This is a genomic window from Pseudarthrobacter defluvii (assembly GCF_030816725.1).
Classification (GTDB): domain Bacteria; phylum Actinomycetota; class Actinomycetes; order Actinomycetales; family Micrococcaceae; genus Arthrobacter; species Arthrobacter defluvii_A.
This window is the reverse complement of sequence record NZ_JAUSYG010000001.1, coordinates 4,504,451-4,561,820: the sequence shown is the minus strand read 5'-3', so window position 1 is coordinate 4,561,820 and position 57,370 is coordinate 4,504,451. Positions and strand designations below refer to the sequence as shown.

At 65.4% G+C, this 57,370-nt stretch carries 52 protein-coding genes and 3 pseudogenes (1 of these 55 only partly in view); 34 read left to right on the top strand and 21 right to left on the bottom strand.

Going from position 1 to position 57,370, the window contains the following annotated elements; all coding sequences use genetic code 11:
* The 4 genes from QF031_RS21325 to QF031_RS21310 form a co-directional block, all read right to left on the bottom strand.
* Nucleotides 1-308, bottom strand: the 5' end (the start) of a protein-coding gene (locus QF031_RS21325) for an ABC transporter ATP-binding protein (protein ID WP_307432992.1). Its footprint begins 520 nt before the window's first position; only the first 308 of its 828 coding nucleotides appear in the window; it begins with the start codon at nt 306-308; its stop codon lies beyond the left edge, outside the window.
* A gap of 1 nt (nt 309) precedes the next feature.
* Nucleotides 310-1,305, bottom strand: coding sequence for a FecCD family ABC transporter permease (locus QF031_RS21320; protein ID WP_370874576.1), 996 nt, complete (start codon nt 1,303-1,305; stop codon nt 310-312).
* Nucleotides 1,306-1,403: 98 nt separating this feature from the next.
* Nucleotides 1,404-2,486 (bottom strand): FecCD family ABC transporter permease, encoded by a 1,083-nt coding sequence (locus QF031_RS21315; RefSeq protein WP_307432989.1) that lies wholly within the window; start codon nt 2,484-2,486, stop codon nt 1,404-1,406.
* Between the two features lie 10 nt (nt 2,487-2,496).
* A complete protein-coding gene (locus QF031_RS21310) occupies nt 2,497-3,585 on the bottom strand; it encodes an iron-siderophore ABC transporter substrate-binding protein (RefSeq protein WP_307432987.1) in 1,089 nt (362 codons plus the stop codon).
* A gap of 367 nt (nt 3,586-3,952) precedes the next feature.
* Between QF031_RS21310 and QF031_RS21305 the strand changes: the two genes are divergently transcribed.
* Complete coding sequence (locus QF031_RS21305; protein WP_307432984.1) at nt 3,953-4,447, top strand: FBP domain-containing protein; 495 nt, start codon at nt 3,953-3,955, stop codon at nt 4,445-4,447.
* A gap of 7 nt (nt 4,448-4,454) precedes the next feature.
* Here the strand turns inward: QF031_RS21305 and QF031_RS21300 are convergent, their stop codons facing one another.
* The 4 genes and pseudogenes from QF031_RS21300 to QF031_RS21285 form a co-directional block, all read right to left on the bottom strand.
* On the bottom strand, nt 4,455-5,132 hold the full coding sequence (locus tag QF031_RS21300) for a hypothetical protein (RefSeq protein ID WP_307432982.1): 678 nt from the start codon (nt 5,130-5,132) through the stop codon (nt 4,455-4,457).
* A 185-nt stretch (nt 5,133-5,317) separates the two neighbouring features.
* Nucleotides 5,318-8,797: an ATP-binding protein gene (locus QF031_RS21295; protein WP_307432979.1), complete on the bottom strand. Its 3,480-nt coding sequence runs from the start codon at nt 8,795-8,797 to the stop codon at nt 5,318-5,320.
* 251 nt (nt 8,798-9,048) lie between these two features.
* A pseudogene (locus QF031_RS21290) lies at nt 9,049-9,876 on the bottom strand (DUF4194 domain-containing protein); the annotation flags it as partial.
* The gene (locus tag QF031_RS21285; protein ID WP_307432974.1) at nt 9,869-11,326 is read right to left on the bottom strand and encodes a DUF3375 family protein; all 1,458 of its coding nucleotides are present in this window, start codon (nt 11,324-11,326) and stop codon (nt 9,869-9,871) included. The pseudogene QF031_RS21290 and the gene QF031_RS21285, both read right to left, overlap by 8 nt.
* 270 nt (nt 11,327-11,596) lie before the next feature.
* On the opposite strand from QF031_RS21285, the gene QF031_RS21280 reads away from it, so the two are divergent.
* The 3 genes from QF031_RS21280 (at nt 11,597) to QF031_RS21270 (ending at nt 14,898) form a co-directional block, all read left to right on the top strand.
* Entirely contained in the window at nt 11,597-11,899 is a 303-nt protein-coding gene (locus tag QF031_RS21280) for a hypothetical protein (RefSeq protein ID WP_307432970.1), read from the top strand.
* A gap of 61 nt (nt 11,900-11,960) precedes the next feature.
* Complete coding sequence (locus tag QF031_RS21275) at nt 11,961-13,961, top strand: acyl-CoA dehydrogenase family protein (RefSeq protein WP_307432968.1); 2,001 nt, start codon at nt 11,961-11,963, stop codon at nt 13,959-13,961.
* A 64-nt stretch (nt 13,962-14,025) separates the two neighbouring features.
* Nucleotides 14,026-14,898 (top strand): TIGR04086 family membrane protein, encoded by an 873-nt coding sequence (locus QF031_RS21270; RefSeq protein ID WP_307432965.1) that lies wholly within the window; start codon nt 14,026-14,028, stop codon nt 14,896-14,898.
* Here QF031_RS21270 and QF031_RS21265 read toward each other — a convergent pair whose 3' ends face one another.
* Nucleotides 14,899-15,267, bottom strand: coding sequence for a YchJ family protein (locus QF031_RS21265; RefSeq protein WP_307433570.1), 369 nt, complete (start codon nt 15,265-15,267; stop codon nt 14,899-14,901). It abuts the gene before it with no gap.
* Between the two features lie 193 nt (nt 15,268-15,460).
* Between QF031_RS21265 and QF031_RS21260 the strand changes: the two genes are divergently transcribed.
* The 5 genes from QF031_RS21260 to QF031_RS21240 all read left to right on the top strand — a co-directional run bounded on the left by QF031_RS21260 (nt 15,461) and on the right by QF031_RS21240 (nt 19,687).
* Nucleotides 15,461-16,111, top strand: coding sequence for a hypothetical protein (locus tag QF031_RS21260; RefSeq protein ID WP_307432962.1), 651 nt, complete (start codon nt 15,461-15,463; stop codon nt 16,109-16,111).
* A gap of 39 nt (nt 16,112-16,150) precedes the next feature.
* Complete coding sequence (locus QF031_RS21255; RefSeq protein WP_307432959.1) at nt 16,151-17,155, top strand: aldo/keto reductase family protein; 1,005 nt, start codon at nt 16,151-16,153, stop codon at nt 17,153-17,155.
* On the top strand, nt 17,156-18,034 hold the full coding sequence (locus QF031_RS21250; protein WP_307432957.1) for an SDR family oxidoreductase: 879 nt from the start codon (nt 17,156-17,158) through the stop codon (nt 18,032-18,034).
* 90 nt (nt 18,035-18,124) lie between these two features.
* Nucleotides 18,125-19,249, top strand: a complete 1,125-nt coding sequence (locus QF031_RS21245) for a sulfite oxidase (protein WP_307432954.1) — start codon at nt 18,125-18,127, stop codon at nt 19,247-19,249.
* A gap of 54 nt (nt 19,250-19,303) precedes the next feature.
* Nucleotides 19,304-19,687, top strand: a complete 384-nt coding sequence (locus QF031_RS21240) for an RNA-binding S4 domain-containing protein (protein ID WP_236800214.1) — start codon at nt 19,304-19,306, stop codon at nt 19,685-19,687.
* A gap of 18 nt (nt 19,688-19,705) precedes the next feature.
* Here QF031_RS21240 and QF031_RS21235 read toward each other — a convergent pair whose 3' ends face one another.
* Nucleotides 19,706-20,230, bottom strand: coding sequence for a hypothetical protein (locus tag QF031_RS21235; RefSeq protein ID WP_307432951.1), 525 nt, complete (start codon nt 20,228-20,230; stop codon nt 19,706-19,708).
* A gap of 101 nt (nt 20,231-20,331) precedes the next feature.
* Here QF031_RS21235 and QF031_RS21230 point away from each other — a divergent pair, with 101 nt between their 5' ends.
* On the top strand, nt 20,332-21,711 hold the full coding sequence (locus QF031_RS21230) for an HNH endonuclease (RefSeq protein WP_307432948.1): 1,380 nt from the start codon (nt 20,332-20,334) through the stop codon (nt 21,709-21,711).
* An 87-nt stretch (nt 21,712-21,798) separates the two neighbouring features.
* Complete coding sequence (locus QF031_RS21225; RefSeq protein WP_307432945.1) at nt 21,799-22,416, top strand: uracil-DNA glycosylase; 618 nt, start codon at nt 21,799-21,801, stop codon at nt 22,414-22,416.
* A gap of 37 nt (nt 22,417-22,453) precedes the next feature.
* Here QF031_RS21225 and QF031_RS21220 read toward each other — a convergent pair whose 3' ends face one another.
* Nucleotides 22,454-23,704: a hypothetical protein gene (locus QF031_RS21220; RefSeq protein WP_307432942.1), complete on the bottom strand. Its 1,251-nt coding sequence runs from the start codon at nt 23,702-23,704 to the stop codon at nt 22,454-22,456.
* Nucleotides 23,705-23,823: 119 nt separating this feature from the next.
* On the opposite strand from QF031_RS21220, the gene QF031_RS21215 reads away from it, so the two are divergent.
* The 15 genes and pseudogenes from QF031_RS21215 to QF031_RS21145 all read left to right on the top strand — a co-directional run bounded on the left by QF031_RS21215 (nt 23,824) and on the right by QF031_RS21145 (nt 40,122).
* Nucleotides 23,824-24,411 carry a type I restriction-modification system subunit M N-terminal domain-containing protein gene (locus QF031_RS21215; protein WP_307432939.1) on the top strand — a complete coding sequence of 196 codons (588 nt, stop codon included), beginning with the start codon at nt 23,824-23,826 and terminating at the stop codon, nt 24,409-24,411.
* A pseudogene (locus tag QF031_RS21210) lies at nt 24,321-25,198 on the top strand (IS3 family transposase); the annotation flags it as partial. The gene QF031_RS21215 and the pseudogene QF031_RS21210, both read left to right, overlap by 91 nt.
* Nucleotides 25,199-25,277: 79 nt before the next feature.
* Nucleotides 25,278-26,425 (top strand): IS3 family transposase gene (locus QF031_RS21205; RefSeq protein WP_307422438.1). Its coding sequence is split into 2 segments (ribosomal slippage): nt 25,278-25,551 and nt 25,551-26,425, totalling 1,149 coding nucleotides; the frame shifts between segments, so codons are not numbered across the junction.
* A 39-nt stretch (nt 26,426-26,464) separates the two neighbouring features.
* The gene (locus tag QF031_RS21200; RefSeq protein ID WP_307432935.1) at nt 26,465-27,538 is read left to right on the top strand and encodes an HsdM family class I SAM-dependent methyltransferase; all 1,074 of its coding nucleotides are present in this window, start codon (nt 26,465-26,467) and stop codon (nt 27,536-27,538) included.
* Nucleotides 27,535-28,668, top strand: coding sequence for a restriction endonuclease subunit S (locus tag QF031_RS21195; RefSeq protein WP_307432933.1), 1,134 nt, complete (start codon nt 27,535-27,537; stop codon nt 28,666-28,668). Before QF031_RS21200 ends, QF031_RS21195 begins: the two co-directional genes overlap by 4 nt.
* Complete coding sequence (locus tag QF031_RS21190; protein ID WP_307432930.1) at nt 28,668-29,606, top strand: restriction endonuclease; 939 nt, start codon at nt 28,668-28,670, stop codon at nt 29,604-29,606. Before QF031_RS21195 ends, QF031_RS21190 begins: the two co-directional genes overlap by 1 nt.
* A gap of 73 nt (nt 29,607-29,679) precedes the next feature.
* Nucleotides 29,680-30,267, top strand: a complete 588-nt coding sequence (locus tag QF031_RS21185) for a hypothetical protein (protein WP_307432928.1) — start codon at nt 29,680-29,682, stop codon at nt 30,265-30,267.
* Nucleotides 30,268-30,353: 86 nt separating this feature from the next.
* On the top strand, nt 30,354-32,939 hold the full coding sequence (locus QF031_RS21180; protein WP_307432926.1) for a DEAD/DEAH box helicase family protein: 2,586 nt from the start codon (nt 30,354-30,356) through the stop codon (nt 32,937-32,939).
* Nucleotides 32,893-33,768, top strand: a complete 876-nt coding sequence (locus QF031_RS21175; protein ID WP_307432923.1) for a type I restriction-modification enzyme R subunit C-terminal domain-containing protein — start codon at nt 32,893-32,895, stop codon at nt 33,766-33,768. The genes QF031_RS21180 and QF031_RS21175 overlap by 47 nt, the downstream gene beginning before the upstream one ends.
* A gap of 86 nt (nt 33,769-33,854) precedes the next feature.
* Entirely contained in the window at nt 33,855-34,613 is a 759-nt protein-coding gene (locus tag QF031_RS21170) for a phosphatase PAP2 family protein (protein ID WP_307432920.1), read from the top strand.
* A 10-nt stretch (nt 34,614-34,623) separates the two neighbouring features.
* Nucleotides 34,624-35,259, top strand: coding sequence for a DedA family protein (locus tag QF031_RS21165; protein ID WP_307432918.1), 636 nt, complete (start codon nt 34,624-34,626; stop codon nt 35,257-35,259).
* A 42-nt stretch (nt 35,260-35,301) separates the two neighbouring features.
* Nucleotides 35,302-36,009: a FadR/GntR family transcriptional regulator gene (locus QF031_RS21160; RefSeq protein ID WP_307432914.1), complete on the top strand. Its 708-nt coding sequence runs from the start codon at nt 35,302-35,304 to the stop codon at nt 36,007-36,009.
* A 30-nt stretch (nt 36,010-36,039) separates the two neighbouring features.
* Nucleotides 36,040-37,122 (top strand): asparaginase, encoded by a 1,083-nt coding sequence (locus tag QF031_RS21155; protein WP_307432912.1) that lies wholly within the window; start codon nt 36,040-36,042, stop codon nt 37,120-37,122.
* Nucleotides 37,123-37,130: 8 nt separating this feature from the next.
* A pseudogene (locus QF031_RS21150) lies at nt 37,131-38,562 on the top strand (aspartate ammonia-lyase).
* Between the two features lie 45 nt (nt 38,563-38,607).
* On the top strand, nt 38,608-40,122 hold the full coding sequence (locus QF031_RS21145) for an amino acid permease (protein WP_307432910.1): 1,515 nt from the start codon (nt 38,608-38,610) through the stop codon (nt 40,120-40,122).
* A gap of 87 nt (nt 40,123-40,209) precedes the next feature.
* Here the strand turns inward: QF031_RS21145 and ggt are convergent, their stop codons facing one another.
* The gene (ggt, locus tag QF031_RS21140; protein ID WP_307432908.1) at nt 40,210-42,039 is read right to left on the bottom strand and encodes a gamma-glutamyltransferase; all 1,830 of its coding nucleotides are present in this window, start codon (nt 42,037-42,039) and stop codon (nt 40,210-40,212) included.
* A gap of 86 nt (nt 42,040-42,125) precedes the next feature.
* Between ggt and QF031_RS21135 the strand changes: the two genes are divergently transcribed.
* Nucleotides 42,126-43,073: an L-lactate dehydrogenase gene (locus QF031_RS21135; protein ID WP_307432906.1), complete on the top strand. Its 948-nt coding sequence runs from the start codon at nt 42,126-42,128 to the stop codon at nt 43,071-43,073.
* 28 nt (nt 43,074-43,101) lie between these two features.
* The gene (locus tag QF031_RS21130) at nt 43,102-44,418 is read left to right on the top strand and encodes an ATP-binding protein (protein ID WP_307432904.1); all 1,317 of its coding nucleotides are present in this window, start codon (nt 43,102-43,104) and stop codon (nt 44,416-44,418) included.
* Here the strand turns inward: QF031_RS21130 and QF031_RS21125 are convergent.
* The 3 genes from QF031_RS21125 to gluQRS all read right to left on the bottom strand — a co-directional run bounded on the left by QF031_RS21125 (nt 44,415) and on the right by gluQRS (nt 46,879).
* Nucleotides 44,415-45,312, bottom strand: a protein-coding gene (locus tag QF031_RS21125; protein WP_307432901.1) for an IS5 family transposase whose coding sequence is annotated in 2 segments (ribosomal slippage) — nt 44,415-44,960 and nt 44,962-45,312 — 897 coding nt in all. Because the reading frame shifts where the segments join, the coding sequence is not laid out codon by codon here. The two genes, QF031_RS21130 and QF031_RS21125, sit on opposite strands and share 4 nt — an antisense overlap.
* 46 nt (nt 45,313-45,358) lie before the next feature.
* The gene (locus tag QF031_RS21120; protein ID WP_307432899.1) at nt 45,359-45,973 is read right to left on the bottom strand and encodes a phosphohydrolase; all 615 of its coding nucleotides are present in this window, start codon (nt 45,971-45,973) and stop codon (nt 45,359-45,361) included.
* Between the two features lie 9 nt (nt 45,974-45,982).
* The gene (gene gluQRS / locus QF031_RS21115; RefSeq protein WP_307432896.1) at nt 45,983-46,879 is read right to left on the bottom strand and encodes a tRNA glutamyl-Q(34) synthetase GluQRS; all 897 of its coding nucleotides are present in this window, start codon (nt 46,877-46,879) and stop codon (nt 45,983-45,985) included.
* Between the two features lie 326 nt (nt 46,880-47,205).
* Between gluQRS and QF031_RS21110 the strand changes: the two genes are divergently transcribed.
* From QF031_RS21110 to QF031_RS21100, 3 genes are all read left to right on the top strand, one after another.
* Nucleotides 47,206-47,664: an Lrp/AsnC family transcriptional regulator gene (locus tag QF031_RS21110; protein ID WP_307433568.1), complete on the top strand. Its 459-nt coding sequence runs from the start codon at nt 47,206-47,208 to the stop codon at nt 47,662-47,664.
* Between the two features lie 66 nt (nt 47,665-47,730).
* Complete coding sequence (locus tag QF031_RS21105; protein ID WP_307432893.1) at nt 47,731-49,215, top strand: WXG100 family type VII secretion target; 1,485 nt, start codon at nt 47,731-47,733, stop codon at nt 49,213-49,215.
* A 146-nt stretch (nt 49,216-49,361) separates the two neighbouring features.
* On the top strand, nt 49,362-49,874 hold the full coding sequence (locus QF031_RS21100; protein WP_370874548.1) for a hypothetical protein: 513 nt from the start codon (nt 49,362-49,364) through the stop codon (nt 49,872-49,874).
* Between the two features lie 21 nt (nt 49,875-49,895).
* Here the strand turns inward: QF031_RS21100 and QF031_RS21095 are convergent, their stop codons facing one another.
* On the bottom strand, nt 49,896-50,351 hold the full coding sequence (locus tag QF031_RS21095) for an Lrp/AsnC family transcriptional regulator (RefSeq protein ID WP_370874547.1): 456 nt from the start codon (nt 50,349-50,351) through the stop codon (nt 49,896-49,898).
* A gap of 106 nt (nt 50,352-50,457) precedes the next feature.
* Between QF031_RS21095 and QF031_RS21090 the strand changes: the two genes are divergently transcribed.
* On the top strand, nt 50,458-51,096 hold the full coding sequence (locus QF031_RS21090; protein WP_307432885.1) for a LysE family translocator: 639 nt from the start codon (nt 50,458-50,460) through the stop codon (nt 51,094-51,096).
* 15 nt (nt 51,097-51,111) lie between these two features.
* On the opposite strand, the gene QF031_RS21085 is transcribed toward QF031_RS21090, so the two are convergent.
* Complete coding sequence (locus tag QF031_RS21085; protein ID WP_307432882.1) at nt 51,112-52,089, bottom strand: hypothetical protein; 978 nt, start codon at nt 52,087-52,089, stop codon at nt 51,112-51,114.
* A 140-nt stretch (nt 52,090-52,229) separates the two neighbouring features.
* On the opposite strand from QF031_RS21085, the gene QF031_RS21080 reads away from it, so the two are divergent.
* The gene (locus QF031_RS21080; protein ID WP_142132234.1) at nt 52,230-52,460 is read left to right on the top strand and encodes a hypothetical protein; all 231 of its coding nucleotides are present in this window, start codon (nt 52,230-52,232) and stop codon (nt 52,458-52,460) included.
* A 102-nt stretch (nt 52,461-52,562) separates the two neighbouring features.
* Here the strand turns inward: QF031_RS21080 and QF031_RS21075 are convergent, their stop codons facing one another.
* From QF031_RS21075 to QF031_RS21060, 4 genes are all read right to left on the bottom strand, one after another.
* A complete protein-coding gene (locus QF031_RS21075; RefSeq protein ID WP_307432879.1) occupies nt 52,563-53,066 on the bottom strand; it encodes a DUF456 domain-containing protein in 504 nt (167 codons plus the stop codon).
* Between the two features lie 93 nt (nt 53,067-53,159).
* Nucleotides 53,160-54,359 (bottom strand): NAD(P)-dependent malic enzyme, encoded by a 1,200-nt coding sequence (locus QF031_RS21070; RefSeq protein WP_307432876.1) that lies wholly within the window; start codon nt 54,357-54,359, stop codon nt 53,160-53,162.
* A gap of 288 nt (nt 54,360-54,647) precedes the next feature.
* Nucleotides 54,648-55,256 (bottom strand): TetR/AcrR family transcriptional regulator, encoded by a 609-nt coding sequence (locus QF031_RS21065; RefSeq protein WP_307432873.1) that lies wholly within the window; start codon nt 55,254-55,256, stop codon nt 54,648-54,650.
* 137 nt (nt 55,257-55,393) lie between these two features.
* Complete coding sequence (locus QF031_RS21060; RefSeq protein ID WP_307432870.1) at nt 55,394-56,671, bottom strand: MFS transporter; 1,278 nt, start codon at nt 56,669-56,671, stop codon at nt 55,394-55,396.
* Nucleotides 56,672-56,792: 121 nt separating this feature from the next.
* Here QF031_RS21060 and rraA point away from each other — a divergent pair, with 121 nt between their 5' ends.
* Complete coding sequence (rraA, locus tag QF031_RS21055) at nt 56,793-57,287, top strand: ribonuclease E activity regulator RraA (protein WP_307432867.1); 495 nt, start codon at nt 56,793-56,795, stop codon at nt 57,285-57,287.
* The last annotated feature ends 83 nt before the right edge of the window (nt 57,288-57,370 follow it).

Here is a 57,370-nt window from a genome sequence, read left to right as displayed (position 1 = left end):
TAGCGTCCCCGACCCACCAGGTCGCGGACGGTGATCCCGTCCGGGGCGCTGGGGTGCTGGGGAAGCAGGCCCAGGGTGCGGGCCAGTTCGCGTGCCGGGCGGGAATGGATGTCCTTGCCGTCCAGGGTCACGGCGCCGGCTGCGGGTTTCAGGAGCCGGGACAGGCCGCGCAGCAGCGTGGATTTACCGCAGGCGTTGGCGCCCACGATCATGGTCACCTTTCCTTCCGGAATCCGGACGCTCAGCCCATCCAGCACGCAGCGTTGGTCGTATTTGAGGGTCAGGTCCTGGGCTTCGAGAACTGCCACTTCAGGCATCCTTTCGGTTGGCCGTGACCAGGAGCCACAGCAGGAACGGTGCGCCGAGCGCGCCGGTAATGACGCCCACCGGCAGGACGGTGCCGTCCAGCAGCAGGGGCGCAAGTTTGGCAGCGCAGTAGTCGGCGGCCAGGACAATCAGGGCACCCACAAAGGCCGACGCCGGCAGGCTGGCTTTGCCGGTGAAGCGGCGGGCGATCGGACCGGCAAGGAAGGCGACGAACGAGACCGGGCCGGCAGCCGCCGTCGCCACTGCTGCCAACGACACGGCAATGACCACCAGGACCAGCCGGGCTCTGTTTACTGGCACGCCCAGTCCGGCGGCAGCGTCATCCCCCAGTTCCAGGATGCGCAACGGCCCGGCGACGAGCGCGACGGCGGGGAGCAGCAGCGCGAGCGCCATGCCAAGGATGCCGGCACGGTCCCAGTTGGCGGAGTTCAGGGATCCGTTGAGCCACACCAGTGCGTCCGCGGCGGTGCGGATGTCGGCGCGGGTCATCAGGAAGCTGACCACGGCCTGCAGTGCGGCCGCTATCCCCACCCCGGCCAGGACCAGGCGGTTTCCGGCGGTGTTTCCCCTGCCGCCTCCGCGGCCGCTGCGGGAGATCGCGTGGATCAGGGCTGCCACGGCCAGGGCACCTGCCAGTGCCGCGCCGGACACAGCGGCACCGGATGCGCCAAAGATGACAATCGCAACAACCGCCGCCACGCTGGCCCCCGAGCTGATGCCAATGACGTCGGGGCTGGCGAGGGGGTTGCGGAGCATGGTCTGGAACAGGGCGCCGGCCAGGCCGAATGCGATCCCGATCAGGGTGCCGATGACGGCCCGGGGAAGCTTGTTCTCCATCACGATGAAGCTGGCGCCGGGGATCTTGGGCCCGCCGGTCAGGTGGTTGATGACGATGGTGAAGAAATCCGGGATCGTCACCGTGTAGCTGCCCAGCAGGACGGATGCGAAGAACATCAGCACCACGGTGGCAGCCAGCATTGCGGTCCGGTGCAGTCGCCTCCTTCCCCCGCGTTGCTCCATCACTTTTGGTCCTTTAGGACCGGTTTTGGCAGCCATATCTGATAGCGCAACGCCGGTCACAGCCCTGCCCCTTTCCCGCGGCGGACCAGCCAGACGAACACCGGCGCGCCGAGCAGTGCGGTCATGATGCCGGCCGGGACCTCCCCAGGCAGCAGCACCACCCGGCCGATCACGTCCGCGCCCAACAGCAGTGCCGGGGCAGCGACCAGGGAGAACGGCAGGATCCAGCGGTAGTCCGGGCCGGTGAGGAAGCGGACCGCGTGCGGGATTACCAGGCCGACGAAGCCGATGGGCCCCGCCAGCGCGGTGGCCGTGCCGCACAGCAGGACCACCCCCAGGGCCACCACCGCGCGGGACAGGCCTACCCGTTGGCCCAGCCCGCGGGCAACGTCGTCCCCCAAGGCAAGGCTGTTGAGGGTCCGTCCAGCCAGCAGCACGATGAGTGCACCGGCCGCCAGGAACGGCAAACCCGGCCGGAGTACCGACCAGTCGCGGCCCGCGATGCCGCCCACCTGCCAGAAGCGGAACCGGTCCAGCGTGTCCTGGCTGGAGACCAGGATGACGTTCATGAGCGAGGACAGCCCTGCGCTGAGTGCGGCTCCCGCGAGCGCGAGCTTCACCGGCGTTGCACCGTCCCGGCCCAGCGAGGCGATGAGGTACACCACGACGGCGGCCGCGGCGGCCCCCGTGAACGCGAACCAGATGTAGCCGGTGAAGGTGGTGACGCCGAACAGGTAGATTCCGGTGACCACCGCCAGGGCAGCTCCGGCGTTGACTCCGATGATGCCGGGATCGGCCAGTGGGTTGCGCGCCACCCCCTGCATGGCAGCACCTGCCAGGCCCAGGGCGGCTCCGGCCAGCAGGCCGAGGACGGTCCGCGGGATGCGGGCCTGCACCACGGCGTGGTCCCCGTTTGCGGGATCGAACGCTGTGAGCGCCTGCCACACAGTGCCGAGGGGAACGTCACGGGCGCCCACGGCCAGCGATGTGCCGGCCATGAGCACCAGCACGACGACGGCGGCAGCCAGCCAGGCGGCCCGTTTCCTTCCTGACGCATCACCGCGGAGGTGACCAGCGGCTGCGCTGGGCGGCACCGCGGTGCCTGTACCCGCGGCCGGGTGTGCCGTCGTCGTACTCATGGAGGTGCGCCTACTTCACTGCATCCGCGGCGCTCGCCAGCTGGGGCAGGAACGTGTCCAGGGACCACGGCAGGCTCAACGGTGACGAGGCCGAGATGGAAAGGGTCAGGGTGTTGTCCGAGTCGGCCACCAGGGCGCCGTTCTTGATCGCCGGGATCTGGCCAAGCAGGGGATCAGCCTTGATGGCGTCAGCTGTGGAGGCGTCGGGAACCCAGGTGACAAAGATGTCAGAGTCCAGTTCGTTGGCCTTCTCTGCTGACCACGGGATGTAGAACTCCTTGGAGCCCTTCGAGTTGTTTGCCACTACAGGCGCAAGGTTCATCCCGATTTCGCTGAGGAAGCGGGGCCGGTTGTCGTTGGCGGTGTAGACGTTCACGCCGTCGCCCTTGGCGGGTTCCAGGTTGCCGTAAATGAAGCTCTTGCCCTGGATCTGCGGGTACCGGGCAACCTTCTCCTTGACGGCGGCCTCGGTGTCGGAAACCAGTTTGGCCGCTTCGGCGTCCTTGCCAAGGGCCTTTCCGATAATGGTGGTTGCGTCCTGCCAGGAGGTTCCGTAGGCCACCTCCGGGTGGGCCACCACGGGCGCGATCCCGCTGAGCTTTTTGTAGTCCTCTTCCGTGAGGCCGGAATAGGCGGCGAGGATTACGTCCGGGCTGAGCTTGGCGATTTCAGTGAAGTTGATGCCGTCCGCCTCCGAATACTGCACCGGTGCCTTGGCCGAACCGAAACCTGCGCCCAGTTCCTCGAGGGCCGCGTCCTTCCACGGGGTGGATCCCTTGTCGTTGCCGCCCCACTCGTTCTTGGGAACGCCCACAGGTACTACTCCGAGGGCGATGGCGACGTCGTCATTCACCCAGGAGACGGTGGCAACGCGGGTGGGCTGCTTGTCGATGGTGGTCTCGCCGTACACGTGTTGGATGGTCACGGGGAAGGCAGGGCTGCTGCTGGAACTGGTTGCATCCGAAACCGGTGAGGCGGGCCCCGTGCTGCACGCGGAAAGCGTAAGCGTTGCCGCCGCCAGCGCTGCTGCGGCCTTGCCGGCGGAAGAAAAGAGGGTCCGGCGGGTGGAAAGGGGGCCGGGAAAGAGGGGGGATGTCACGGTGCTCCTTGATCAGGCTGGTGAAAACTTAAGTAAGGCTAACCTATGTAAACGGCAATTACGCAAATGTTTTGTCACCTAATACTTCCTAAGTGACGCAGCGCACAACTCCCGGGCGGCCCCCGGGGCAGTTCCTTGGACAGGTGGCGATTGATTTGGCAGGATGGCCTTGCCGGTCCGGCGGCAAGAACACCGGGATGCTGACAGGAACAGGACAACGGGAACAATGAGCACGCAGAAGGCCAGCTGGGCCGCCGCTGCCGTGGAAAGCGGGGTGGCCGCTTTGGCCTGCACCGCGGAGACTGACTGACTCCCCCGTTACCCCTGGCCCGCCTCCGGGCCGCCCACCTTTCACGAAAGTTCAGCCATGCAATCAGTCACGCCTCAACAGATCCGTTCATCCTTCGTCAACGCCAGCCGCTCGGAAGCCGCGAAGCTCACCCTGCCCAAGAACTTCGACTCCCTCGACTGGGACAACCTGGAGTTCCTGGGATGGCGCGACCAGAAGATGCCGCTCCGCGGCTACCTGGTGGTTCCCGGGCCCAAAGGCCTCACGGGAATGATGCTCCGGGCACCCGAAGGAGGGGCCAGGAAGAAGCGCTCCGTGCTGTGCGAGCTCTGCCACGACGTGTTTTCGAAGGAGGACGTGCTCCTCTGGGTCGCCAAGCGCGCCGGCCAGTCCGGACGCGACGGCAACACCGTGGGCACTCTGATCTGCGCCGACTTCCTCTGCTGCGGCAACGTCCGCAAGGAACCCCCGGTCAACGAGATCAACCCCGACCCGGCTGCCGTGGTGGAGCGCCAGATCCAGGGTCTGCAGGACCGCACGGCCCAGTTCCTGGCCAGGGTGCAGGCCAAATAAGTGCCGGTCAGCGGTACGAGAAGCTCATCAGCACCGCTTTGAGCGCCTGGCCTTCAGCACCCCAGTACCAGGCCTTCGCCGCCTCATCGTCGGTGAACGGCTGCGCGTCGAACAGGACGTCCGCGCTCAGGACCCGGTCGCCAAGCAGCACCGGGCCTTCCCGAACCTGCCCGTCCGGGGAAACGGGCAGTCCGGCCGTGAGTTCCATGCGGTATCTTGCGGCGGCTTCACTGCGGTCCACAAAGAACGAGGAATGCGGCGTGGGAACAGAATGGTCCCGGAGGCCCAGGACAGGGTCTGTTTCGATGACGGTCCGGATGGCAGAGCCGGCCACGACGTCGGCGATTTGGCCGTAGTAGATGTTGATGCGGCTGTTTCCTTCGGCGTCGCGAACCGTGGCCGTTCCCACGTACGGAGTCTTCGACGGCTCGAAAACCTCCACCGTCCAGTCCGCCGGATGGCTGAAGGACAGCCGGCCATCGGGAAAGGTGAAGGTTTCCGGCCCCGCGGGAACCGGGGAAGATGTGGCGGCGGGAACTATTGACCGTGCCGGGTCCGGGGCCCTTGTGGAAATGGCGGCGGACGCGGGGGATGAACCGCCGTTCTCCGGGGTCCCGTCGGCACAAGCCGCGAGGGAGAGCAGCACAGCAGCGAGCGTCAGCGGTGCACATTGCAGGAGGCGCATGGGAAGTGCCTTTCAAGAGGACGCCATCGTTCTCTTGGGGAACAGTGCGGGCCCAGCCTCCCGCTGTACCTATGGGATTTGTTCAGGCGAGGTGTGATTGGTAAAGCCCAGAGTGGCACAACGAAAACACCCGCCACCATCGCTGGAGCAATAATTCCACCAATTTGTTATATAGCTGCCTCAGATCATCGCAGGACGATGTCCACCGGGTTCGCTTCCGACCGCCAGGCACCTTCCTCACCCTGACGGGGCCGGATCACCGGCGCCGTCAGGACGCCCGAGCGGTTGGTGCGGCGGTCACGGAGGATCTCCGTGACCGAGCCCAGGTGCCGGGACAGGTCGATCACGTTTTCGGGAGCCGCGAGCAACAGCTGGAAGCCGAACTCGTGCAGCGCCTTGATCCCGGCGCCGGCAAACTCCTCCGACGCGAGCACAAAAGCCTCGTCCATCATCACGGTGCCGTAGGTGGTGAAACCCTGCTCGGCGATGCCCAGCTGGTAGCTCAGGGCCGCGGCCATGATGAACGCCGTAAACCGTTGCCGCTCACCACCGGACATGGAGCCGGTGTCCGCGTGCATGAACACTTCGGTCCTTTTGCCACTGCGTTTCCCGTTTGACGGCGTTCCGGTGACTTCCCGGTGCTCCTTGCACTGGATGAACAGGTGCCCGCGCACGTCCAGCACCTCGGCCCGCCAGCGCCGGTCCTCCGGTGCCTGGGAGCCGAGCCGCTTAACGAGGGTCTCCAGGGACTTGTAGCGCGCGGTGAGCTCGCCGTCGTCGTCCTTGTGCGGTGCGGCGCCGTCTGGGCGGGCGGCTTCCGCTTTCGCCGGCCGGGCGTGCCGTGCCTTCAGGGCGTTCTGGATGGCGTCCTTGAACTGTTTGGCCGTCGGCGGCAGAGTCTGCTTGATGTCCAGTTCCAGGTAGCTGCCTTCGTGGAAGTTCACCTGGGACAGGATGCCGTTCAGGGGCAGGATGCGGCTGGTGATGGAGCGGCGTTCCTCGTCCAGCAGGTGCAGCAGGGTGCTGAAGGACTCGTGCGTGCGCTGGTTGAAAAACTGCCGGAACTCTGCCTCCTGCGCGGGCAGGCCGTCATTGACGATCGCGTGGTAGCGGGCCTCGAACTCGCTCGCAGCCCCGATGCTGGTTCCGTGGTCCGCGGAAATGGCGCTGCCCCACTCGCGCACGAACCCTTCAAAGATCCGGGTGAGCCGTTCGGCTGTTGCCTGTCCCCGGGACTCCGCGGAGTGCAGTTCGCCAAGCAGGGCGGTCCGGACCCGGTTGGCCAGGTTATCCAGCTCGTGCATTTCGGTGATGTCGCCGAAGTCGGCGAAGTAGGGTTCCAGGGCTTTGACGGTGGCGTCCGACGGCGGCGCCTGGGCCAGGCGGTCACGTGCGGCTTCCAGCAGGGTGTCGGCAGCGGTCAGCTGGCGGTCGAGCGCCTTGTATTCGCTTTGCAGGACTGCAGCGGACTCGGTGCTGGACTGGTGCTTTTGCCGGACCTCCTCGATGGTGGCCCGGAGCGGCTCCAGGTCGGCCTGGGCAGCCAAGGCGTCCTTGAGCCGCTGCTCGATCCTGGTGAGTTCATCAGCAGCCACCGCGGCGGACACCTGTTCCCAGGGGCGGTCGTCTTCGGCAATCCGGCGCAGGGCGTCCAGCTGGCGGCTCATGCCCTGGTGGGAGTCCTCGCGGCTCTGTGCGAGTTCGGCGGCCTTGGCCACTTCCTGCCGGAGGTCCTCCACCTGCCCGGCCACGAGTTCCAGTTTGGCCGCGTTGTCGAAGCCCAGGACGTAATCCTGGCGGCTGTTGAATCGGTCATCCTTTTCCACCGTGTGCCGGTTGCGCTTGACCACGCCGCCCAGGCTGAGGCCCTTGTCCATAACGGCCAGCTCGTCCGGGTCCTCCACGCAGGGGTAGGCGAAGTCCAGCGCGATGCGTTCGCGCACCCATGCGCCGGCCTCAGCAGCCGCGCCCGAGGCGAGGATGTCCAGCTTGGTCAGCAGGTCGCCGTCGTGCGCGTCCTCCACGGCGAGCGCACCACCGGCGAGCGGCTTGGAGACGTCCACGGCCCGCAGCGCGCCGCGGACGTTGTGGTCATTGAGGTAGCGGGTCACAGCGCCGAAGTGCTCGCCGGGGACCAGCAGGGTGGTGGCAAGGCTGCGGAGAGCGCGTTCGGCAGCGGGGCGCCAGCGTTCCTGTCCTTCGGCGAGGTCCATGAGCTCGCCGGCGAAAGGCATGCGGTCCTCAGGGATGCCGGTGGCGGCCGCGATGGCGGCGCGGTTTTCAATGCTTGACGGCGGCAGCAGGGACTTGCGCGTCTTCAGCGAGATGAGTTCCTGCTCAGCCGCGGCTAGCTCCCGTTTCCGGCTGGCGTGCGCGTCGAACGCCTCGAACCGCAGCTCCTGCAGGGCCTGGGAATCATCCTTAAGCTCGGCGGAACGTGCTGCCGCCTGCTCGTGGGCCTGCTCCCAGCCGGCGGCGCTCCACTCAAGCTGCAGGCCGGCGTCGGCCAGTGCCTGCTGGGCCGCCTCCTCCACCTGTTGGCGGAGTTTCAGGCCAACCCGGGCGTTCTCCAGCGACTGCTCGATGGCCGAGATCGCGTTGCCGCCCTGGTTGTTGTAGTCGGTTTCCAGCTGCCGCAGCTCCTTGGCCAGGCCGTCCCGGACCGCCCTCTCGGCGCCGAGTTCCTTGGCCTTCGCCTGCGCCAGCTCGCGGAAACGTGCAAGTGTCTTTTGGTGCACCGTGACGGACAACTGCTGCCGGTACGCCTCGAACTCCCCGCCCACCAGCTCCCGGAGCCGGTTCGCGTCCAGCAGTGACTGGGCGTACTCCCGGTTCAGGCCCGGCACCGGCGCCAGCTGATCACGCTGCTGCCGCACGTCCTCCAGCCGCTGGCGGATGGACATCAGGTTGCTGAACTCCTCCACCACGTCGTCCGCGGCGGCGAGCGTTGCCGGCGCGTCCAAAACCTGGTCCCGGAAGAAGGTGTTGACGCTGCCGCCCAGCCCCTTGCCGGCCTGGATCACGCGCAGCAGCGGCAGGGCCTGGTCCGAACTGATCCCCAGCAGGCGCCGGAACCGCTCCGCGAACGCCTTGTGCACGTCGAAGACCTGGGCGTGCGGGAAGAGCGTCTCCAGCGCGCCCTTGGTGAACCGCTTGTCCGCGATGCCCTCAACCGCCTCAAGGTCCAGCGGAACATTGTCGATCAGGTAGAACCGGCCCACGCTGGACTCGGTGCCGTTCTTGGGCAGGTCGAACAGAGCTGAGACCGTCACCCGCGTCCCCGCGGCGTTGTCGAACGTCAGGGCGACGGCGGACCACGTGGCACCCGGGCGCTGGAAAGCACTCGCCGAGCCCTCGCCCACGGCCTTGTCCCCCACCTTGCCGCGCATGTACGTGAACGTGGTCCGCTTGTCCTCCACGGCACCACCCGAACGCTGCGCAGCGGCCTCGTTCGACCGCGGACGCGCATCGAACACCCGCAGCATCGCATCGAACAGCGTCGACTTACCCACGCCCGAATTACCCGTCAGCAGCGTCCCGTTCCGGTCCACGTGCATCGTGTGCGCCCCATGGAACGTCCCCCAGTTGACCACCTGCACCAGTGCAAGCCGCATCTGCCCCGGGTTGGTCACGTCCCCCAACGGAAGCATGCTCGCGATGGTCACTTGCCTTCTCCTTCAGGTTGAGGTGCCGGCTCGCCGAACGCGGCACCACCGGACACATGCTCTGCGTGCTCGCTCGTTCCTCGCTTAGACGCACGCTGCCGCATGTCCCCGGTGTCGCCGCTCGTGCCCGCAACCCGCGCACCCGATGACGACGACGCCGGTGCCGCCCCGGGAGTGGCATCGGGCCTGTCGGAGCCGGGCGACTCGCTGCTTGCAGCAGAGTCGCCCGGCGAAGGGGCGGGGGCGGCATCGGCGTCGTCGTCCCCCGCACCGTCCTCGTCCTCGTTCTCGTTCTCGTTCTCGTTCGAGGAAGTCTCGGCATCAAGGTCCAGCATCGCTTCTGTGCCCGCAGGGTCTGCTGAGGCCGCTACCAGGGCCTCGATGTGGGCCGGGATGTCGCCGATGTTTTCGAACGGCAGGGCCAGGGGCAGGGCGTTGGAGATGGTGTAGACGTCATCCAGGCCGGTGGGGAGCAGGAGCTGGCGGGCCAGGAGCTTGGTGATGGCGCGTGTGACCACGTCCGAGTCGCGCAGGGCGTCCTGCTGGCCGGCGGGCTGGTAGTGCGCCACCAGGTCTGTGATTTCCTCTCGGGTGATGGTGGGGTCCGTCTGGGCCGTGACGTGCCGGTCCAGCAGCAGGCGCAAACGGAGGAGCACGATGGTTTCCACCCGGCTCAGGGCACGCTGCTGGCGCAGGATGCTCGAGCGGGTGCTGCCGCCGATCACCTCCGGGTCCACCGGGCGAAGGACGGCGATCTTCCGCTCATGGTCCAGCTGCAGGGTCAGGAACAACTCGGAAAGGCGGCTGCGCAGGATCACCTGGTTGTCCAGCAGCACCGTCCACAGCTTTTCGTCCCGGCCGCCGTCGATGTAGGGGCCCTTGAGGAGCTTCACCAGGGCCTGCCGCACCTTCATGGACAGGACCCCGGTGTCACCGGGGAACAAGGCGGCGCCATCGACATAGATGTCGCGCGGGGAAACGGTGAAGGGGCGCTCAGCCGCCGGCGCCGGGACGGGCGCGGCTTCAGGCTGGAGGTCCTCCGCCTCGTCAAGCACGTTGTCGTGTGAAACCTCAGTCATCTGAATCCTTTGCGAGCGTGACCACCGGCAGGTAGGCCCTGCGGGTGGAGCCGTCTATCTGTTCGAAGTCCAGGCCATCCCAGGCACCGCGGTCGAAGTCCGCCCCGGCATGCAGGGCCTCCGACAACAGGGCACGGATGGAGTTGATGTGCTGCTCCTCGGGCGGCAGCTGCTGCCAGGCATCGGCAAGGGTCGCGGCGCCGGCCAGTGCCGCCCGGACCACCGCCGGTTTGGCCTTGCCCGTCCGCGGCGAGCGCACCCGGTCCGAATCCGTGAAGGCGATGGGATCGGCCAGGCGGGGCGGGGCGGCGAACTCGTCGGGATCGAAGAGCTTCACCATGGACAGGGACTCGAATCCGGCGTTGTACAGGACCGGTCCGGGAACCAGGCCAGGGCGTTCGCGCTCGTACGGGAGGGAACGGATGGCCTGCTCGGCTTCGCGCAGGACCTGCCGCAGCCGGACTGACTGGCGGAAGTCGTCGCTCTGGACGTAGGTGTTGAGGCTTTCGCTGAGCTTGCCGTAGATGCGCTGGATCTGGCTGTGCTGCTGGCGGAGCTCTGCCACCAGGTTCTTCAGCGTCTCCCGGTCCTCGGGTGAAAGGTCATCCGCGAACTGCCGGCTCAGCACCTCCCCGATGGCCGACCGGAACCTCAGCTGCTGCTGCGGGTCCTCAAGGAATGCCGTAAAGGAGCGGAACGTCCTGCCCTCGGGGCTCTGGCGCAGCCGCTTGTCCGCCTCGAGGACCTGCGCCATAGTGGCGCCCTTGGTCAGGGACTCCTCGATGATCTGGTTGCGGAGTTCGCCCACCAGTTCCTCTATCCGGTCACGCATCTTCTTGTAGTCGGCAGGCAGGCTTGCCGCCAGGTCCAGGATGTTCCCGGCGGCTTCCACGGCTTCGTCGTCGTCGAGCAGGCCGTCGAACTCGCCGGTGCTGATGTCCTCGATCAGCTGCTGGCGCTCCTCAATTTCCTCCTCAAGGGCCTCGAGGCGGGCGCTTTGGTCCGGGTTGGTTTCATTGGCGAGCTTTTCCACATCCCCCAGCAGGGTGCCCAGGCGGGAACCATTCAGGGTGGACCGCTCGCTGGAAAGACTGTCCAGGAAGGCGAGCACACGGGCGGCAGGCTCGGTGGCCTCATAAACAATCTGGCCTGACTGGTTCCGGCGGGTCAGGAACTGCCGCCGGGTCCACTCATCGCCAAAGGCCTTCCCGTTGGCCCCTCCCCCCAGCCCCGGATCCTGGCGCCGGAGCTCCTCAAGGAAGGTGTCGACGTCGGCATGGAATTCCTCAAGCGGCACCTGCGGCCGGGTGCGGGTAAAGGAAGCCTGCAGCACCGCGATCACCCACGGCGCCGAACGCGTCAGGGCCCAGGCCGGGCCCTTGGTGAGGAGTTCGAGGTCCCGGAGCCGGGCGCTGATGGCGTCAGCGGATGACCTGGCGGAGCGGGGCACACACTCTCCTTGGGCTGTTGGCTGTTGGACTGTTCCGGGGGCTGGGCAGGGCGCTCCGAACGGGTCGGACCGGAAAACTGCCAACTACAAGGTTAACGCAGCCCGCCGCGACCGCTCCGTGACCTACCTGCCGGTAGTGTTTCAATCCCGTATCAACAGTCACTTCTGACCCACGCCGCTCTGGCTGGCTCCGTAGAAATGCCCCTACTCTGCTGCTACTGGTCTTCGCCACACAGTCTTTCGCATAGCAATGTTGCAGCAGGGGGATTCATGCAGTTCGATTTAAGCTCAGTGGAAACAGCCACGTTGGTCTTCATCGGGACACTGGTTTTCGGCGCGGTCCTGGCCGCATTCGTCCTCACGGCGGGGCTGCTTGCCTTGGCGCTGCTGGGGGCAGGCAAACTGACCTGGGTGGTGGTGGTCAACACTCTGATGGCGGTGGTGCACGGCATCAATTCCGGCTGGGACAAACTGGTCCACCGCGCCTCCGCAGTGGACCTGCCCGGAGATTTCCAGGGCCAAACGTCCCCTAGCACCGGAACCTACCCGCGGGTAATCTTGAGGGACAGCTGAAGGGTTCTCCAACCCCGGCGGATCCATGGCTACACCGGCCATCCGGCCAAGGAGATAACCCATGACCTCCGCCACTGACAGCCAGGCCAAGGATGCCCCGGCTGAAGAGACCCCCGTCCCGGCCGGCAAGATCGGCGCCGGGGCCACCGCAGAAGATGCCCGGGCCGTCGCCGAAGCAGCCCGGGAATCCGGATGGGACCGTCCCAGCTTCGCCAAGGGCCTGTACCTTGGCAGCTTCGACCTGGACCTGGTCCACCCCTGGCCTGCCGCGGATCCTGCCTCTGTGGAACGGGGCGAGGAGTTCATGGCCCGCCTCAAGGAGTACGCCCGCACCATGGACGGCAGCGTGATCGAACGGGAAGCAAAGATTCCCGACGACTACATCAGGGGCCTCGCGGACCGGGGCGTCTTTGGCATGAAGATCCCGGAGGAGTACGGCGGGCTGGGCCTGTCCCTGGTGTACTACGGCCGGGCCCTGGCGCTGCTGGGCAGCGTGCACCCCAGCCTGGGCGCGCTCATCTCCGCCCACCAGTCCATCGGCGTCCCGGAGCCGGTCAAGGTGTTTGGCACGCCGGAACAGAAGCGCGAGTACCTGCCCCGCTGTGCCGCCGGCGCCATCACCGCGTTCCTCCTCACCGAACCGGACGTGGGCAGCGACCCCGCCCGGCTGGGCAGCACGGCAACGCCAACGGACGACGGCGACGCGTACCTTTTGGACGGCGTAAAGCTTTGGACCACCAACGGGGTGATCGCCGAACTGGTGGTGGTCATGGCGGTGGTCCCGGCACACACCGATCAGGACGGCACCAGACACAAGGGCGGCATCAGTGCGTTCGTGGTGGAGATGGACTCGCCCGGGATCACGGTGGAAAACCGCAACGCCTTCATGGGTCTGCGCGGCATCGAGAACGGTGTAACCCGCTTCCACCAGGTGCGGGTACCGGCCGCCAACCGGCTGGGCCGCGAGGGCCAGGGCCTGAAGATCGCGCTGACCACGCTCAACACCGGCCGGCTGGCACTGCCTGCGCTCTGCGTCGCGTCGGGGCGCTGGAGCCTGAAGATTGCCCGCGAGTGGTCCAACGCCCGCACCCAGTGGGGCAGGCCGGTGGGCGAGCATGAGGCGGTGGGGAAGAAGATCGCCTTCATCGCCGCCTCTGCCTTCGCCCTGGATGCCGTCTTTGAACTTTCCGCAGAGCTTGCCGACGCAGGGCAGAAGGATGTCAGGATCGAAGCGGCGCTCGCCAAGCTTTGGGCCACGGAGATCAGCTGCACGATAGCTGACGAGCTGGTCCAGATCCGGGGTGGCCGCGGCTTCGAGACGGCCGAGTCGCTGGCTGCGCGCGGTGAACGTGCCGTACCGGCCGAGCAGCAGCTGCGGGACCTCCGTATTAACAGGATCTTTGAGGGCTCTTCCGAGATCATGCGGCTGCTGATCGCCCGGGAAGCGGTGGACGCGCACCTGGCCGCCGCGGGTGACCTTGCGTCCCTGGATGCGAGCCTGGCCGACAAAGCGAAGGCCGCCGTCGGGGCTTCCAGCTTTTACGCAAAGTGGCTGCCCAAGCTGGTGGCCGGTGCCGGCATGGATCCCCGCTCCTACAGTGAATTCGGCAGGCTGGCCAGGCACCTCCGCTTCGTTGAACGCTCGTCGCGGCGGCTGGCGAGGCAAACCTTCTATGGCATGGGCCGGTGGCAGGCCAAGCTGGAGCGGAAGCAGGCGTTCCTGGGCCGCGTGGTGGACATCGGCGCTGAACTTTTCGCCATGACCGCGTGCTGCTCGCGTGCCGAGATGCTCCTCAGGACGTCCCCTGACAAGGCGGCCAGCGCCTATGAGCTCGCCGATGCCTACTGCGAGCAGGCAAGGGTGCGGGTGGACGAGTACTTCGACCAGCTGTGGCGCAACACGGACGACGCCGACCGGGAACTGACGCGCAGGGTCCTCGACGGGGACTACACGTGGCTTGAGGCCGGAGTCCTGGACCAGTCCGAAGGCACGGGGCCTTGGATCGCCGATGCCTCACCGGGCCCGTCCAGGAAGCAGGACCTGCACCGGAAATACCGGTAAAACCGCAGGTCACAAAATAGTAAGCACGCTTGCTATGGGCTTGGCCGGGTGGTTGAGTTGAACCATGAGCAGCTCAACGAACCCAGAGAACCTGCCGCCCCGCCACGCCCGGGAGGATGAAACCACCCGCAACGGAAGTTACCGCGCGGGCGCCGCGGATGACGCCGCCACGCGCGCGATGGACCAGGCGCCGGCCCGCTCAGTGGCTCGGGACCGCACTACCGATCGGGACCGCGCCGCGGACCTCCGGGCGGAACGGTCGTACGAGGCTGCCCCGCCCACAGCGGAGCGCGAGTACCAACCCGCTCCCACCGCTGCCACCCCTGTGGTGAACCCTGCGCTGGCAGATCGGGAAACCGTCGTCGCCCGCCAGAAGGAGCGGTTCGGCGGCATCAAGGTGGGTTCGGCGTTCTTTGGCTGGCTGACCGCCACGGGCATGGCCGTACTGCTGACCGCACTGGTGGCAGCCGCCGGGACCGCCGTGGGACTTGCCAGCAACACCGACGTCAACGAGGCCGTGAACCAGGCCGCGCAGAACAGTGGCACAGTTGGACTGGTGGGCATCATCGTCCTGCTGGTGATCCTGTTCGTTTCCTACTACAGCGGCGGCTACGTGGCCGGCCGGATGGCGCGCTTCAACGGCGCCAAGCAGGGCCTCATGGTGTGGGTGTGGGCGCTGATCGCGGCCATCGTGGTAGCCATCCTGGGCATGGTGGCAGGACAGCAGTTCAACGTCCTGGCCAACCTGAACAGCTTCCCGCGCATCCCCATTAACGAAGGACAGCTGACCACCACCAGCATCATCGCCGCGGTCGTGGTGGCAGTGGTGGCCCTCATCGGTGCTGTCCTCGGCGGCCTGGCGGGCATGCGGTTCCACCGCAAGGTTGACCGTGCTGGCTTCACCCCGGACAGCGAGTTTTACGACGACGACGAGTAGTCAGGGGAGGATGTCGCCGTCCACATAGAGCCACCGGCCGTCCTCGCGGACGAACCTGCTGTTCTCGTGCAGTACGCCGCGTTCCCTGCCGTGCCGGTAGTAGGCCTTGAACTCGACAGTGCCGGCAGTATCGAACGGGCCTCCGTTGCTGGTGGCCACGATGTCCAGCCGGCGCCACTCCATGGTGGGGTCGAGGTCAAGACCGGCCGGTGCGGTGGAGGGGTGGTGCGTGCGTAGCAGGTAATCCTCATCCAGGCGGACAAACGCACCGTAGCGGGACCGCATGAGCTGCTCCGCTGTCGCCGCCTGGGCGCGTCCCGAATGGAACCGGCCACAGCACTCGGTGTACGGCTCCCCGGACAGGCACATGCAGTTTGCGGGTTCAACTGAGTGGGTCACCCGGCGATGCTGTCACATCCGGTAACAGCTTCGCTACAACCCCGGGCGTGGCGCGGTCCACGGCGGCATGGCAGGCCAAAAATCCGTATGGTGGAGAAGGAGCTTCCGCCCGGCACTGTTGGCCGGGCGCGGGCCCAGGACGCAGGCAGAGAGGAGAGACGGCATGGGGAACCCGGACACTCTCGTCCTCAACCTGACCTTCCTGGGGACAGTGGGCGTGGCTCTCCTGATGTTCGGAGTTCTCTTCCTGCTGGGCGTCATCACCCTGGTCCTCGCGGGCCTGGGCCGGCTGGCAACCATCGTGCTGATGGCCCTCTTCGGCCGCGTTCCCGGCAGGACCCGCTCCGCCGGTTTCGCCAACGTGCCAACCAGCCAGGCCGAGCCCCGCAAGCCGCTCCGGGAACGGGCCCCCGTACTGAAGCCGGACCGGCTGAAGGAGTCGCTCCGCACCGCCGTCGTACGCCATCCCAAACTTGCCGCCGCCCGTCCCGAACCCCCGGCCCTTGCCGAGGACTGGGCCTCCGCCGTTGCCGAGGCTGACAAGCGCGCCAAGGCCAGGGCCCGGGCCGCCGCGCCGGAAATCAAGCTCTCGGTGCGCGACCTTCCGGACCCGGCCGTCCCCGCGGACAAGGTCTCCGAAGTGGCCCCGCTGGTGGAGTCAGCCCTGCACAACCACCGCCCGCCGCACGAAATGCCGCGCTCATTCAAGAAGCCCCAGCCCCTGCATCCGGTGCCGCCGCTCGATACCGGGTCCCTCGTTTCGCTGGCCGGACCGCCACAGGTGCTCAAGGAGCAGTCCAAGGAGAACGGCTAAGCCCTTACCCTGAGCAACCATCTGGGTTAGCGTGAACACATGGAATTCAGATACCTCGGAAACAGCGGCTTCAAAGTCTCGGAAATCACGTTCGGCAACTGGCTGACCCACGGCTCGCAGGTGGAGAACGACGTCGCCACCCAATGCGTGCGTGCCGCCCTCGATGCCGGCATCAGCACCTTCGACACAGCAGACGTCTACGCCAACACCGCAGCGGAAACCGTCCTGGGCGAGGCCCTGAAGGACGAGCGCCGCGAGTCCCTGGAAATCTTCACCAAAGTCTTCGGCCCCACCGGGCCCAAGGGCAAAAACGATCTTGGCCTTTCCCGCAAGCACATCATGGAATCCATCAACGGGTCCCTGCGCAGGCTCCAGACGGACTACGTGGACCTGTACCAGGCCCACCGCTACGACTTCGAGACACCGCTGGAAGAGACCATGCAGGCGTTCGCGGACATCGTCCGGCAGGGCAAGGCGCTGTACATCGGTGTGAGCGAGTGGACCGCGGAGCAGCTCCGCGAGGGCCACAAGCTGTCCAAGGAACTGGGCTTCCAGCTCATCTCCAACCAGCCGCAGTACTCCATGCTGTGGCGCGTGATCGAAGCCGAGGTGGTCCCGGCGTCGGAAGAGCTTGGCGTGTCCCAGATCGTCTGGTCACCCATGGCCCAGGGCGTCCTCAGCGGCAAGTACCAGCCCGGCCAGCCCGCCCCCGAGGGCAGCCGCGCCACGGACGAAAAGGGTGGCGCCAAAATGATCCAGCGGTGGATGCGCGACGACGTCCTGGCCGGCGTGCAGGAACTGAAGCCGATTGCCCAGGAGGCAGGGCTGAGCATGCCGCAGCTGGCCGTTGCCTGGGTGCTGCAGAATCCCAACGTGGCGTCCGCCATCGTGGGCGCCTCCCGGCCGGAGCAGATTGCCGACAGCGTGGGCGCCGCCGGCGTGAAGCTTGAGGCGGAGGTCCTCAAGCGGATCGACGACGCCATCGGCGGCCTCGCGGAACGGGACCCCGCGCAGACCAAGTCGCCGGCCACGCGGGAAGCGTAAGTGGCGTCCCCGTCGGAACTGCCGGAGCTGCCGGAGCTGCCGGACCTGGCGGTCACCGGGTCCACCGGCGGCCTGGGCGGAATGGTGTCACGGCAGCTTGCCGCGTCCGGTTTCGCCCAGCGCCTGCTGGTGCGGGATGCCGCACGGGCCCCGCAGCTGGACGGTGCGCATGCTCTGGTGTGTTCCTACGGGGATGGCGCTACCTCCACTCATGCCTTGGAGGGTGCCAAGGTCCTGTTCATGGTGTCTGCCGCCGAGGCGGAGGACAGGCTGCAGCAGCATTATGCGTTCGTGGATGCCGCTGCAAAGGCCGGGGTGGAGCACGTGGTGTACACCTCCTTCTATGGGGCGGCGCCGGATGCCACCTTCACCCTGGCCAGGGACCACTACGCCACGGAGGAGCGGATCAAGGCGTCCGGAATGGAGTACACCTTCCTTCGCGACAACTTTTACCTCGACTTCCTGCCGCTGATGACCGGTGACGACGGCGTCATCCGCGGGCCTGCAGGCGACGGGGTGTTCTCGGGGGTGGCGCGGGAGGACATTGCCCGCTCCGCCCACGCTGTGCTCCGCGACCCTGCCATCCACAAGGGCAAGACCTACAACCTGACCGGCCCGGAGGAACTGACCATGGCACAGGCGGCCGGGGTGCTGAGCGGCGGGACCGGGCGGACGGTGCGCTACCAGCCGGAAACGGTGGAGGAAGCCTACGCGTCACGGGCCTCCTACGGCGCCCCGCAGTGGCAGCTGGATGCCTGGGTCAGCACCTACACGGCGATGGCGGCGGGTGAGATGTCGGGGCTCTCACCGGACGTCCACGGGCTGACCGGCCAGGACCCCATCAGCCTTGCCGAGTTCCTGACACGGCCGGTGCTGTAGCTGGGTAAACCCCGTTGACGGGCCGGCGGGCGCGGCGTAGACCTGTTTGTGCCGGGGGCGCCCCAGTCCGCCAAGCAGAATCGCACCGCCATGAGTTACATCAACCAGCAGTCCACCCGGGAGCCGTCGGCGGTCACCCCGCTGGCCCCGTCCCCGGCCGCGCAGCCTACGTCCGGCCCGCTTACCCGGGAGGAACTGCAGCTCGCCGCCCGGAACCATTCCATGCCGCTGGAGGCCCTCCGCCGCGAGGTCACGCCCCCGGGACTGCACTACGTCCTCACCCACTTCGACATTCCGGATCTCGACGGCTCGTCATGGCACCTGCGGATCGGCGGGGCGGTGGAACGCGCCCTGGAGCTGGGCATGGCAGCCCTCCGCAGGGATCCGGCCATCACCGTGCCCGTCACCCTGGAGTGCGCAGGCAACGGCAGGTCACTTCTGGAGCCTCGGCCGCCCAGCCAGCCCTGGGTCCTTGAGGCAGTAGGCACAGCGCACTGGACCGGGGTGCCGCTGGCCTATCTCCTGGGCAAGGCGGGGGTTCTGCCGGACGCCGTCGAGGTCGTTTTCACCGGCGCCGATGCCGGGGTGCAGGGCGGCGTCCCCCAGAGCTACGCGCGCAGCCTGCCGATCCGTGAAGCCCTGCGTCCCGACGTCGTCCTTGCCTACAAAATGAACGGCGCTGATCTGCCGCCGCAGCATGGCTACCCGCTGCGGCTGGTGGTGCCGGGCTGGTACGGGATGGCCAGTGTGAAGTGGCTGGAGTCCACCGAGGTAGTGAAGGCACCCTTCGCCGGGTACCAGCAGGCCGTCGCCTACCGCTACCAGAGCTCCGCGGACGACGGCGGCAGCCCGGTTTCCCGGATCCGGGTGCGTTCGCTGATGGTCCCGCCGGGAGTCCCGGACTTCTTCACCCGGGAGCGGTTCCTGCGCGCGGGCCCGGTCATGCTGGAAGGCAGGGCGTGGTCCGGGGAAGGTGCCGTGACCGCCGTCGAGGTGGGTATTGACGGCACGTGGCTGCCTGCCCATCTGGACAAGCCGGCCGGTGGGTACGCCTGGCGGAGGTGGAGCCTGCCCTGGGTAGCCAACCCCGGCGAGCACGTCCTGTCCTGCCGCGCCACGGACATCACCGGTGCCGCCCAGCCCCTGGAGCAGAACTGGAACTTCCAGGGGATGGGCAACAACGTGGTGCAGCGGGTGCTGGTGACCGTGGAGTGAAACCGGTTTTACTGCCTTGGGCGGTGCAGCCCGGGTCTATACTCGGTGCCAACCATGACAAGCCTGCCTTCCTCCCCCGCCAGTGTCCGCATCGATGCCTGGCTGTGGGCCGTCCGCGCCTATAAGACCAGGTCCGCCGCAACCGCCGCCTGCCGGGCGGGGCATGTCCGCCTCAATGGGAACCCTTCCAAGGCCTCGGCCACCCTGGTCACCGGCGATACGGTCACCGTCCGCATGCCGGGATATGAACGCATCCTTGAGGTGCGGCGGCTGATCGCCAAGCGCGTGGGGGCCGAGGCTGCGTCGCACTGCTTTACCGACCACACTCCCCCGCGGCCGGTCCTGCCGGCGCTTGGCCTGCCCCAACGGGACCGGGGGGCGGGGCGGCCCACCAAGAAGGACCGCCGCGAGATGGAGCGGCTGCGCGGACCAGCCTGACCGTCGCGCCTGCCGGCGTCAGGCACCCGCCTTGGTGCGCGCCTTGGTGCGCGCCTGGGCGAGGTTAGCGAAGGGCAACCGGCCGAACTCCTCCACGAAAGCGGCGTGGTACGCCGCCTCTGCGCCGTTCAGTTGGTCCGCTGGAAGTTCTTTCCACGCAATAGCCAATGACCCGGCGTCGGCAAGCTGCCAGATCAACCGCCCGTCCCAGTGCCCGGGAGGCCTTCCCTGCCCGAAGTCGACGAATTCCTTGACCTGCCGCCGCAGCCCCCGGTTGCCTTGGCTTCCGGGTCCGGCCTTTCCCACGTAGAGAACCACGGCACGATCCACCCACTCGGCGGCCAACGGGGCTGCGGGGAGGGATGGGTCCTTCTTCTTGAAGACGCCCGCGGTGCTTTTCGGGAGAAAGCGCGGCTGGAAATCGTCCGGAGCGACGACGGCGAAGAGGCCTGTTCCCTGCGGAATTCTCATGGCTTCAAGGGTTCGGATAGGCCGGAACCCGGCGAAGCCTTCCGCCTTCAGGCCCTTCCTGGTGAACTGCATAATCCATTGAACAGCATGCCCGGGACCGGTGCTGCATTCCGTTTTCCACATAGGGGTTTTGGGTGCCTGCCACTGTCAGACCCTGGTGGAAGACTTTGGTCATGGAAGCGGTTTTGGAATCGGCGGGAATACAACGGACGGTGCGGCGTGCCGGGCTCCCTGCTGTTGATGCCATTCCATGCCCGCCTGCGGCGCCTTCCATTGACGACGTCCTGAAGCTCCTCGCCTGCGTTCCCCTGGCCCGCGACGGTGCGGGGATGATCGACCAAATTCGTGGGCTGGAGGACCTGAAATCACTGGCCGGCACCCGGCAGGCTGATGCCACTGTGGCCTTTGATCTTCAGCAGCGGGGTGAGCAGGCCGCCGCCGGGGTCCCGGCCGAGGAGCGGGGTGCCGGGGTCGCTGCACAGATCGCGTTGGCCCGCCGGGAGTCCCCGGCGAGGGGTTCACGGCTGCTGGGCCTGGCCAAGACCCTCACCGGGATGCCGCACACCGTCGCAGCGTTTCGAAGCGGTTTGTTGAATGAGTGGCGGGTGACGCTGGTCGTGAAGGAAACCATTTGCCTTTCCCCCGGGGACCGGGCCGGGGTGGATGAGGAACTCGCCGCCGATATGGGCGCTTTGGACGGCATGGGAGACAGGGCCATCATTGCCGCCGTCCGGGCCGCTGCGTACCGGCGGGACCCCGCCTCGGTCGCTAAACGCACCGCCCGGGCCGTCGGTGAGCGGTGCGTGAGCCTGCGCGCGGCCCCGGACACCATGACCTACCTGACCGCCCTCCTGCCAGTTGCCCAAGGTGTCGCCGCTTACGCCTCGCTGGCGCGTGACGCCGACAGCGCCCGCTCGGCCGGGGATGAGAGGTCGCGGGGGCAGGTCATGGCCGACATCCTCGTCGAACGCGTCACCGGCACCCCCGGCGGCATCAGCGGGGTGGAGATCCAACTTGTCATGACCGACCGCGCCCTCCTTCAGGCCGACGCCGAACCCGCCCGGCTCCCCGGCTACGGCACCGTCCCCGCAGCAGTCGCAAGGGAACTCGCCCTCACCGGCACTGCTGACAACGACCTCACTCTCTGGGTCCGCCGGCTCTACACGGCCCCCGCCACCGGCGAGCTCGTGGCGCTGGACTCCAAAGCCCGGTTCTTCCCGGCCGGCCTGAAGCGGTTCCTCCAGATCCGGGACGAAACCTGCCGGACACCGTACTGCGACGCCCCGATCAGGCACAACGACCACATCACCGCCTGGCATGACGGCGGACCCACCACCGCCGGAAACGGTCAGGGCCTCTGCGAAACCTGCAACCACACCAAAGAAACCGCCGGCTGGACCGCCAAACAAATCCCCGGGCGACGCCATACGGTCGCAACTGCCACCCCAACCGGCCACACCTACCACTCCACCGCGCCACCACTTCCCGGCACAAGGACAAGCCACCTTCGGAAGCCGAGCGCGGCAACGCAGGTGCGGTCTGGAGCGCCCTGAAAATTCGGTGTGCGCACCACTCCCGGGGGAAGCGTAGAGTGACATAGGACGCCTGAATCTGGACGCCTCGCTGGTAAGGGAGAAATCGTGACGATTGATTGGGACGAAAAAAAGGCCCTGCTACAGGAACCGAACATCGCGAAGGTAACGCAGCTTTGCGATGAATTGATGGAAAAGAAGCCCGATTCCATCGTCCCCTACATCGACCCCGTGCACGACGAAGATGAGTGCAGGATCATCAGCCTCCAGGCCAGCCCCGGCAAGGGGACCGAGTCCGGATTCGTCTCGCACAACAACGATGACGAAGCGGCCCGCCGCGCCACCCAGATTTACGAGCTTGCTGAGCTTGACCCCCGTTACGTTATGCCCTGGAACGCCTACCCCTGGATCCGGGAAAGCGGCAGTCCCTCGGCACTTAGTGTCCAGGAGAAAACCGACGGTCTTCGCCCGTTCCGGCAGTTCCTCAAAATCAACTCCCGGGTTTCGGCCATCATCGCTCATGGTACCGACGCATCCACCTTCCTGACGCTGTTCGAGAAGACCTACCACTCGTCACTGAAGAATGCCGGCATCAAGATCTACAAGGCCTCCGCCCTTGGCGGCAGGGCCTTTGCTGTTTCTGAGGCCAAGCAGGAAGAACTCCTCGCCAAGAACGTCGAGACCTACCGGGACGCGATGCAGCGGGCAGGCATCCAGCACCTCTGATCCGCCCGCTGCCCTTCCCATTCAGAAACCGGCAGATTTAGGACTTCAAGCTGTCGTCCGGGTCGGTGCTCTTGCGGCGTTGCTCTATGCCCTGGGCAACCTGCAGGATGCCGTCCTCCACGCCGTGGGCTATGGCCTTTGGTGCGGCGGCCACAGTGCCAGCCGCAGCACCAACGACTCCCGTCACTGCGCTTCCGGCGGCCTGTCCTAGATCGAGAAGCGACGTATGCCATTCCTTGCGCTCCAATGCCTCCGTCGCCGGCATGCCATAAGCCTCAGAGAACACCATGAGAAGCCGCTGGGTTTCCGATAAGGAATCATAGAATTTGGGCAGCTCGAAGGGATTCGCCACGCGAGTCAGTGCGTCCACCTTCGCCGCTTTCGCGGCAGCATCGGCCAATTTCTGCACTTTAGACCGCGTGAGCTCTAGCCGGCGTTCCCTCGCCCGCTCCACGTGGCGGGCGTGCGCGCCTGTGGATTCTGCCTTGGCCCCATGAACAATCTCGAGTGAATCCATCCGGACCATATTCGTCAGAGCAACCGCTGTAATGATTAGCCAGTGCTGGAGTTCGCCGGACGCAGCACTCTTTGCACCGTCCAACCGCTTGCCGAAGCTCTTGGCACTCAAGCCATCCGCGAGCGCATCTATATGGTTGAGCGCGACGGCGTGCATTTGCGATAAGGCTGCAGCCTGTCCTGCCACCTGGTCCCACAGTGTGGCCGTCAACTCTCCGGTTTCTTCAAAGTACCCAAAGGCCTTGTCCAAAATATAAGTCGTCCCCTGGATGTTGCCCAGCGCTTCATTCCGGGTGTCCCGAAGCACCGTATCGAGCTTCACATCGATTGCTTCGAGCTGCACTTCCAAGCTGTGGATAGCAGCTCGAATAGCTACCGCGGCTGCCAACATCGCTGGGTTGGGCCCGGCGGGAAGGCCCGCCGGAGAGGATTTCACCAACTGCACCACGGTGTCGATAGTCCCGTCGGACTGGCGAAGGACGCCGCTGACGATGCCGAACGCCTCTTTGGTGGAACCGGCCAACTCCAAGTACTTCGCGTAGGACTCAGGGGTCATCTGGAAAGAGTTGCCACTTACTGCTCCCTGCCCCACGATGCTTAGAAGCCCGCCGGCAGCGGCCAGCATTTCGGTGATGGCCGTCCCGACCTTTGCCGTTGATTCGGGCGGCACATCAAGCTTCCGGAAGAGCTCGGCGATGGCGTCAGGTGACCCTGCTACCAGGGCGGACTCGCCCTCGACGTAGAGGGCAAGGTCCGGGTTCACATCATTCATAGTGGCCATCTTCACACACCCCACAGACAGAGCACTGACGCCACGTTGGGCTTTAGATCGAAGTAGGGGCTGCCACTCCTTACATCTGGGATGTCCCATCACGCACTAAACTCACACGGGTGATCACAGGTGAAATCAAGTCCCAAGTAGACAAGGTCTGGAATACGTTCTGGAGCGGCGGAATCTCCAACCCCTTGGAAGTCATCGAGCAGATCACGTACCTGCTGTTCCTGAAGCGCCTCGACGAGAACCACACGCGCGAAGAGAAGCGCGCCAACCTGCTGGGCCAGCCCCTGCAGAACGCGGTGTTCCCCGACGGGCTGGACCCGCAAGGCCGCCCCTACTCGGACCTACGCTGGTCCAAGTTCAAGGACTTCTCCCAGTCCGAGATGTTCACCGTCTTCTCCCAGAGCATCTTCCCGTTCCTTCGTAACGAACTGCCCAAGCAGTCGAATGGCGAGGATTCAACCTACAGCAACCACATGAAGGACGCGCAGTTCAAGATTCCGAACGCCGGCGTCTTGAAGCAGGTGGTGTGGTTGGGTCCCCAGATAGAAGTCCAGTGTTTGTGTGAGTTTCGTGTCCGAGAATGGACGCAGGAGGAAATTCACGAATCATGGCACGCAGACACACCCCTGAGCAGGTCATCGCCAAGGTCCGGCAGGGCCAGAAGATGCTCAATGACGGGCGCCCGATGGTCGAGGTAATCAAGGAGCTCCAGGTTACCGAGGCGACCTGGTATCGGTGGTTGAACCAGTACGGGTCCGAGAAGAACGCCGAGGCGTCCAAACGGACCAAGGAGCTGGAGAAAGAGAACGCCCGGCTTAAGCGGCTGCTGGCGGAGAAGGAACTGGCCATCGACATCCTGAACGAGGTGGCCAAGGGAAAATTCTGAGCCCCGAACCCCGCCGTCGTGCCGTGCGCATGGCGGTGGAGAAGTTCGGGGCGTCCGAGCGTTTCGCGTGCGCGGTGCTGGGGCAGAACCGGTCCGCGTTCCGCAAGAAGAAGCCCGATATGGGCTTTGAGGAAGCCCGGCTCCGTGCAGCCTTGCGCGCCGTCGCCGGGCAGCACCCCGCGTGGGGCTGGCGGAAGGTGCGCTGGCACCTGCTGGCTCAGCCTGAGTGGGACGGCGTGGTGCTGAACAGGAAGCGGGTGCGACGGCTCTGGCGCGATGAAGGCCTGGTCTGTAAACCCCGGGCGAGGAAGAAGCGCCGGACCGGGCCCGGCGCCGGTGAACAGAAGCGCCTAACTGCCCAGTACCCGATGCATGTGGTCAGTTTCGACTTCCAGTCCGATGTGACCTCTTGCGGACGGCACATCCGGTTCTTTAACGTCATCGACGAATACACCCGCACGGCGCTGGCGGTCATTCCGCGCCGGTCGTTCAAGGCCGCCGACGTGGTCGCTGTGTTGGAGAACATCATCGCCGAGACCGGCACCGCCCCGACCTACGTGAGGTGTGACAACGGGCCCGAATTCACCGCCGCCGCACTTGGTTGGGTCCCCAGATAGAAGTCCAGTGTTTGTGTGAGTTTCGTGTCCGAGAATGGACGCAGGAGGAAATTCACGAATCATGGCACGCAGACACACCCCTGAGCAGGTCATCGCCAAGGTCCGGCAGGGCCAGAAGATGCTCAATGACGGGCGCCCGATGGTCGAGGTAATCAAGGAGCTCCAGGTTACCGAGGCGACCTGGTATCGGTGGTTGAACCAGTACGGGTCCGAGAAGAACGCCGAGGCGTCCAAACGGACCAAGGAGCTGGAGAAAGAGAACGCCCGGCTTAAGCGGCTGCTGGCGGAGAAGGAACTGGCCATCGACATCCTGAACGAGGTGGCCAAGGGAAAATTCTGAGCCCCGAACCCCGCCGTCGTGCCGTGCGCATGGCGGTGGAGAAGTTCGGGGCGTCCGAGCGTTTCGCGTGCGCGGTGCTGGGGCAGAACCGGTCCGCGTTCCGCAAGAAGAAGCCCGATATGGGCTTTGAGGAAGCCCGGCTCCGTGCAGCCTTGCGCGCCGTCGCCGGGCAGCACCCCGCGTGGGGCTGGCGGAAGGTGCGCTGGCACCTGCTGGCTCAGCCTGAGTGGGACGGCGTGGTGCTGAACAGGAAGCGGGTGCGACGGCTCTGGCGCGATGAAGGCCTGGTCTGTAAACCCCGGGCGAGGAAGAAGCGCCGGACCGGGCCCGGCGCCGGTGAACAGAAGCGCCTAACTGCCCAGTACCCGATGCATGTGGTCAGTTTCGACTTCCAGTCCGATGTGACCTCTTGCGGACGGCACATCCGGTTCTTTAACGTCATCGACGAATACACCCGCACGGCGCTGGCGGTCATTCCGCGCCGGTCGTTCAAGGCCGCCGACGTGGTCGCTGTGTTGGAGAACATCATCGCCGAGACCGGCACCGCCCCGACCTACGTGAGGTGTGACAACGGGCCCGAATTCACCGCCGCCGCACTGATTGAGTGGTGCAACACCGCCGGCGTGGATACCGCCTTCATTGACCCGGGATCACCCTGGCAGAACGGCTTCATCGAGTCCTTCAACGCCCAGTTCAGAAGGGAACAACTCTCCGGAGAAATCATGGACACCATGGCCGAAGCCAAGTATTTGGCCGACGAATGGAAAGCTATCTACAATCATGAACGGCCCCATGGATCCCTGAACGGCATGACGCCGAAGCGCTACTGGGAAAACTGGACGCAAGAAAACCAATTAGCTATCGCATAGGCGCTGGACTGCTAACGGGGGTCCAACCAGGTGGACATTGTGGACAGCATCAACATGGACCGCAAGGACACCAAGGGTGACCTGTACGAGTACATGCTCTCCAAGCTTGCCTCGGCGGGTACCAACGGTCAGTTCAGGACGCCCCGCCACATCATTGATCTCATGGTGGCCATGACGTCGCCCAAACCGCTCGAGGCAATCTGCGACCCGGCGTCCGGCACCTGCGGGTTCCTAGTGCAGGCCGGCCAGTACCTCCGGGACAACAACCCCAGCCTGCTGACCGACGCGGAGACCGGCAAGTTCTTCCACCACCAGCAGTTCCACGGTTATGACTTCGACTCAACCATGTTGCGCATCGGCTCGATGAACATGCTGCTGCACGGCGTCGAAAACCCTGATATCTCATACCGCGATTCTCTGGCCGACCTGCATGCCGATGAGGAGGAGAAGTACGACCTCATCCTGGCCAACCCGCCGTTCGCTGGAAGCCTGGATTACGACAATGTGGCCAAAGACCTGTTGAAGGTCGTCAAGACGAAGAAGACGGAACTCCTGTTCCTGGCGCTCTTCATCAAGCTGCTCAAGCCGGGAGGTAGGGCGGCCGTCATCGTCCCCGACGGCGTGCTGTTCGGTTCTACCGGCGCCCACAAGTCACTGCGGAAGACGCTCGTCGAAGGGCACAAGCTCGACGCCGTGGTGAAGCTCCCCTCCGGCGTCTTCAAGCCGTACGCAGGAGTTTCCACCGCCATCCTGTTCTTCACCAAGACCAACTCCGGCGGCACGGATCATGTCTGGTTTTACGACGTGAAGTCCGACGGCTTCAGCCTCGACGACAAGCGCACAGCGCTGGGTTCGTCCGATCTCCCCGACGCTCTCGCCCGCTGGAACGAACGTACGACGGCGGAACTTGAGCGTGAGCGCACCGACCAGTCATTCTGTGTGCCGCTTTCGGAGATCGCTGCGAACGACTACGACCTGTCGCTGAACCGGTACAAAGAGATCGTGCACGAGGACATCGAGCACGCGGACCCGGAAGAGATTCTGCTTGCATTGAACGGACTCGAGGCCGAGATTGCCGAGGGCATGGCAGAACTGCAGGAGTTGCTCAAATGAACTCGACGCTCGGAGAAGTCTGCTCGATCATTATGGGACAGGCTCCAAGCGGGGATACTTACTCCGCCACTCAAGGCGTACCTCTCATCGCGGGAGCAGGCGACTTTAGCAGGGGCGTGCTCTCACCGAAAAAATACACCAGCCAACCGACCAAGCTTTCGCGTGCTGGTGATGTGGTCTTGAGCATCAGAGCCTCGATTGGTGACAAAGTTTGGTCCGACGGCGAGTATTGCTTGGGTCGCGGCGTAGCAGCGCTGCGCGCGGGAGCCCAGCTCGACAGGAATTTCCTCTGGCACTGGTTGGGTCATATCGAACCTACCCTTCGAGCCAAGGCAAAAGGGGCCACGTTTCTTCAGGTCAACCGCTCGGACATCACAGAACTCCCACTTCCAGTTCCACCGCTCGACGAGCAGCGGCGGATTGCTGCGATCCTGGACAAGGCCGATGAGCTCCGGACTAAGCGCCGCGCGGCCCTTGCCCACCTCGATGCCCTGACCCAATCAATCTTCCACGCAATGTTCGGCGACCCTGTGACCAATCCTCGGAACCTTCCCCGGTTAGCCCTGCCGGAGATCGGCCGTCTCTACAGTGGGGGCACTCCTTCCAAGGCGACTCCTGAAAACTGGGAGGGTGATGTCCCCTGGTTCAGCCCCAAGGATATAAAGGAATCGTTCTTGGAAAATTCCAAGGATCACATCTCGCCACAAGTAACTGAGACCACCTCGTTGAAGCTGCTACCAGCGAAAACAGTTGTATTTGTAGTGCGCGGGATGATACTGGCACATTCGTTTCCTGTAGCGATGCTGCGCCGCCCGGCCACGATCAACCAAGATCTTAAGGCGATCCAGCCTTACAAACCTATCGAACCGGAATTCCTGTTGGCATGCCTGCAAGCCCAACACGGGCATGCAGTAAGCCTTGTGGAAACAGCCGCGCACGGTACCAAGAAACTCACGGCTGACGGCCTTAGCAAAATCTACGTTTTTGAGGTCTCCCTAGAACGCCAGCAAGAATTCGCAGGGCAGGTATCCGCCGTCGAGCGCCTGAAGCAGGCGCACCGCAAGCACCTCGCCGAGTTGGACGCTCTGTTCGCTTCACTCCAACACCGCGCTTTCAAGGGGGAACTCTGATGTCAGAACCAGCACCTGAGTCGTTCGTGACGGAAGTTCCAATTTGGCCCGCACTTATTGTTCCCGTCCTGCAAGCGCTCGAGGACGGGCGGACTCTGCACCGCAAGGACCTGTTTCATCAGGCCGCTGACAAAGCCGGCCTTTCAGAGTCGGCACGCCTTGAGACTCTCAATTCAGGTGGACTTAGGTACGAGCAGCGCATGGGCTGGGTGTTGAGCCACGTTATTCGGGCCAACTGGATGGACCGGCCCACCAAGGGGCACTACTGCATCACTGATGAGGGCCGCCGATGGCTCAAAGAGAACCCAGGCGGCATCAACTACAGCCAAGCCCGCGAACTCTTCGCGAAGCACTGGCCCAAGTCTGAAAAGCCGACGGACCCCACGCAACCAGCTGCCCCGGACCAAGTCGCGGCCGAAGAACTGGAGCCTGTCGAGCAGATCGAGGACGGGATCAACCGGATCCATGCGGAGGTGGGCGTCTCGCTGCTCGCCCGACTCCGCGAGGGCCATCCCGACTTTTTCGAAGAAGCAGTGGTCAAGCTGCTCCTGAAGATGGGCTACGGCGGCGCCGAACAGCGGGGCCGCCGCATCGGTGGCACCGGGGACGGTGGCGTAGATGGGGTCATAGATCAGGACGCTCTCGGACTCGACCGGATCTACGTTCAGGCCAAACGGTACGCCGACGGCAACACGGTGGGCCGCGAAACCATCCAGGCTTTTGTGGGTGCTCTACACGGCGTCGGCGCGTCCCGGGGCGTCTTTATCACTACCAGTGCCTTCACCTCCGGAGCACGGCAGTATGCAGAGAACGTTCCCTCCCGGATCATCCTGATCGACGCCGCCCGGTTGGTAGGCCTCATGATCAAGTACCGGGTGGGCGTCCAGGTCAAGCAGACCTACGACGTGGTGGAGCTGGACGAGGACTTCTTCGAATAGTTGCGCTCCGCGGGGAGCTTTGTCGCACCTGTTTAATAGGTTGGAGCCCTCAAACAACCAGGGCAGGGGCAGAATGATCTCTGATATTATTTCCGCGCTCGACAAAAAGTTCGAGGGGCGTATCAATTCTCTCTATACCTTTGCCGCTTCAGCATTAGCGATTGTCGCCATAATGAGCGGCGGAAAACCGCCACTCATCGTCCTGTCGGCCATGAGTAGGGAGTATCTAGGGGCCCCGATTCCCTGGTTCGATGTTGGCCAGGCCTGGATTGCGGCGCGGGACTGGTTAACACCGGCCACTTGCATCGTGCTGGTCACGTTTGCTGCCCTGGCTGTTGTTTTGCAGGGGCAGAAAGCACTTCAAAGCCGTTCATCTGCGACGCTTTGGTTTATTGTCGCGCTGTCCGTCTCCCGGGGCGCCGACATGCTCGTCATTACTCTTGCCGTGTCGGTTGTGCTCATCTGCGGAGGCCTCATCAGGCAGCGCATTGTTGAATCCGGTATTGTCCCTGCCATCGCGGTGACTGCTGGTCTCATCGTTGCTCCGGTCAGGTTGGTGGAATGGCTATGCGGCGTCATTCTCCGCGAAAACGAAGCGCAGGATGTCCGTCTCGTCGATAAGGAAGAGCCCTTGGCCTCAGGGGCAAGGATCGTTTCCTGACCTCTGACACCGCAGCTTTACTTAGTGCGCCACACGCCATGGTTGACTAGTGCCAGACATCGCATCGTGGGATCGGAGAAAGCTGCATGGGGGCAGCGACAGTGAACAGCAACTTTGGCTTCATGCTGGAAGACTGGCCAGACCTGGCACAGCAGGCCCGCCGCTCTGAGCAGTTTGCCCGGCTTGACCCGCGCGCCTCGGTTTTCTACGCCCGGTACACCGTGGAGCGGCTCGTCGAATGGCTGTACAAGGTCGAGCCAGCACTCGCTCTTCCCTACAAGGAGGACCTCAACGCCCTGCTCAGCGAGCCCAGGTTCAAGAACCTCGTCGGCAGCGCAATCGGCAACAAGCTCACCATCATCCGCAAAGCCGGAAACAACGCCGTCCACAATGCCGTCTCTCCGACGCTGCAGGGTGCCGAACTCGTCCTTCGGGAACTGCATCACGTCTGCTACTGGCTTGCGAGGAACTACGCGAAGAACGGCAGCCAGCTGCCGCCGTCGCTGGCGTTCGACGCCGCACATCTCGCTCCGGCGCCAAAGGCTGCAGCCCCGCAGCAGTCGCCGGAGCAGCTGCAGGAGCTGGAAGCGCAGCTGAAGGCACGTGACGACGCGCTGGCCAAGGCCGCAGCCGAGTCCGCAAGCCTTGCTGCCCAGCTGGCGCAGCTCCAGGCCGAGGTAGCCGAGGCCAAGAAGCAGAACCAGGCCGTCCCGGACCGCCACGACTACGACGAAGCGCTGACGCGCCGACACCTGATCGATCTGGATCTCCACGAGGCCGGCTGGCCGCTGGACAACGTGGAAGACCGCGAGTTCAAAGTCGACACCATGCCCACGTCCAACGGGACGCTGACCGGCACCGGCTACGTGGACTACGTCCTGTGGGGCGCAGACGGCCTGCCGCTCGCGGTGGTAGAGGCGAAGCGGACCACCAAGGATCCGCATATCGGGAAGCAGCAGGCCAAGCTCTACGCGGACTGCCTGGAACGGCGGTACGGCCGCAGGCCCGTCATCTACTACACGTCCGGCTATGAGACCTGGATCTGGGACGACACCATGTACCCGGAGCGGCCGGTCCAGGGCTTCCACACCCGCGACCAGCTGCAGTTGTTCATCAACCGCAGGCAGACGCGGAAGCCGCTGGCCGAGCAGCAAATTGATGACGCCATCGTGGAGCGTCCGTACCAGCACAACGCCATTCGCGCTGTGACCGAGGCCTACGAGAAGAACTGTGAGCGAAAAGCCCTGGTTGTCATGGCAACGGGCACTGGCAAGACGCGTACCGTCGTCGCGCTGGCGAAGCTGCTGCAGGAGGCGAACTGGGCCAAGCGCGTCCTGTTCCTGGCTGACCGCGTTGCCTTGGTGAAACAGGCCGCCAACGCGTTCAAAACGCATCTGCCCGGCTCCGGACCGGTCATCCTGGGCGCCGGCGAGGACGCCGACAGCCGGATCCATGTGGCCACGTACCCGACGATGATGAACCTCATCAACCAGACCGAGGGAAAGCTGGGCAAGCGGAAGTTCGGCATTGGCCATTACGACCTCATAGTGGTGGACGAGGCGCACCGGTCCGTTTACCAGAAGTACCGGGCCATTTTCAGCTACTTCGACTCGCTTCTGGTCGGCCTCACGGCGACACCCCAGTCGGAAGTGGACCGGAACACTTACAGTCTTTTTGGGATCGAAGACAACGTTCCCACCTTCGCCTATGAACTGAACGAGGCCATTGATGCGGGGTACCTCGTTCCTCCACGCGTGGTTCCGGTCCCGCTGAAGTTCCCCTATGAAGGGATCTCCTACGATGACCTTCCGGAAGCCGAAAAGGAGCACTGGGACGAAGTCGAATGGGATGAAGAGGGTGAAATCCCTGACTCGGTGGACGCCAACGCCCTGAACTCCTGGCTCTTTAACGCCGACACCGTGGACAAGGCGCTGGAAGTCCTCATGACGCACGGCCACAAAGTCGCCGGCGGGGACCGCTTGGGAAAGACCATCATCTTCGCCAAGAACAATCTCCACGCCCAATTCATCGAGGATCGTTTCGACAAGAACTACCCGCATTTGAAGGGCCACTTCGCGAGGGTGATAACTCATCAGGTGAACTACGCTCAGAACCTGATCGACGATTTCTCACAGCGGGAAAATAATCCCCACATCGCGATTTCCGTGGACATGCTGGACACCGGCATAGACGTTCCGGAGGCCGTCAACCTTGTCTTCTTTAAGATGGTCCGGTCCAAAACCAAGTTCTGGCAGATGGTGGGGCGCGGCACCCGGCTTTGCCCCAACCTCTATGGCCCCGGCGAGGACAAGGAAGACTTCTTCATCTTCGACCTGTGCCGCAACGCGGAGTTCTTCAATGCGGGCATGGCCGGCAATGAGGGGTCAGTTGACAGGTCCCTGGCCGAAAGCACCTTCGCCACGCGAGTCCAGCTTCTGCGGACGACGGCGGACCTCACCTGGGACACGAACGTCCCCTTCGTGATGGACCTGAGGAAGTCCCTGCAGCACACGGTTGACCGGCTCCCCCGCGACAACTTCCTGGTGAAGCCGGCACGCAAATGGGGTGGACAGGTTCGCGGAGCCCGCAGCATGGGATGCACTGGATGTCGAAGACTTCGAGGCGTTGGAAACGCGCATCGCCAGGCTCGCTTCTATTGGCACCCTACCTGATACCGAGGAGGCCAAGCGGTTTGACTTCCTCATGCTGCAAACCGAACTCGCGTCGCTCCAGGGCAAATCACTGGGACCCCTCCGGACCAAGGTCCAGGCAGTTGCCGCCGCCCTGCAGGACCAGCCAAACGTTCCGGCCATCGCCGCGCAACTCCAACTGATCGAAGGAGTCCTCGACGACGAAGAGTGGAACTCGGTGTCGGTGGAATGGCTGGAGGAGATCCGGCTCAAGCTGCGGGAATTGGTGCACCTTATCGAAAAGCGCCGCCGGAACGTTGTCTACACCAACTTCCAGGATGAACTGGGGGAGCTGGAAGAGATTGAGCTCACCGGTGCCAGCAACGGGCATGTGGATCTGGCCCGGTACCGCGACAAGATCCGCCAGTACCTCCACCAGTATCAGGAGCATGCCTCCATCCAGCGCCTCCGCCGGAATAGGCAGCTTACCGCTTTGGACCTCTCCGAGCTCGAGAGGATCCTCCTCGAGAGCGGTCTGGGCTCCCCCGAGGACCTCAACCGTGCAGCTGCCGACGGACTCGGGCTCTACGTGCGGTGCCTTGTTGGCCTGGACCGCGATGCAGTGCAGGAAGCTCTGGAAGGCTTCGTAGCCGGGACAACCCTGACATCACAGCAGCTCGACTTCCTGCAGGTCCTGACGAACCACCTTGTGGACAACGGGAGGGTGCCGCCGTCGGCACTCTTCGATTCCCCCTACAACGAACTGGCACCCTCGGGGCCTGACGTCCTGTTCGGGGACGAGAAGGTTGTCCAGTTGTTCAGCATTCTCAGGGACATCGAAGGGCGGGCACGAGTAGTTCAGGCCGGGTAGGCGGAAGCCCACACTGTCAGGGATTTTTCAGGAGTACGTGGGCATACTCGTAGGTACCTTTACCGGCGAAAGAACCAGGCTGAACCTTGACGTCCCACACCAACCGCCCGCCCCAGGCAGCGTCCCCCGCGGAGGCCGCGGCCGTGCGCATGGCAGCCCTCCCCCAGTTGCGCCACTGGATTGCAGTGCCCCTCCTCATGGCAGTCCTCATCGTGGCGGCCGGTATGGCGCTGCGGTTCATCCCCGCCCTGACGTCGGCGGACATGTCCGTGGACGCAGAACTCAGCCATGACCACACAGCACCCCTCACGGGCGTGGCCATGGTCATCAATGCGGTGTTCAGCCCGGCAGGCGGCGTCCTGATGATCGCAGCCCTGTGCCTCTACCTGCTGTTGGTCCGCCGCAGCCCCGTAAACGCGGTCGCGACAGGACTGGTGGCTGCCGGCGGCTGGGTGAGCAGCGAACTGTTCAAGGTACTGGTGGCGCGGCACCGCCCCGACTCCACCGCCCTGTTCAACCCCCTGATCCCCGAACCGGGCACGGACAGCTTCCCGAGCGGCCACGTGGCGCTGGCCTCCGCGCTGGCCATCGCCCTCTTCCTGCTGGCGCGCGGGACCCGGTGGCAACGGCCCGCGGCCGTCCTCGGAATCGTCGTGCCGGTCGTCGTCGCATTCTCGCGCGTCTACCTCGGCGTGCACTACCCCACCGACGTCACCGCGTCCTTCCTCACAGCAGCCACAGGGGCCGCATTCCTGACCGGCCTGTGGAACCGCTTCGGCCTGGCGCTGCTGGCCCGGGTGCCGTTCCTGGCAAAGCTCGGTCCCGTCCCCGTTCCCCAGGCCTAAAGAAATTGCCATGACCGGCTTCATCGACGGCCTCCTCAACGTCAGCCCGGTTGTGGCGTACATCGCCGTCTTCTGCCTGGTCTTCGCCGAGGACGCACTGTTCATCGGTTTCGTGATCCCCGGCGAAACAGCCGCCGTCCTTGGCGGCGTGGTGGCCAGCCGGGGCGAAGTGCAGCTGGGAACGATGATGGCCCTGGTGGTGGGCGCCGCCGTCACTGGCGACAGCGTGGGCTACGAAGTGGGCAAGCACCTGGGAACCCGGCTGATGAAAACCAAGGCGCTGTCCCGCCACTCGGGCAGGCTGGACAGCGCGCAGGACTTCCTGCGCCGCAAGGGCGGGTCCGCCGTGTTCCTGGGCCGCTTCACCGCCTTCTTCCGCGCCGTCATGCCCGCCTTGGCCGGCACGTCCCGCATGCCCTACGGCCGGTTCCTTGCCTACAACGCCGCAGGCGGCCTTGCCTGGGGCATCGGCTTCGTCCTGCTGGGTTTCCTGGCCGGCAATTCCTATGAAGCCGTAGCCCAGGCTGTGGGGCGGGACCTCGCCGTCGTCATCGCCGTGGTGGCAGTGGCGGCCCTCATCGCCTGGCACGTCCGCTCACGACGGCGGCAGCAGCGGCGGCGCGCCGCAGGCCAGCGGCAGGACTAGGGAGAGTTTGACAGCCACTGTGACCAGTGCCATATTTAAGGCGTGAACCTGTCAGACAGCCGGACAGCAGGACAGCCTGTATTCCGTCACCTTGCCCGGCTGAGTGCTGCCGAGGCGGTGTTCAACGCCATCCGCGAGGACATTGAGTCCGGTGCGATTCCGGTGGGAACCAAGCTCAGCTCGGAGGCCACGTTGGCGCAGGAGTATGGGGTGAGCCGCTCGGTGATCCGGGAAGCCCTCCGCTCCTGCACTGCACTGGGCCTGACGGTCACCAGGACCGGCAAGGGCACGTTCGTCATTGCCAGCAAGGTGGCCAACGACCTCACCCTGGGGCAGTACTCGGCGCGCGACCTCACGGAAGCGCGCCCGCACATCGAGGTCCCGGCTGCAGCGTTGGCAGCTGAACGCCGCACTCCGGAGGAACTGGAAACCCTCCGCGGAATCGTTGCCGCCATGGCCACGGAAACCGATCCGGAGTCCTGGGTGGCCCTGGACTCCAGCTTCCACGCCACCATTGCCCGCGCCAGTGGCAACAAGGTGTTCGCGAGCGTCGTGGCGGACATCAGGGATGCCCTGGCGCACCAGTCCGAGACGCTGAACATGGTGGCTGACCGCCAACATGCCTCCGATATTGAGCACCAGCAGATCCTTGCGGCCATCGAGTCCGGCTCCGCGAAAGACGCCCGCGCCGCCATGGCCCACCACCTGGAAGCCGTGGGCGCAGCCCTGGACTCCATCCTCAACAACTAGCCAGATTCAACCAACCCTTCCAAGGACCCCATGCCCTCCCCCGTGTTTTCTGCTGCCCATACCGCTGCTCCGGCCCAGCTGGCCCTGCCGCAGCACACTCCGCTGGTCGCCGCCGTCCGCGACGGCCTGGTGGAGAGCGTGCACTACGGCTCCGCGGTTGCCCTCGCGGCTGACGGCTCAGTGGCGGCAGCCGCGGGTGACCCTATGGCCCCGTTCTATCCGCGCTCCGCGCTCAAGCCCCTCCAGGCAGTGGCCATGGTCCGGGCCGGCCTTGAACTCCCCGCAGACCTCCTGGCCCTGGCCGCCGCAAGCCACTCGGGGGCGGCAGCACACCGCGAGGGTGCCCTGCGCATCCTCGAACTGCACGGGCTTGCCACCACGGACCTGGAAAACAGCACGGACCTCCCCTACGGCACGGCCGAGCGTGAGGACTGGCTGGGCACCGGCGGCAGCGCCACCCGGATCACCCAGAACTGCTCCGGAAAGCACGCCGCCATGGTGGCCACCTGCGTGCTCAACGGCTGGCCTGTGCAGGGCTACCTGGACCCGTCCCACCCGCTGCAGCAGCTCGTGGCGGAAACTGTCATCGACCTGACCGGTGAGGAACCGGCAGCCGTCAGCACCGACGGCTGTGGCACCCCGCTGTTCGCGCTGACGCTCGGCGGCATGGCCCGCGCCTTCGGCCGGATCGCCAAGAAGGCCGCGGCCTTCTTGGAAGGAAACGACGACGACGGCAGCCCGGAAGCCGCCGTCGGGCTCGCCATGCAGCAGCACCCGGAGATGGTGGCCGGCGAAGACCGCGACGTCACCGCGCTGATGCGCCTCCTGCCCGGCGCCGTGGCCAAGGACGGCTTTGAGGGCGTGCAGCTGGTGGGCCTTCCCGACGGCAGGGCCGTGGCCGTGAAGATTTCCGACGGCGGCGACCGGGCCCGGATGCCCGCCACCGTCCGCCTGCTGGAAGCCCTGGGCGTCGACACCGAGCCGCTCGCCGGCATCGCCACCGCGCCGGTACTGGGCGGCAGCCACCCTGTGGGCCAGCTCCTGGCCACCGACTTCCTGAACCCTGCTTTCCCCACCACCAACCCGTCCACGCCCGTCAACGAAGCCCTGTGAGGACAACCATGACCATCACCGAAACAGCCGCGGAAGCAACCTCCGCCCCAACCAGGTCCGAGCACGACCTGCTCGGGGACCGGGACGTCCCTGCCGACGCCTACTGGGGCGTTCACACGCTCCGCGCCGTGGAGAACTTCCCCATCACCGGCCAGAAGCTGTCCTCCAACCTGCACCTGGTCCGTGGACTCGCCGCTGTAAAGCTGGCCCGCCGCCCGCACCAACCGCGAGCTCGGCCTGCTGGACGCCGAACGCGCCGAAGCGATCGAGCAGGCCTGCCTGGACGTCATGGCCGGCCGCCTTGCCGACCAGTTCGTGGTGGACGTTGTCCAGGGCGGCGCCGGGACGTCGTCGAACATGAACGCCAACGAGGTCATCGCCAACCGGGCCCTCGAAATCCTGGGGCATCCCAAGGGAGACTACGCGCGGCTGCACCCGAACGACCACGTCAACCTCAGCCAGTCCACCAACGACGTGTACCCCACCGCCGTGAAGCTGGGCACCATCTTCGCCGCCCGGGAACTGCTGGCAGCACTCGAAGAACTCGAGGACGCCTGCGCCGCCAAAGCCCTGGAATTCCGCACCGTCGTGAAAATGGGCCGCACCCAGCTGCAGGACGCCGTGCCCATGACCCTGGGCCAGGAGTTCGGCAGCTACGCCGTCACCATCGGCGAGGACCGCCTGCGTTTGGCGGAAGCCGAGCTGCTGATCCATGAGATCAACCTCGGCGCCACCGCCATCGGCACTGGCCTTAACGCGCCCGCCGGCTACGCCGACGCAGCCTGCCGGCACCTGGCCGAGATCACCGGACTGCCGCTGGTGACCGCCGTCGACCTCATCGAGGCAACCCAGGACGTGGGCGCTTTCGTCCACCTGTCCGGCGTGCTCAAGCGGGTGGCGGTCAAGCTGTCCAAGATCTGCAACGACCTCCGCCTGCTCTCCTCAGGCCCGCGCGCCGGCTTCGGCGAGATCAACCTGCCGGCCGTCCAGTCCGGGTCCTCGATCATGCCCGGCAAGATCAACCCGGTCATCCCGGAAGTGGTCTCCCAGGTGGCCTACGAGGTGATCGGCAACGACGTCACCATCACCATGGCCGCCGAAGCCGGGCAGCTGCAGCTCAACGCCTTCGAACCGATCATCGTGCACAGCCTTCATAAAAGCATCTCCCACTTGGAGGCGGCCTGCCGCACCCTTACGGCCCGCTGCATCCGCGGAATCACCGCCAACACCAAGCACCTGCGCCGCACCGTGGAACAGTCCATCGGCCTGGTCACCGCCCTGAACCCCCACCTCGGTTACGCCACCGCCACTGCCATCGCGCAGGAAGCACTTGCCACCGGCAAGGGCGTGGCCGAACTCGTCCTGGAACACGGGCTCCTCACCGACGCCCAGCTCCAGGAACTCCTCAGCCCCGAACGCCTGGCCAACCTCAGCAAGTAGTCCCCACCCGCCCCCTCAATATCCCCGTCTGTAAGGACACCCCCCATGACAAATACCCCGCTCCCTGACCACCTGATTGATGGTGGTCACGCGCATGCGTCCGAGACCTCCCTGCACGCGGAGGACAAGGGCTACCACAAGAACCTCAAGCCGCGGCAGATCCAGATGATCGCTATCGGCGGCGCGATCGGCACCGGACTGTTCCTGGGCGCCGGCGGCCGGCTGAACGCCGCGGGCCCGTCCCTGGTCATCGCCTACGCCGTGTGCGGGTTCTTCGCGTTCCTGATCCTGCGCGCCCTGGGCGAACTGGTCCTGCACCGCCCCTCGTCGGGTTCGTTCGTGTCCTACGCCCGCGAGTTCTTCGGTGAGAAGGCCGCGTTCGTCTCCGGCTGGTTCTACTGGATCAACTGGGCCACCACCACCATCGTGGACATCACCGCCGCCGCCCTCTACATGCACTTCTTCGGCAACTACATCCCCTGGATGGCCGACGTCCCGCAGTGGGCCTGGGCGCTGACCGCCCTCGTGGTGGTCCTGGCCCTGAACCTGGTCTCCGTGAAGGTCTTCGGCGAAATGGAATTCTGGTTCGCCCTGATCAAGGTCGCCGCCCTGGTCGCGTTCCTCATCATCGGCACCTACTTCGTCATCTTCGGCACCCCCGTGGACGGCCAGCAGGTGGGCATCAGCCTGCTTTCCGACAACGGCGGGATCTTCCCCAACGGCCTGCTGCCCATGATCATCCTCATGCAGGGTGTCCTGTTCGCCTACGCCTCCATCGAACTGGTCGGCACCGCCGCCGGTGAAACCGAGAACCCCGAAAAGATCATGCCCAAGGCCATCAACTCCGTGGTCTTCCGCATCGCCGTGTTCTACGTCGGCTCCGTGATCCTGCTGGCCCTGCTGCTGCCGTTCACCTCCTACCAGAAGGGCGTCAGCCCCTTCGTGACGTTCTTCGGCTCCATCGGCATCCAGGGCGTGGACGTCATCATGAATCTCGTGGTCCTCACCGCCGCCCTGTCCTCGCTGAACGCCGGGCTCTACTCCACCGGACGGATCCTGCGCTCCATGTCCGTCAACGGCTCCGCGCCCAAGTTTGCCTCCCGCATGAACAAGGCCGGCGTCCCCTACGGCGGCATCGCCATCACCGCCGTCGTCTCCCTGCTGGGTGTCCCGCTGAACTACCTGGTCCCCGCCCAAGCCTTCGAAATCGTCCTGAACATCGCCTCCGTGGGCATCGTCATGACGTGGGCCACGATCGTGCTCTGCCAGATCCAGCTCAAGCGCTGGGCCGACAAAGGCTGGGTGGAGCGCCCCTCCTTCCGCATGTTCGGCGCCCCCTACACCGGCTACCTGTCGCTGCTCTTCCTGGTAGGCGTCCTGGTGATGGTGTTCATCGACTCCCCGCTGACCATGCTGGTGACGGCCATCGCCTCGGTCCTCATGGTCATCGGCTGGTACGCCTGCCGCCACCGCATCCGTGAAATCGCCGAGACCCGCGAAGGTTTCACCGGAATGTCCCCGGTGGTGGCCAACGCGCCTGCTGACACCTTCAAGAAGTAACAGCTTTAACGTCGACGGCGGCACCTGGGTTCTTTTTGGTGAAGAACCCGGGTGCCGCCGTCGGGGTTTAACGGCAGTTCCTGCCCGTCACTTGGACGGCTTGACCACCATGGCCGAGCCGCCGCCGCGCCGCACAGGCTCGGCTGCAGCCAGGACCCGCCCGTCCTCAAGGAACTCGATGGCGGTGGCTGCGCCGATCTCCGAGGCGGACGTGAACGAGTCGCCCGACGGGGTCAGCTTATGGCCGAAACGGTCGGTCAACGCCTTTCCGTACTTGTCGATGAAGGCCGGTTCGGCGGTGACGCTGGCGGTGTTCCGCTGCGAAGCACGGGGGGCCGCAATGGCATCCGGGGTGCTCATGCCCAGGTCAATCCGGTTGACGATGGTCTGCAGGACCGTGGTGATGATGGTGGAGCCGCCAGGCGAGCCCAGGGCAAGGAACGGCTTGCCGTCCTCCAGCAGGATGGTGGGCGACATGGATGAACGAGGCCGCTTGCCCGGCTCGATCCGGTTGGGGTCAGTGGCTTTGTACTCCGTGGAGAAGTCGGTGAGCTCGTTGTTCAGCAGGAACCCGCGGCCGGGAACAACCATTCCGGAGCCGCCGGTCTGTTCGATGGTCAGCGTGTATTCGACCACGTTGCCCCACTTGTCCGAGACCGTCATGTTCGTGGTGGAGATGTTCTCCGTGTCCTTCTCGTCCGCGAGCGCCGCCGGTTCCACGGGGCAGGTGCCGTCGTATGAGGTGACGTCACCGGGCTGGACAGGCTTGGTGGCTGCGTGGTTGGGGTCGAGTTCGCAAGAGCGTTCCTTGCCGAAGATCGGATCGGTCAGGGCCTCGGTGGGCACATCCACGAAGGCGGGATCCCCCACGTACTTGCCGCGGTCCGCGAACGCCAGGGCGCTGGCCTCCAGGTAGTGGTGCAGCACGGCCGGGTCATCCTTCAGGCCTGGCAGGTCGAATACGTCCAGGATGTTCAGCGACTCCCCCACGGTGGTGCCGCCGCTGCTGGAGGGTGCCATGCCGTAGACGTCATAGCCGCGGTAGTTCACGTGGGTGGGGTCCTGGTCCAGCGCTTCGTAGTCGGCAAGGTCCTCCGCCGTCATGGAACCGACGGGCACCGGGAGGGTGGTGTCCGGGGACTTGGGCGGGCTCTGCACCGTCTTAGCGATCTCCTCGGCCAGCGGGCCGTTGTAGAACGCACTCATGCCATCCTTGGCCAGCATGCGGTAGGTGGCCGCGAGGTCGTGGTTCTTGAAGATTGAGCCAACCTCGGGCAGCTTGCCGCCCTGCAGGTACAGGTCCTTGGTGGAGGTGAAGGCCGCGAACCGCGTCTGGTTGTCCTGGGTCTGGCTGCGGAAGGTCTCATCCACCACAAACCCGCGGTCTGCCACTTTGATGGCAGGCTTCAGCGCGTCCTTCAGGCTGACTGTACCCCAGCGCTCCAGCGCCCGCTCCCACGTAGCCGGTGTGCCCGGGACACCCACCGAGACACCGCTGGTGACCAATTCGGGGGTGAAGCGGTATGGCTTGCCGGTGGCGGGATCGATGAAGGCATCCTGCTTGATTCCCGCCGGCGCGGTTTCGCGCCCGTCAATGGTGCTGACCTTCCCGGACTTCGCGTCGTAGTACACGAAATAGCCGCCGCCACCGATTCCGGCACTGTACGGTTCGGTGACGCCAAGGGTGGCTGCCGCAGCGACGGCGGCATCCACGGCATTTCCGCCCTTGCTGAGGACTTCGATGGCCGCCGCTGACGCGTCCGGGTCCACGGTGCTGACCGCACCACCGTAACCGGTGGCTGTGGGATCCTTGTCGGTCTGCCGGGGATCGGCGGAGGCCGGGCTGATGGCCCCTGTGGTGACGCTCATCGCCAGCGCCGCAGTAACAGCTGCGAGCCGGCGTCCGAGATGTGGCATGGTGGCTCCTAAGTGGGGGTCGAGTGATGTTGGCCACGCTACTCTTCGGGTAGGACACTCTCAACGACTCCGGAAGGACGGGCACCATGGCAGGATCGAAGCTCGCAGTAGTGGGCGCCGGGAGCGTCGGAACTTCGCTGGCGTATGCGGCGCTGATCCGCGGCTCTGCCAGCAACATCGCGTTGTTCGACGTCAACGCACCCAAGGCGGAGGCCGAAGCCCTGGACCTGGCGCACGGAAGCCAGTTCGCTGCAGCCTCGGCGACCGTCACCGGAGGCGGCGATATCGCCGTAACGGAAGGCGCCGACGTCGTGGTCATCACGGCGGGCGCCAAGCAGAATCCCGGACAAAGCCGCCTGGACCTCGCCGGCACCAACGTGCGGATCCTGGAACAACTGATGCCGCCCCTGCTTGAACGCGCACCGGACGCTGTCTATGTCCTGGTGACCAACCCCTGCGATGTCCTGACGGTAGCCGCCCAGCGCATTTCCGGACTGCCCACAGAGCGGATCTTCTCCTCCGGCACGGTGCTGGACACCTCCCGCTTACGCTGGCTGCTGGCGCGCCGGGCAGGGGTTTCCGTCACCAGCGTCCACGCCAGCATGGTGGGCGAACACGGCGATACAGAATTTCCCCTTTGGTCCGGTGCCACGATCGGCCCGGTTCCCATCCGCGACTGGACGGAACATGGTGAGCGGATCTTTACGCCCGAATACCTTGCCACCACTGCAAAGGAAGTGGTGCAGGCCGCCTACAAGGTGATCGCCGGCAAGGGGGCCACCAACTATGCCATCGGCCTGTCCGGCGCCAGGATTGTGGAGGCGCTGCTCCGCGACGACAACGCCGTCCTGCCCGTCTCCACCGTGCTGTCCGGGCTTCACGGGATCTCCGGAGTGGCCCTTTCACTCCCCAGCGTGGTGGGCCGCGGCGGCGTGCACCGCGTCCTGGAAACACCCATGGACGACGGCGAGCTGGCGGCTTTGCGGCTCTCCGCGGACACCTTGCGGAACACCATGGACGCCCTGGGCCTCTGACAACCACACCGACCAACAGGAGCAACGCATGACCAACTGGCGCATCAGGGATTTCCACTCAGCGGACCTGGACGGGATCCTGCACCTCTGGGAGACGCTCAAGGCAAACAACGTCGAACCTGTCTACGCCCTGTCCGAGGTCCTCGCCTCCTGCGAAAAGGACCACGCCGTGGTGGCGGTGCAGGGTGACCAGGTGGTGGGCGCGGCGGTGGGGCGCGCCGCACACGACCAGGGCTGGATCGTCTTCCTGGCCACCCTGCCCGAGTACCGCGGCCGGGGGATTGGCACCTCGCTGCTGGCCGCCGTCGAAAACCGGATGGCGCCGCACGGCCTGAACAAGCTGTCGGCGCTGATGCCGGAGTCCGAAACCCGGGTGGAGGCGTTCCTGGGCCGCGGCTTCGCGCTCAAGAAGAACCTGCGCTACTTCGAGCGGACCATCCCCGTGCAGCGCCAGGAACTCGGCGCGCTGGGCCAGCTCGGCGGCCGCGTCCTGGCGCGCGACCTATGGGAAAACGTGGCGGGCATGCGCAGGGAAAAGGAGTTGCTCGAACGCCGCCTGGTGCTTCCGCTCGCCGAGGCGGACCTGGCTGATGAATTCGGCGTGGTGCCGCCGCGCGCCGTCGTCCTGTTCGGCCCGCCCGGAACGGGCAAGACCACCTTCGCCAAGGCCATCGCCTCCCGGCTCGAATGGCCGTTCGTTGAAGTGTTCCCCTCCCGGCTGGCCGGCGATCCCCAGGGACTGGCCGGCGCGCTCCGCGAAACTTTCCTGGAGATCGCCGAGCTGGAGCACGCCGTGGTGTTCATCGACGAGGTGGAGGAGATCGCCTCCCAGCGGGCCGGGGACCCGCCGTCACCGCTGCAGGGCGTGACCAACGAGCTGCTCAAGATCATCCCTGCGTTCCGCGAACAACCGGGCCGGCTCCTGGTCTGCGCCACCAACTTCATCCGCGCCCTGGACTCGGCCTTCCTGCGCCATGGCCGGTTCGACTACGTGATCCCTATCGGGTTGCCGGACCGCCAGGCCCGCGAGGCGATGTGGCAGCGGTTCATCCCCGCGGCCGTGGTGGATGCCGTGGACGTGGAGCTGCTGGTGGAGCGTACTGAAGGCTTTTCCCCGGCGGATATTGAGTACGCAGCCCGGAGCGCCTCCCAGCGGGCGCTGGAAAAAGCAGTGTACGACGACGGCGGGCTGGCGTCCGGGGGTGACGTTTCCGTCCGCGAGGCGGTGCGGAAGGGGCCCTCCACGCAGGACTACCTGGACGCCATCGGCGATACCCGCACCACGGTGAGTCCGGAAGTGCAGGCGGACTTCCTCGAGGACATTGAGGCCCTGGGGCGGGTCTAGGGCGTGTCTCCTAAAGATGTCAGCCAGATGTTGATTGCTCGGAGGACTGCTCCGCCCCGGTAAGTGAGGGCGAGTTTGTCGTAGCGGGTTGCCAGGGCTCGCCACTGTTTGAAGGTGTTGAAATTGCGTTCGACGACGTTGCGGCCTTTGTAGTCCACTTTGTCGAAGACCGGCGGCCTGCCGCCGGTGGATCCTCGTCGCTTCCGATGGCCGATCTGGTCGGAAGGTTGCGGGATGACAGCGATGATGCCGCGGTCCCGGAGGTGAGTCCGGATGGCTCTGGATGAGTAGGCCTTGTCACCGCGGATCCGCTCCGGGCGGGTTCGTGGCCTGCCCGGACCCGCCCTGTTGACCTTCAAATGGTTCATGAGGTGAGCGAACATCGGCGCGTCTCCGCCCTGGCCCGGCGCGACCAGCAGCACCAAAGGCCTGCCCTTGCCGTCAACCAGGGCGTGAATCTTGGTGCTCAGTCCGCCGCGGGAGCGCCCAATTGCATGGTCTTCCGGCTCAGCAAACAGATTCATGTAATTCGAGCCGGCCCCCTGTGGCGCGGGGAAGGTTGGTGCCGTGTTGGTGGGCACGGTTGACCGTCGAGTCGACCGAGACAGACCAGTCCACTTCACCGCGCGCATCCGCGACCGTCAGAAGTGCCGCCAAGATGCTGTCCCACGTTCCGTCACCGCTATATCGGCGGTGGCGCTTCCAAATGGTCTGCCACGGGCCGAACTCGGAAGGCATATCCCGCCAAGCGATCCCGCACCGATACCGGTAGATGATGCCCTCGACCACCCGGCGGTCGTCCCGGAAAGGACGCCCCCGGCGGCCAGCAGAGGACGGCAGCAACGGCTGAATGCGGGCCCACTGCCCATCAGTCAAAACAGAAGTACGCGACACCCATCAAGCATCCCCGACACCGACATGAGGAATTAGGAGACACGCCCTAGTCCCCGGGACCGGCGTCGTACCGGAGGTTTTCGTAGTCAGTGTCGTCCGCCTCGTCCAGCTCCGCGTCGTATTCCTCGAGCAGCCACGGGTTCACACGGGCCAGGATCTTCCGGATCTCCTCCACTTCCACGGCGGCGTACAGCACCGGCCGGGCATCCCGGTACTTGGTGACCGGCGGTTTCTCCGGCCACTTTTCCGCCAGCGCCTGGACCCGCTCCGGCAGCGAATTGTGCGCATTGTCTGCGATCTTGACCAGGGCAGCGTCATGGTCCTGCGCGATCTCGCGGATGCAGGCCTGGTAGTCGTCCGGGTTGCTGTGCAGCCGGTTGGTGACGCGTTCGATGATGTCCACGGAGCGCTCAGGGACGCCCATCTGCAGCAGGGCCAGCCGGGTCATGGGCGTGTCCTCCGCGACGTCGTGGAGGTATCCGGCAATCCGGATCTCATCGTCGAAGTCCGCCAGGGCGTCGCCCACGGCCAGGACGTGGTCGCGGTACGGCCGCTTGAGTTTGTCCTTTTGCCGGTTGTGCGCCACCTCGGCCAGGACCTTGGCGGTCTCCACCGTGAAGCTGGGTGCAGGGCTCTGATGCGGAATGTACTCGTCTGGCATGCACCAAGCCTAAGGCTCGGGCTGGGCAATGCCCGGCCAGACCCACGGCTCCCTCGGCAGGTGCGCCGGGTCAAAAGCCTCAAGGGCGTGGTCCAGGGTTCCGGCGGGCAATCCCAACGAAGCGAGCAGCCGGTCCCGCACCGCTTCGGCACTCGCTCCGGCCTGGGCCAGGTCAGTCAACGTGACAGCACCGTCCCGCTTTGCCAGGCGCGCGCCGTCGCGGTTCACCACGAGGGGAACGTGCGCATATTCCGGTATAGGAATATCCAGAAGTGAGGCCAGGTAGGCCTGCCGGGGCGTGGACGGGAGCAGATCGTCGCCCCGGACCACCTGGTCTATGCCCTGTTCGGCATCATCCACCACGACGGCCAGGTTATACGCCACCACCCCGTCATTGCGGCGCAGCACGAAGTCGTCCACCACGCCGGTGAACTGGCCGTGGAGGACATCGTTCACAGTGAACGCCGCAACCCCGGCGCGCAGCCGGAGGGCCGATGGCCGGAGAGAACGCTTGAACTCCAGCTCGGCAGGGTCCAGGTTGCGGCAGGTTCCGGGGTAGGCGCCCTGCGGGGCGTGTGGTGCGGACGCCGCCTCCTGGATCTCCCGGCGCGTGCAGAAGCACTCATAGGTGAGCCCTGCTTCCGCCAGCCGCGCGATTGCCTGGTCATACAGCGGTCCACGGTCGGTTTGCCGGACTATGTCGCCGTCCCAGGTCACGCCGATCGCCGACAGGTCACGAAGCTGCACCGCTTCCGCCCCGGTGCGGGCCCGGTCAAGGTCCTCCACGCGTAACAGGAACCTCCGGCCCGTGGAGCGGGCAAAAAGCCAGGCAAGGATGGCGGTCCGCAGGTTCCCGACATGCAGCTCGCCGGAGGGACTGGGGGCGAAGCGGCCGGCGGAGGTCATGGCTCCACCTTAGGCGGAAGAACACAAGAGCCCCTCAGCTACCGATGACTGCGGAAATCCGACGTCGGTAGCTCAGGGGCCCTTGCCGTGTTTTTAGAGTGAGCATGGTGTGAACAAGTCTCAATCAGCGGCGGCCTCCTTGCGGGAAGCGAGGTCCAGGGACCGGGTGGTGTGCCGGGGATCCTGTAAGCCTGCGGGATTCAGCGGTAGCTTGTGCCCTTGTTGCCACTATTTCAGCAGAGCCCATACAGTTGGGGCAACAAGCAGGACTTAGGCTAGTCATTCTGATCACTTCCTGTGGTCCAGGACGAGAGGAAGTGATCAAATTGCAGGAACTCGATCCAACAGACAAGCGAATCCTGAATGCCCTGGACGATGATCCGCGCGTCCCCGTGATGGTGCTGGCCCAAAAGCTGGGCCTGGCACGCGGGACGGTACAGTCGCGGCTGGAGCGGATGACGGCATCGGGTGCCCTCCGCCCCAACAGCAGCCGCGTACTGCCATCGGCCCTGGGCCGGGGCGTGGCCGCCGCTGTGAGCGCAGAACTTGACCAGAGCCACCTGGACGAGGCCATCGCCGCCCTGCGCAAGATTCCCGAAGTCCTGGAGTGCCATGCGCCGGCCGGGGACACGGACCTCCTCATCCGTGTGGTGGCTAGAAGCCCGGACGACCTCTACCGCGTCTCCGAAGAGATCCGCCTCTGCCCCGGCATCGTCCGGACGTCCACCAGCATGTTCCTGCGCGAGGTCATCCCGTACCGCACCACCGGGCTGCTGGAAGGATAGTGCTCCCCATCGCCGGTGAAGGGCGGCCGGGCTAGGCTGGCGTGGAGGAACCAACGGGGGGATCACATGGCGGGGAACTTTTACGGCGGGGATGTGGCGCAGCTCCGGCAGCTCGCCAAGGAGCTGTCCCGCGGCGCAAACCGGCTGAACGGCTTGGAACAACAGCTTGGCAGCAGCATCGGTTCAGGCCAATGGAAAGGCAGGGACGGTGACAGGTTCCGCAGCGAATGGACCTCAGCCCACGCCAAACTGCTGAGGTCGGCCACCGCAGGGCTGGAGCTCGCAGCGAAGGATCTGCTGGCCAACGCAGACGAACAAGAGAAGGCCAGCAGCAGTGGATCCGGCGGGTCCGGCGGTGGCAGGGGCTCCGGAACCGGAGGCGGGGAAACGGCCCAGGACCTGACAGCTCTGCTGACCTCCATGACACCTGCGGAGCGGCGCGCGTACCTGCTCAGCGATGATTTCCGGCAGTGGGCCCAAGCCAACCCGGATGCAGCCAAGAGCGCCATGGATTCCGCCGCGGATTCAGGCCTGATCAGCACGAACTCCAAGGGGTATCGGGACTTTCTCGATTCCTACTGGAACGGCCAGGCGATGCTGGAAATGGGCATCGACCCAGCGGATTGGGACACGTCCAAGGGCACGGAATACAACTGGGAAACCATTGCCAAGGTTTACGACTTTTACGGCCAGGCCTACCTTTCCAACCCGGACCTACAGTGGGCAGGCATGGCGAACATGATTGGCCCGTCCTTCGCCGGCGGGTTCCGGGACATGGCCATGCTTCGGGATCTGGCCCGGCAGATCACTGACAACCCGGCTTCGGACATACCCCTTCCGGTCGTGGACCAGCTCGAACAGCTGGCAGGCATGACGGACCAGGAGATCCGTTATTACGAAACCAGCATGCTGGACATGAACAAGGAGATCTTCCTGGACCAGGCCCGTCAGCACCAGGCGTACATGAGCGGCGGGATCGACGAGATCAACCGGCTTCGCGACTCAGGCGCCATTGACTACGGCACGGCCAACGCGTGGGCGCAGATCGATTCGGGCAACCCGGACCAGGTCCGGGATGGCAACACAACACTGCTGTACCGCGAGCAAAACGAGATCATCGCCGACGATTATGACAACATGCGCAGCCACCCGGGCGGCGAAGCAGTGACATATATGGTGACGCTTGCCGGCGAACCCTCCATCCCCGGCGCCAGGAGCTACCCTGAAGTCTTTCCCTACACTTCCAGGGTGGAAAGCCCCGGACCGGAGAACATCCCCTTTACCAACTGGGACAACCCGGCCCAATTCCGAACCGACTTCACAACGGGCTTCCCGGATGGCAACATCGCGGACGCGGACCAGCGCTGGAATCTCATCAAGCAGGACACCCTGCCGGCCTACCAGCACCTGCTGGCAACGGACCCGGCCCGTGCAGCGCAAATCATTGGCTCGGACTTCGACGGCCGGGTGGACCAGTACCGCCCCACCAACAACGTGGCGGGCATCATGGACCGGTTCCTTGACGGGTTCGGCGCGGAGGTCCACCAGTGACCCGACTCCGCTGGCGCGGCGCATCCGGCAAGGGCTCCGCCGTCGTCCTTGGCCTCCTTGCACTCCTTGTCCTGGCCGGCTGCCGTACAGCAGTGCCGGCACCCGCCGATCCAGCAACATCCACGTCATCTTCTGCAGGGAGCACAGTGAAAACCTCAGCATTCTCCACCCTTGACGCCGCCGGCGTGGAAAGTATCCGCAACACCAAGACGGCGCGGCTGGACATGAGCTCGGGGCGACTGGAAAAGAACGCGGTCCGTGTCACCCAGGACAGCTACGGGCCCGAGGTCAACACCCGCGGCTCGGGCAAGATCAACCTCAGCATCCTGGCTCCCAACGGTGAAATTACGGCCGCGACGGACAGGATCCGTTTCAACACCACGGATACGCGAACCGACTTCAGTGAGGTCACCTATTTCCTCACCGCCAACTCCCCGGAGGAGTTCTTTGAGCTGATCAGGGACGGCGTGCAGCGGTATGGCATATCGGCGGAGTCCGCTGAAGAGTGGATCGACAGCACGAAGGCGGATCCGACCTCAAAAAGTGATTTCTCCATCACGCCCGGCACCGGAACAGGACTTACGGTGAACTACGATCTTCGCTTCGACGGCAGCAAGGACACACAGGTCATCATCGTCCATGTCCTGCCCGCAGCCTGACCTGAAGCCCTGCGTTGGCTGCTACACCGGCGGCCCGGCGTTGGACTTCAGGTTCTTCATGACCAGCGTTGACGTCAGCCGCTCCACGCCCGGCAGGGACGTCAGCTCGGTGTCGTAGAAGCGCTGATAAGCGGGCAGGTCCTCGGCAATAACCTTCAATAAGTAGTCCGGGGATCCAAAGAGGCGTTGTGCCTCCACAATGTTGGGGTTATCGGCCACCTGGTTTTCGAAGACTTCCATCGTGGACCTGTCCACTTGGCGGAGCGTGACAAACACAATTGCCTCGAAGCCCAGGCCTACGGCGGCGGGGTCGATATCAGCTTTGTACCCGCGGATCACGCCGGACTGTTCCAGATCCCGCAGCCGGCGGTGGCATGGCGCCACGGTCAGGCCGACCTTGGCGGCGAGGGCGGTGGCAGTCATGCGGCCATCCTCCTGGAGGTGGCGCAAGATATTTCTGTCGATTCGATCCAGCACGCAATAAATATACTGCCCAAGCCGCGGGGCGGGCGAAAACCGGACAGCACTTTTGGCCGGATTCTCCCTATGGTTGCTCCTGAGAGCGTTCGACAGGAGAGAACCCATGAATCCGCAGCTGTTCCTGGCCTTTTTGGTGGTGGCCGCAGCACTGGCCTGCACCCCGGGAGTGGACTGGGCCTACACCATTTCGGCAGGGCTCCGTCAACGCAGCTTTGTTCCGGCGGTGGCGGGGCTCTGCGGCGGCTATGTCCTCCACACCGCACTGCTGGTGGCCGGCCTGGCCGCAGTGCTCGCGGGCATGCCCGGCGTCCTGGGCTGGATCACCCTGGCGGGTGCGGGCTACCTGCTGTGGCTTGGGGTGGGAACGCTGCGGTCCTGGCGGGCTGCCAGCTTCAGTGCGGACGCCACCGGCCCCGGCACCCAGCTGCGCACCTTCCTGCAGGGCATGGGTACCAGCGGGATTAACCCGAAGGGCCTGCTCTTCTACGTTGCCCTCATTCCGCAGTTCGTCAGCGCCGACGCCTCCCTCCCCGTGCCGGTGCAATCCGGGCTGCTGGGCCTGACCTTCGTGGCGCTGGCTGGAATCGTTTACACGGTGGTGGCCCTGCTCTCGCGCACTCTGCTGCAGAGCAGGCCCGGCGCTGCGCGGGCGGTGACCCTGGCCAGCGGCATCATCATGGTGGCCCTGGGAGCCCTGCTGCTGGGCGAGCAGGTGGCGCCTTTCCTGGCTGGCCGCGCCTGATTCCCGGACGCAGTCCTAATCCCCGCTGAGGTCCTTCCAGTCCTGCTCCCAGATCCGCCGCATCTCCTCATCCTTGCGGATGGGCACCGGACCCTCCAGCTCCCGCTGCGGTTCCGGGTCCGGGCGCCGGCGACCCCAGTCACGCGGGTTCAGGGACCGGCGGCTTGATTCGAGCACCAGCAGCGCCCGGTCCGTCAACGCGTCATTGCGGAGCACCAGATGGGTCTTGCGGCGGCGGAGGACCTCGGCGATTGCCTCGTGTGCGGCATCCAGCCTGCCCTCCCGGCGGAGGGCACGTGCCCGGACCAGCAGCAGGGCGGCGGAGAGGTCGTCCGCGTTCAGCAGTCCCTCCGTCCAGTCGATGACGGTGCGGCTGCGTCCCAGGGTAAGGGCCAGCGAGCAGCGCGCCAGGGCCATGGGCAGCGACGGCGGAAGCCCGGCCAGTGCATCGAGCGCGGCTTCGGTGCGGCCGGTTTCGCGCAGCGAATGGGCCAGGGCGAGGAACACCCCCTCCTCGCTGAACAGCACGGGGATCTCCACCCTCTCGGCGAGTTCGATCCTGGTGACAATCCTGGTGAGGTAGGTGGAGGAGTAGCGGTTCGCTTCGTCGTCGTTCCTGGTGGTGAGCCCCCGCTGGAGGAGCTCGGAAGCACGCAGGTAACCGCCGTGCTTGTACACCAGCAGCCCAGCCATCAGGTAGCAGAGACCCGCCCACCCGGGATACGCCCGCGCCAGGGTGATCAGCCCTTCCGGCTCCCGGCTGGTGAAGACGGCTTCGTGCACCGCCCTGGCCTGCTTGGGCATGAGCCGCTTGAGCCGCGGCACCTCACCGTCAATGGACAGCAGTGCTGGGTTGCGGCCGCCCAGGACCCCGGTCAGCAGGCCGCCTACCCCTCCGGCGAGATCGTGGACAGGCGTACGGAGATGGGCCGGCCCAAAGGGCGTGAGATCGCGGCTGTCCCAGTAGATCGGTGCAGTGTCCCCGGCGCTCATCCTTCCATGCTAACCGGGAGGTGTTCCGTGCTGGATGCCCGGCGTCCGGGACGGCTGGATGCACAAGGCCTTGTCCCCGGCACCATTTTCAGGAAAGGTGGTAAGCACCCTTAGTAATGAATCAGCAAGGAGAGAGAGCCATGCAGATCGACAAGAACCAGATCCTCGAACTCCTGCGGTCGCAGGGGGACCAGGACAAGGCGTCGCAGGCGGAGTCGGAGCTGCCGGACCAGGTGGATACCGAGCAGCACGCAGGCCTGCTGTCCAAACTCGGCATCAATCCGGCCGACCTGCTGTCCAAGCTTCCCGGCGGCCTGGGGGACAAGCTGCCGGGTGGGCTGGGCGACAAACTCGGCGGGCTGGGACTCTAAGGAGACAAACTCCGGCGGTCAGCTCCTGGCCATGAACCATTCGGTGAAGGAGCTGGCGTGCCCGGAGTCGTCAAACCTGACGACCCCGCCCACGCAACGGATTCAGCCGTTGGCGGCGGCTATCCACACCCCGATAACCCAGGTGCTGGCGGCAAGGCAGGCGAGCCCGAATTCTGCGAGCATGCCCAAACCGGTGGCCTTCAGGGCGGCCCAACTGGACCTCGCCGCCGTCGAAAAGTTCCGGGTCCGGAGGAACTCGCTGAGCAGCAGTCCTGCGGCGAAGCCAACGAAGAGGCCCACCACCGGAATGATGAACATTCCCACGACGCCGGCCACCAGGGCCACCACGATGCTGCGGCTGGGAATGGCGTGCTGCTTCAGCTTCCTCCCGGTGAGGACAGCGCCGGCAGTCATTCCCGCAGCTACGAAGATCATGGCCACCGCAAAGACCACCCACCCGGCTGTCCCGGCGCCGCCCCAGATGGCCCAGGCCAGCAGGCTGACGCCGATCAGGACACTTCCGGGCAGGACGGGAATGATGGTGCCCGCCACCCCCACCAGGATCGCCAGGCCGCACAGGATGGTCACCACGGTCTCGGAGTTCATGGTCCCCAGTCTAGGGGCCTGCTAAACGCCCGACGGCGGCGCCTCCTGCCGCAAAGGAGGCGCCGCCGTCGTGGTTTCCTGCAGGAAGAAGCCCTACTCCGCCTCCACCGCCGCGGCCACTGCCGCGGTGACGGCCGGCGCCACGCGCGGGTCCAGCGGGCTGGGCACGATGTACTCGGCCGAAAGGTCCTCGGCCGCGAGTTCGGCGATGGCGCGGGCCGCGGCAAGCTTCATGGCCGGAGTGATCCGGCGGGCACCGGCGTCGAGCGCGCCGCGGAAGATGCCGGGGAACGCCAGGACGTTGTTGATCTGGTTGGGGAAGTCGCTGCGGCCGGTAGCCACTACCGCGGCGTACTTCACTGCCACCTCGGGCAGGACCTCGGGGTCCGGGTTGGACAGGGCGAACACGATGGCGTCCTGGTTCATCGTGGCCAGGTGCGCCTCGTCCAGCTTGGAGGAGGAGACGCCGATGAAGACGTCGGCCCCGGCCAGCGCCTCGGCGGGACCGCCGGAAATACCGCGGGGATTGCTGCGGCCGGCAATGTCCGCCTTCTTGCTCGTGGCGTCGGCTGCGAGGTCCGGACGGCTGCTGTTGATGACCCCGCGCGAGTCGAGCAGGACCACGTCGCCGATGCCGGCCGCCAGCAGGATTTCGGCGACGGCGATTCCCGCCGCGCCTGCGCCGGACACCACCACCTTCAGCCCCTCCAGGCTGCGGCCGGTCACCTTGGCGGCGTTGGTCAGCGCCGCGAGGGCAACCACGGCGGTGCCGTGCTGGTCGTCGTGCATGACGGGGCAATCAAGGGCTTCGATCAGCTTTTCCTCGAGCTCGAAGCAGCGCGGGGCGGAGATGTCCTCAAGGTTCACCGCGCCAAAGCTGGGGCGCAGGCGGACCAAGGTTTCCACGATCTCGTCAACATCGGTGGTGTTGAGGACCAGCGGGATGGAGTCGAGATCACCGAAGGTCTTGAAGAGGGCGGACTTGCCCTCCATGACGGGCAGCGAGGCGCTCGCGCCGATGTTGCCAAGGCCCAGGACCGCCGTGCCGTCGCTGACCACGACCACCAGGCGCTCGGCCCAGGTCAGGGTGCGGGCCAACTCAGGCTTGGCGTGGATGGCACGGCTGACCTCGGCCACGCCCGGGGTGTAGGCGATGGACAGGTCCCGCTTGTTGGACAGCGGCACGGTGCTGGTGATGGACAGCTTGCCGCCCTGATGGGCGCCGAAGATCTCGTCCTCAGTCAGGGCGGTGGCTGCCGAACTGTCGGTGGCTGTGATTGCGTCAATGGACACGTCGTTGTCTCCTGGTGCTCGCCGTGGGCGCACGGCACATGGGGCTGGAGGCCGGGTGGACTCCAGCAGGGAAAAGTAGTGCGACAGGAAACCCAGGGGTGGCGGGTCCGTGGGAACGCCGGGGATGTTTCCGCCCTGCCGCTCCTGTGCCTCCATGGTAGGCAACCGAAGAACCGCTGTTTGGCCCCTCTTGACAGCAAAACGGCTGGGTAAAGCGTTTAACCCTTGCTCTGTGTGGTCCAGATCACGGCATTATGGCGTATTTATGGCCCTCCTGGTCTAGACCAGTTACGCGGATCTGGTCACTGTGAATCTGGTGTCAGCCTCCGGAGAGAGCCGTCCGCATGCCTTTTTGAGGTCCTCTTCGGCCTCGAAAAGCGAAAGCCGGCGGTTCCGGACGGACTGGACCAGACCAGTGACGGTGAGCAGGAGGACCCGCGCTCCCACGTCGTCGCCGCAGGCATCGGCGACGAGCTTCTCGGCGAGGGCGTCGATCTCGCGCAAAAGTTCGGTGGTGTCCTTTTCCGGAACGTAAACTCCCCGGCTGAGGCACTGCTCCACCGCGGGCTGCATAACGCGCATATGGAAGATCTCCATCAGCAGGCCCGACAGCGCCCGGCCGCGGAAGCGCGGGGAGGAGCCGCGGGTCCCGGCCTGCAGCTCATCGAGCTGCTGCCGGTACAGCGCCAGCATCAGGTGCGTGGGGGAGGGAAAATAGCGGTAGAGGGTGCCCAGCGGTACGTCAGCTTTTTCTGCGACCTGGGAGAGTTCCACGGCCTCAAGTCCCGTGCGGGCAAACCCGGCAGCGGTCTCCAGGATCCGTGCGTAGCGGAGGCGCTGGCGCGGAGCGGAAGGCCGGGCGGCCATGGGCGGATGGTCTGAAAGAGTCTGGGGCATCAGCATTCCGGGTTGTGTTGTAGCGGCTGCGGCCAGGAGCGCCCCCACTTCCGTACCGCCCTGCAGCCGGTTCAACTATACGGCACAGGTCTGTGCCCTAATTCGTCAGCCACCCTTACTATCGGCCCTTTGCGGGGTCAGTTGACGCCCTTGATTTTCACCACGAAAACGGCGCCCAGCAGCCCGATGACGGCCGCGGTGGTGAACAGGGTCCCGTACCCGCCGAATTTCGTCACCGCGAGGAAAGCCAGGCCCGTCGCGAACACCTGCGGCAACGAGGCGGCCACGTTGATGACCCCCATATCCTTGCCACGGTCCGCGGCCTGCGGGAGCACCTGCGTCAGCAGGGCGAAGTCAACGGCCTGGTAGGCGCCGTAGCCGATGCCCAGGATGCCGGCCCCAATCAGGGCGCCGGTCCATACGGGGAAAAGTGCCATGGTGAGCCCTGCCATGGCGATCATGGCGGAGGAGGCGATCACGAATGGCTTGCGCTTGCCCACCCGGTCGCTCCAGGGCCCCGCGACCACCGCAGTAATCATCACCAACACCGCATAAATGCCGGTCAGGGTGAGGACCCCCAGCGCCGGGTTCTCATGCTTGATGACGTCCGTGAGGAAGAAGATCAGGTACACAATGGTCAGCTGGTTGCAGACGTTGACCAGGAAGCGGGTGAGCCACGCCCACGCGAAGTCCGGGTGGCGGACCGGGCTGATCCAGAAGCCGCGGAGGAAATGGCCCCACGCGAACGGCGGGCGCAGTTCCCTGGGCAGCGGCGGGTCATTCCGGTGGAACAGGTACGGCAGCACGGAGAACAGCAGGGCGGCCGCACACAGCGTGTATCCCACCATGAAGTTCCCGGAAACCACCGCCCCGAAGACCGCGCCGAGGAGGATGCCAGCCGTCTGGCCCAGGGCCGCCAGTCCCCCCACGCCGCCGCGCTGCAGCACCGGCACGCGGTCCGGAATGGCGGCGGTGATGGCCGCGTAGGCCGCGTTGGCACCCAGCTGGACCAGGCACCAGAACAGCACCATCAGGGCAACGGCCGTGGCCCCGGACAATGCCAGCAACGCTGCCGCGGCCAGGATGGCACCGGCCAGGACCCAGGGTGAACGCCGGCCGAAACCCGAGACCGTCCGGTCGGACAGCGCGCCGAAGAGCGGATTGGCAACCAGGGATACGGCGGCTCCGCACCCAAGTACGAGGGAGGCGATGGCTTCCTTGTTGGCTTCGTCGATGCCAGTGGCCTGCTGCGCGATAAAAATGTTGATGGGTCCGAAGAACGCGGCGTTGATGCCAACATTGACCAACACCAGACCGGTGACCCAGCGCGCGGTGACCTTCTGCATCGGTTCGGCGAGCGCCGCCGTCGTGGCCCGCGGAAGGTCCGGTGGGACCGGCGTGTTGGACAGGCTCATTGGTTTGGCTCCCCCCTGGTGCGGCCGGTTGGCGTTGCGATCAGACTATCGTGGGCCGTAACTCGCCGCCCGTGCATCTGTCGGCCTGTGCATAAGTTGCCCAAGTAAAAAGGAGAACCAGATGAGCGCACCCATCCCGGCAGAAGGCACCGCGGTTAACACAGCGGACCTCTACGACGAGCGCGGTGACGAACTGGCGTCCGTCTCCCTGCAGTTCCAATCCCTGGGCGGCCGCACCCACTTCAGCGGTCCAGTTCGGACCATCCGCTGCTTCCAGGACAACGCCCTGGTGAAGTCCACGCTCGGCTCACCCGGGAACGGGGCGGTACTGGTGGTGGACGGCGGCGGCTCGCTGGGCACGGCGCTGATGGGGGACATGATCGCCGAAAGCGCCGTGGCGAACGGCTGGGCCGGCGTCGTCATCAATGGCGCGATCCGCGACCGGGCCGCCGTCGCCCAGCTGGACCTGGGCGTCAAGGCCCTGGGCAGCAACCCGAAGAAGAGCCTGAAGGCGGGCGCCGGCGAGGTGGACGTGGATGTAGTGATCGACGGCGTGACCTTCCGTCCCGGAGCCACCGTCTGGTGCGATCCGGACGGCATCCTCGTGGAGCCTTAGGGGAAGACTCCGCAGGACAGGGAATGGAAGTAACCAGTAAGATAGTTACTGAAAGCAACTATCGCTGCTTACTTTTCCTTTTC

Coding starts and splice junctions, on each gene's coding strand:
- QF031_RS21320 (WP_370874576.1), bottom strand. CDS start 1,305: ATGCTGGCTGCCACCGTGGTGCTGATGTTCTTCGCATCCGTCCTGCTG.
- QF031_RS21315 (WP_307432989.1), bottom strand. CDS start 2,486: ATGAGTACGACGACGGCACACCCGGCCGCGGGTACAGGCACCGCGGTG.
- QF031_RS21305 (WP_307432984.1), top strand. CDS start 3,953: ATGCAATCAGTCACGCCTCAACAGATCCGTTCATCCTTCGTCAACGCC.
- QF031_RS21300 (WP_307432982.1), bottom strand. CDS start 5,132: ATGCGCCTCCTGCAATGTGCACCGCTGACGCTCGCTGCTGTGCTGCTC.
- QF031_RS21280 (WP_307432970.1), top strand. CDS start 11,597: ATGCAGTTCGATTTAAGCTCAGTGGAAACAGCCACGTTGGTCTTCATC.
- QF031_RS21275 (WP_307432968.1), top strand. CDS start 11,961: ATGACCTCCGCCACTGACAGCCAGGCCAAGGATGCCCCGGCTGAAGAG.
- QF031_RS21270 (WP_307432965.1), top strand. CDS start 14,026: ATGAGCAGCTCAACGAACCCAGAGAACCTGCCGCCCCGCCACGCCCGG.
- QF031_RS21265 (WP_307433570.1), bottom strand. CDS start 15,267: ATGTGCCTGTCCGGGGAGCCGTACACCGAGTGCTGTGGCCGGTTCCAT.
- QF031_RS21260 (WP_307432962.1), top strand. CDS start 15,461: ATGGGGAACCCGGACACTCTCGTCCTCAACCTGACCTTCCTGGGGACA.
- QF031_RS21255 (WP_307432959.1), top strand. CDS start 16,151: ATGGAATTCAGATACCTCGGAAACAGCGGCTTCAAAGTCTCGGAAATC.
- QF031_RS21245 (WP_307432954.1), top strand. CDS start 18,125: ATGAGTTACATCAACCAGCAGTCCACCCGGGAGCCGTCGGCGGTCACC.
- QF031_RS21240 (WP_236800214.1), top strand. CDS start 19,304: ATGACAAGCCTGCCTTCCTCCCCCGCCAGTGTCCGCATCGATGCCTGG.
- QF031_RS21235 (WP_307432951.1), bottom strand. CDS start 20,230: ATGCAGTTCACCAGGAAGGGCCTGAAGGCGGAAGGCTTCGCCGGGTTC.
- QF031_RS21230 (WP_307432948.1), top strand. CDS start 20,332: ATGGAAGCGGTTTTGGAATCGGCGGGAATACAACGGACGGTGCGGCGT.
- QF031_RS21220 (WP_307432942.1), bottom strand. CDS start 23,704: ATGAATGATGTGAACCCGGACCTTGCCCTCTACGTCGAGGGCGAGTCC.
- QF031_RS21195 (WP_307432933.1), top strand. CDS start 27,535: ATGAACTCGACGCTCGGAGAAGTCTGCTCGATCATTATGGGACAGGCT.
- QF031_RS21190 (WP_307432930.1), top strand. CDS start 28,668: ATGTCAGAACCAGCACCTGAGTCGTTCGTGACGGAAGTTCCAATTTGG.
- QF031_RS21185 (WP_307432928.1), top strand. CDS start 29,680: ATGATCTCTGATATTATTTCCGCGCTCGACAAAAAGTTCGAGGGGCGT.
- QF031_RS21180 (WP_307432926.1), top strand. CDS start 30,354: ATGGGGGCAGCGACAGTGAACAGCAACTTTGGCTTCATGCTGGAAGAC.
- QF031_RS21165 (WP_307432918.1), top strand. CDS start 34,624: ATGACCGGCTTCATCGACGGCCTCCTCAACGTCAGCCCGGTTGTGGCG.
- QF031_RS21155 (WP_307432912.1), top strand. CDS start 36,040: ATGCCCTCCCCCGTGTTTTCTGCTGCCCATACCGCTGCTCCGGCCCAG.
- QF031_RS21145 (WP_307432910.1), top strand. CDS start 38,608: ATGACAAATACCCCGCTCCCTGACCACCTGATTGATGGTGGTCACGCG.
- ggt (WP_307432908.1), bottom strand. CDS start 42,039: ATGCCACATCTCGGACGCCGGCTCGCAGCTGTTACTGCGGCGCTGGCG.
- QF031_RS21135 (WP_307432906.1), top strand. CDS start 42,126: ATGGCAGGATCGAAGCTCGCAGTAGTGGGCGCCGGGAGCGTCGGAACT.
- QF031_RS21130 (WP_307432904.1), top strand. CDS start 43,102: ATGACCAACTGGCGCATCAGGGATTTCCACTCAGCGGACCTGGACGGG.
- QF031_RS21120 (WP_307432899.1), bottom strand. CDS start 45,973: ATGCCAGACGAGTACATTCCGCATCAGAGCCCTGCACCCAGCTTCACG.
- gluQRS (WP_307432896.1), bottom strand. CDS start 46,879: ATGACCTCCGCCGGCCGCTTCGCCCCCAGTCCCTCCGGCGAGCTGCAT.
- QF031_RS21105 (WP_307432893.1), top strand. CDS start 47,731: ATGGCGGGGAACTTTTACGGCGGGGATGTGGCGCAGCTCCGGCAGCTC.
- QF031_RS21090 (WP_307432885.1), top strand. CDS start 50,458: ATGAATCCGCAGCTGTTCCTGGCCTTTTTGGTGGTGGCCGCAGCACTG.
- QF031_RS21085 (WP_307432882.1), bottom strand. CDS start 52,089: ATGAGCGCCGGGGACACTGCACCGATCTACTGGGACAGCCGCGATCTC.
- QF031_RS21080 (WP_142132234.1), top strand. CDS start 52,230: ATGCAGATCGACAAGAACCAGATCCTCGAACTCCTGCGGTCGCAGGGG.
- QF031_RS21075 (WP_307432879.1), bottom strand. CDS start 53,066: ATGAACTCCGAGACCGTGGTGACCATCCTGTGCGGCCTGGCGATCCTG.
- QF031_RS21065 (WP_307432873.1), bottom strand. CDS start 55,256: ATGCCCCAGACTCTTTCAGACCATCCGCCCATGGCCGCCCGGCCTTCC.
- QF031_RS21060 (WP_307432870.1), bottom strand. CDS start 56,671: ATGAGCCTGTCCAACACGCCGGTCCCACCGGACCTTCCGCGGGCCACG.
- rraA (WP_307432867.1), top strand. CDS start 56,793: ATGAGCGCACCCATCCCGGCAGAAGGCACCGCGGTTAACACAGCGGAC.